At 63.1% G+C, this 57,671-nt stretch carries 52 protein-coding genes (2 of these 52 running past the window's edge); 30 read left to right on the top strand and 22 right to left on the bottom strand.

What is annotated here, in order from left to right; genetic code table 11:
- The 9 genes from hpnA to D0Y96_RS01960 all read left to right on the top strand — a co-directional run.
- Positions 1-685, top strand: partial view of a hopanoid-associated sugar epimerase gene (gene hpnA / locus D0Y96_RS02000; RefSeq protein ID WP_117297654.1) — the 3' portion only. The gene continues 317 nt to the left of window position 1, outside the view; 685 of the gene's 1,002 nt are visible here — the last part of the coding sequence; its start codon lies off the left edge, out of view; the stop codon is at positions 683-685.
- On the top strand, positions 682-1,356 hold the full coding sequence (locus tag D0Y96_RS01995) for a phosphorylase family protein (protein WP_117297653.1): 675 nt from the start codon (positions 682-684) through the stop codon (positions 1,354-1,356). Before hpnA ends, D0Y96_RS01995 begins: the two co-directional genes overlap by 4 nt.
- Before the next feature lie 43 nt (positions 1,357-1,399).
- Positions 1,400-2,509, top strand: a complete 1,110-nt coding sequence (locus tag D0Y96_RS01990) for a zinc-dependent dehydrogenase (protein WP_117297652.1) — start codon at positions 1,400-1,402, stop codon at positions 2,507-2,509.
- Between the two features lie 50 nt (positions 2,510-2,559).
- Positions 2,560-3,603, top strand: a complete 1,044-nt coding sequence (locus tag D0Y96_RS01985; protein WP_117298003.1) for a zinc-dependent alcohol dehydrogenase — start codon at positions 2,560-2,562, stop codon at positions 3,601-3,603.
- A 30-nt stretch (positions 3,604-3,633) separates the two neighbouring features.
- Entirely contained in the window at positions 3,634-4,599 is a 966-nt protein-coding gene (gene hpnC / locus D0Y96_RS01980; protein ID WP_117297651.1) for a squalene synthase HpnC, read from the top strand.
- Between the two features lie 100 nt (positions 4,600-4,699).
- Positions 4,700-5,653: a phytoene/squalene synthase family protein gene (locus D0Y96_RS01975; protein WP_252263380.1), complete on the top strand. Its 954-nt coding sequence runs from the start codon at positions 4,700-4,702 to the stop codon at positions 5,651-5,653.
- A gap of 5 nt (positions 5,654-5,658) precedes the next feature.
- Entirely contained in the window at positions 5,659-7,065 is a 1,407-nt protein-coding gene (gene hpnE / locus D0Y96_RS01970; RefSeq protein WP_117297649.1) for a hydroxysqualene dehydroxylase HpnE, read from the top strand.
- Positions 7,066-7,307: 242 nt separating this feature from the next.
- Positions 7,308-9,152 (top strand): AAA family ATPase, encoded by a 1,845-nt coding sequence (locus D0Y96_RS01965; RefSeq protein ID WP_117297648.1) that lies wholly within the window; start codon positions 7,308-7,310, stop codon positions 9,150-9,152.
- Positions 9,153-9,230: 78 nt separating this feature from the next.
- Complete coding sequence (locus tag D0Y96_RS01960) at positions 9,231-9,632, top strand: hypothetical protein (protein WP_117297647.1); 402 nt, start codon at positions 9,231-9,233, stop codon at positions 9,630-9,632.
- A gap of 147 nt (positions 9,633-9,779) precedes the next feature.
- On the opposite strand, the gene D0Y96_RS01955 is transcribed toward D0Y96_RS01960, so the two are convergent.
- From D0Y96_RS01955 to D0Y96_RS01930, 6 genes are all read right to left on the bottom strand, one after another.
- Positions 9,780-10,178, bottom strand: a complete 399-nt coding sequence (locus tag D0Y96_RS01955; RefSeq protein ID WP_252263441.1) for a hypothetical protein — start codon at positions 10,176-10,178, stop codon at positions 9,780-9,782.
- A complete protein-coding gene (locus D0Y96_RS01950) occupies positions 10,178-10,612 on the bottom strand; it encodes an EamA family transporter (RefSeq protein ID WP_252263379.1) in 435 nt (144 codons plus the stop codon). The genes D0Y96_RS01955 and D0Y96_RS01950 overlap by 1 nt, the downstream gene beginning before the upstream one ends.
- 111 nt (positions 10,613-10,723) lie before the next feature.
- Positions 10,724-12,202 carry a hopanoid biosynthesis associated radical SAM protein HpnJ gene (hpnJ, locus tag D0Y96_RS01945; protein WP_117297646.1) on the bottom strand — a complete coding sequence of 493 codons (1,479 nt, stop codon included), beginning with the start codon at positions 12,200-12,202 and terminating at the stop codon, positions 10,724-10,726.
- A gap of 116 nt (positions 12,203-12,318) precedes the next feature.
- Positions 12,319-13,626, bottom strand: coding sequence for a TolC family protein (locus D0Y96_RS01940; RefSeq protein WP_117297645.1), 1,308 nt, complete (start codon positions 13,624-13,626; stop codon positions 12,319-12,321).
- Between the two features lie 59 nt (positions 13,627-13,685).
- Positions 13,686-14,684 carry a tetratricopeptide repeat protein gene (locus D0Y96_RS01935; RefSeq protein WP_117297644.1) on the bottom strand — a complete coding sequence of 333 codons (999 nt, stop codon included), beginning with the start codon at positions 14,682-14,684 and terminating at the stop codon, positions 13,686-13,688.
- A complete protein-coding gene (locus D0Y96_RS01930) occupies positions 14,684-15,925 on the bottom strand; it encodes an efflux RND transporter periplasmic adaptor subunit (protein WP_117297643.1) in 1,242 nt (413 codons plus the stop codon). Before D0Y96_RS01930 ends, D0Y96_RS01935 begins: the two co-directional genes overlap by 1 nt.
- Before the next feature lie 216 nt (positions 15,926-16,141).
- Between D0Y96_RS01930 and D0Y96_RS01925 the strand changes: the two genes are divergently transcribed.
- From D0Y96_RS01925 to D0Y96_RS01905, 5 genes are all read left to right on the top strand, one after another.
- Positions 16,142-16,717, top strand: coding sequence for an elongation factor P (locus D0Y96_RS01925; protein ID WP_117297642.1), 576 nt, complete (start codon positions 16,142-16,144; stop codon positions 16,715-16,717).
- A 123-nt stretch (positions 16,718-16,840) separates the two neighbouring features.
- A complete protein-coding gene (queF, locus tag D0Y96_RS01920; protein ID WP_117297641.1) occupies positions 16,841-17,266 on the top strand; it encodes a preQ(1) synthase in 426 nt (141 codons plus the stop codon).
- A gap of 30 nt (positions 17,267-17,296) precedes the next feature.
- On the top strand, positions 17,297-17,650 hold the full coding sequence (locus tag D0Y96_RS01915; protein ID WP_117297640.1) for a cupin domain-containing protein: 354 nt from the start codon (positions 17,297-17,299) through the stop codon (positions 17,648-17,650).
- Between the two features lie 58 nt (positions 17,651-17,708).
- Positions 17,709-18,980 carry a spinster family MFS transporter gene (locus D0Y96_RS01910; protein ID WP_117297639.1) on the top strand — a complete coding sequence of 424 codons (1,272 nt, stop codon included), beginning with the start codon at positions 17,709-17,711 and terminating at the stop codon, positions 18,978-18,980.
- A gap of 4 nt (positions 18,981-18,984) precedes the next feature.
- Entirely contained in the window at positions 18,985-20,172 is a 1,188-nt protein-coding gene (locus tag D0Y96_RS01905) for a glycosyltransferase family 2 protein (protein WP_117297638.1), read from the top strand.
- 41 nt (positions 20,173-20,213) lie between these two features.
- Here D0Y96_RS01905 and D0Y96_RS01900 read toward each other — a convergent pair whose 3' ends face one another.
- Both D0Y96_RS01900 and ispG read right to left on the bottom strand, forming a co-directional pair.
- Complete coding sequence (locus D0Y96_RS01900; protein ID WP_117297637.1) at positions 20,214-20,702, bottom strand: hypothetical protein; 489 nt, start codon at positions 20,700-20,702, stop codon at positions 20,214-20,216.
- 320 nt (positions 20,703-21,022) lie between these two features.
- Entirely contained in the window at positions 21,023-22,273 is a 1,251-nt protein-coding gene (gene ispG / locus D0Y96_RS01895; protein WP_117297636.1) for a flavodoxin-dependent (E)-4-hydroxy-3-methylbut-2-enyl-diphosphate synthase, read from the bottom strand.
- Between the two features lie 109 nt (positions 22,274-22,382).
- Between ispG and D0Y96_RS01890 the strand changes: the two genes are divergently transcribed.
- Positions 22,383-22,754: a YidH family protein gene (locus D0Y96_RS01890; protein WP_117297635.1), complete on the top strand. Its 372-nt coding sequence runs from the start codon at positions 22,383-22,385 to the stop codon at positions 22,752-22,754.
- A 121-nt stretch (positions 22,755-22,875) separates the two neighbouring features.
- Entirely contained in the window at positions 22,876-23,403 is a 528-nt protein-coding gene (locus D0Y96_RS01885) for a Uma2 family endonuclease (protein WP_117297634.1), read from the top strand.
- A gap of 25 nt (positions 23,404-23,428) precedes the next feature.
- On the opposite strand, the gene prfB is transcribed toward D0Y96_RS01885, so the two are convergent.
- Positions 23,429-24,563 (bottom strand): peptide chain release factor 2 gene (prfB, locus tag D0Y96_RS01880; RefSeq protein ID WP_117297633.1). Its coding sequence is split into 2 segments (ribosomal slippage): positions 23,429-24,493 and positions 24,495-24,563, totalling 1,134 coding nucleotides; the frame shifts between segments, so codons are not numbered across the junction.
- Between the two features lie 107 nt (positions 24,564-24,670).
- On the opposite strand from prfB, the gene D0Y96_RS01875 reads away from it, so the two are divergent.
- On the top strand, positions 24,671-25,297 hold the full coding sequence (locus D0Y96_RS01875; RefSeq protein ID WP_252263378.1) for an HAD family hydrolase: 627 nt from the start codon (positions 24,671-24,673) through the stop codon (positions 25,295-25,297).
- A 3-nt stretch (positions 25,298-25,300) separates the two neighbouring features.
- On the opposite strand, the gene lnt is transcribed toward D0Y96_RS01875, so the two are convergent.
- Complete coding sequence (lnt, locus tag D0Y96_RS01870; protein WP_158562133.1) at positions 25,301-26,953, bottom strand: apolipoprotein N-acyltransferase; 1,653 nt, start codon at positions 26,951-26,953, stop codon at positions 25,301-25,303.
- An 8-nt stretch (positions 26,954-26,961) separates the two neighbouring features.
- A complete protein-coding gene (locus tag D0Y96_RS20645; protein WP_158562132.1) occupies positions 26,962-27,120 on the bottom strand; it encodes a hypothetical protein in 159 nt (52 codons plus the stop codon).
- 151 nt (positions 27,121-27,271) lie between these two features.
- Here D0Y96_RS20645 and D0Y96_RS01860 point away from each other — a divergent pair, with 151 nt between their 5' ends.
- Together D0Y96_RS01860 and D0Y96_RS01855 are read left to right on the top strand one after the other, a co-directional pair.
- Positions 27,272-29,632 carry an APC family permease gene (locus tag D0Y96_RS01860; protein WP_117297631.1) on the top strand — a complete coding sequence of 787 codons (2,361 nt, stop codon included), beginning with the start codon at positions 27,272-27,274 and terminating at the stop codon, positions 29,630-29,632.
- Positions 29,633-29,771: 139 nt separating this feature from the next.
- A complete protein-coding gene (locus D0Y96_RS01855; protein WP_117297630.1) occupies positions 29,772-30,008 on the top strand; it encodes a hypothetical protein in 237 nt (78 codons plus the stop codon).
- A gap of 116 nt (positions 30,009-30,124) precedes the next feature.
- Here the strand turns inward: D0Y96_RS01855 and D0Y96_RS01850 are convergent, their stop codons facing one another.
- Positions 30,125-30,835, bottom strand: a complete 711-nt coding sequence (locus tag D0Y96_RS01850; protein ID WP_117297999.1) for a metal-dependent hydrolase — start codon at positions 30,833-30,835, stop codon at positions 30,125-30,127.
- A gap of 56 nt (positions 30,836-30,891) precedes the next feature.
- Here D0Y96_RS01850 and D0Y96_RS01845 point away from each other — a divergent pair, with 56 nt between their 5' ends.
- The 3 genes from D0Y96_RS01845 to D0Y96_RS01835 all read left to right on the top strand — a co-directional run bounded on the left by D0Y96_RS01845 (position 30,892) and on the right by D0Y96_RS01835 (position 33,403).
- Positions 30,892-32,052 carry an SPL family radical SAM protein gene (locus D0Y96_RS01845; RefSeq protein WP_350448948.1) on the top strand — a complete coding sequence of 387 codons (1,161 nt, stop codon included), beginning with the start codon at positions 30,892-30,894 and terminating at the stop codon, positions 32,050-32,052.
- 113 nt (positions 32,053-32,165) lie between these two features.
- Positions 32,166-32,615 (top strand): bactofilin family protein, encoded by a 450-nt coding sequence (locus D0Y96_RS01840; RefSeq protein ID WP_117297628.1) that lies wholly within the window; start codon positions 32,166-32,168, stop codon positions 32,613-32,615.
- Between the two features lie 131 nt (positions 32,616-32,746).
- The gene (locus tag D0Y96_RS01835) at positions 32,747-33,403 is read left to right on the top strand and encodes a class I SAM-dependent methyltransferase (RefSeq protein ID WP_117297627.1); all 657 of its coding nucleotides are present in this window, start codon (positions 32,747-32,749) and stop codon (positions 33,401-33,403) included.
- Here D0Y96_RS01835 and D0Y96_RS01830 read toward each other — a convergent pair.
- A complete protein-coding gene (locus tag D0Y96_RS01830; protein ID WP_117297626.1) occupies positions 33,393-33,575 on the bottom strand; it encodes a hypothetical protein in 183 nt (60 codons plus the stop codon). The genes D0Y96_RS01835 and D0Y96_RS01830 overlap by 11 nt on opposite strands.
- Positions 33,576-33,618: 43 nt before the next feature.
- Positions 33,619-35,802, bottom strand: a complete 2,184-nt coding sequence (locus tag D0Y96_RS01825) for an alpha-ketoacid dehydrogenase subunit alpha/beta (protein ID WP_117297625.1) — start codon at positions 35,800-35,802, stop codon at positions 33,619-33,621.
- A 691-nt stretch (positions 35,803-36,493) separates the two neighbouring features.
- Between D0Y96_RS01825 and D0Y96_RS01820 the strand changes: the two genes are divergently transcribed.
- Both D0Y96_RS01820 and D0Y96_RS01815 read left to right on the top strand, forming a co-directional pair.
- Positions 36,494-38,758: a sodium-translocating pyrophosphatase gene (locus D0Y96_RS01820; RefSeq protein ID WP_117297624.1), complete on the top strand. Its 2,265-nt coding sequence runs from the start codon at positions 36,494-36,496 to the stop codon at positions 38,756-38,758.
- A 153-nt stretch (positions 38,759-38,911) separates the two neighbouring features.
- Complete coding sequence (locus D0Y96_RS01815; RefSeq protein WP_158562131.1) at positions 38,912-40,030, top strand: PP2C family protein-serine/threonine phosphatase; 1,119 nt, start codon at positions 38,912-38,914, stop codon at positions 40,028-40,030.
- Here D0Y96_RS01815 and D0Y96_RS01810 read toward each other — a convergent pair.
- Positions 40,024-40,221 (bottom strand): hypothetical protein, encoded by a 198-nt coding sequence (locus D0Y96_RS01810; RefSeq protein WP_147324888.1) that lies wholly within the window; start codon positions 40,219-40,221, stop codon positions 40,024-40,026. The genes D0Y96_RS01815 and D0Y96_RS01810 overlap by 7 nt on opposite strands.
- A gap of 249 nt (positions 40,222-40,470) precedes the next feature.
- Here D0Y96_RS01810 and D0Y96_RS01805 point away from each other — a divergent pair, with 249 nt between their 5' ends.
- From D0Y96_RS01805 to D0Y96_RS01785, 5 genes are all read left to right on the top strand, one after another.
- Positions 40,471-41,460: a mechanosensitive ion channel family protein gene (locus tag D0Y96_RS01805; protein WP_252263377.1), complete on the top strand. Its 990-nt coding sequence runs from the start codon at positions 40,471-40,473 to the stop codon at positions 41,458-41,460.
- A 136-nt stretch (positions 41,461-41,596) separates the two neighbouring features.
- Positions 41,597-42,583 carry an ABC transporter ATP-binding protein gene (locus D0Y96_RS01800; protein WP_350448947.1) on the top strand — a complete coding sequence of 329 codons (987 nt, stop codon included), beginning with the start codon at positions 41,597-41,599 and terminating at the stop codon, positions 42,581-42,583.
- Positions 42,584-42,611: 28 nt separating this feature from the next.
- A complete protein-coding gene (locus tag D0Y96_RS01795) occupies positions 42,612-43,397 on the top strand; it encodes an ABC transporter permease (protein ID WP_117297620.1) in 786 nt (261 codons plus the stop codon).
- Positions 43,394-44,554, top strand: a complete 1,161-nt coding sequence (locus D0Y96_RS01790; RefSeq protein WP_350448946.1) for a sensor histidine kinase — start codon at positions 43,394-43,396, stop codon at positions 44,552-44,554. The genes D0Y96_RS01795 and D0Y96_RS01790 overlap by 4 nt, the downstream gene beginning before the upstream one ends.
- A 78-nt stretch (positions 44,555-44,632) precedes the next feature.
- Positions 44,633-45,244 (top strand): response regulator transcription factor, encoded by a 612-nt coding sequence (locus D0Y96_RS01785; protein WP_117297619.1) that lies wholly within the window; start codon positions 44,633-44,635, stop codon positions 45,242-45,244.
- Positions 45,245-45,328: 84 nt separating this feature from the next.
- On the opposite strand, the gene D0Y96_RS01780 is transcribed toward D0Y96_RS01785, so the two are convergent.
- The 7 genes from D0Y96_RS01780 to D0Y96_RS01750 form a co-directional block, all read right to left on the bottom strand.
- Entirely contained in the window at positions 45,329-45,742 is a 414-nt protein-coding gene (locus D0Y96_RS01780; RefSeq protein ID WP_117297618.1) for a hypothetical protein, read from the bottom strand.
- The gene (hpnH, locus tag D0Y96_RS01775) at positions 45,739-46,890 is read right to left on the bottom strand and encodes an adenosyl-hopene transferase HpnH (protein ID WP_117297617.1); all 1,152 of its coding nucleotides are present in this window, start codon (positions 46,888-46,890) and stop codon (positions 45,739-45,741) included. Before hpnH ends, D0Y96_RS01780 begins: the two co-directional genes overlap by 4 nt.
- Before the next feature lie 25 nt (positions 46,891-46,915).
- Complete coding sequence (shc, locus tag D0Y96_RS01770) at positions 46,916-48,994, bottom strand: squalene--hopene cyclase (protein ID WP_117297616.1); 2,079 nt, start codon at positions 48,992-48,994, stop codon at positions 46,916-46,918.
- A 42-nt stretch (positions 48,995-49,036) separates the two neighbouring features.
- On the bottom strand, positions 49,037-50,074 hold the full coding sequence (locus tag D0Y96_RS01765) for a 4-hydroxy-3-methylbut-2-enyl diphosphate reductase (RefSeq protein ID WP_199480147.1): 1,038 nt from the start codon (positions 50,072-50,074) through the stop codon (positions 49,037-49,039).
- A gap of 189 nt (positions 50,075-50,263) precedes the next feature.
- A complete protein-coding gene (locus tag D0Y96_RS01760) occupies positions 50,264-52,432 on the bottom strand; it encodes a glycoside hydrolase family 3 C-terminal domain-containing protein (protein WP_252263376.1) in 2,169 nt (722 codons plus the stop codon).
- A 112-nt stretch (positions 52,433-52,544) separates the two neighbouring features.
- Positions 52,545-56,249 (bottom strand): outer membrane beta-barrel protein, encoded by a 3,705-nt coding sequence (locus tag D0Y96_RS01755; protein ID WP_350448945.1) that lies wholly within the window; start codon positions 56,247-56,249, stop codon positions 52,545-52,547.
- Between the two features lie 740 nt (positions 56,250-56,989).
- Positions 56,990-57,265, bottom strand: a complete 276-nt coding sequence (locus D0Y96_RS01750; protein ID WP_117297611.1) for an HU family DNA-binding protein — start codon at positions 57,263-57,265, stop codon at positions 56,990-56,992.
- 166 nt (positions 57,266-57,431) lie between these two features.
- Between D0Y96_RS01750 and dcd the strand changes: the two genes are divergently transcribed.
- Positions 57,432-57,671, top strand: the beginning of a protein-coding gene (gene dcd / locus D0Y96_RS01745) for a dCTP deaminase (RefSeq protein WP_117297610.1). 312 nt of this gene lie beyond the right edge of the window; the window shows 240 of its 552 coding nt (coding positions 1-240); its start codon is at positions 57,432-57,434; its stop codon lies beyond the right edge, outside the window.

The raw sequence follows: 57,671 nt of genomic DNA, 5'->3' as shown, positions 1-57,671 counted from the left end.
CCGCACCGTCTATACCTCGAGCGTCGCCACCATGGCCTTCAAAGCCGACGGCACCATCGTCGACGAGACCACCCCGGTCTCCATCGCCGATATGGTCGGCCACTACAAGCGCTCGAAGTTTCTTGCCGAGCAGGTTGTCATCGAAGCCGCGCGCGCCGGGCAGCCGGTCATTCTTCTCAACCCCACTACGCCCATCGGTCCGGGCGATCTCAAACCCACTCCCACCGGCCGCATCGTCGTTGATTTTCTGAATAAAAAATTCCCCGCTTACGTCGACACCGGCCTCAACCTGGTCGACGTGCGCGAAGTGGCGCGCACGCACGCCGCCGCGCTGAACGACGGCGTGGGACGCCCCGGCGAGCGCTACATCCTCGGTGGAGAAAACCTCACGCTCAAGCAGATCCTCGACAAGATGTCGGCGATCACCGGTCTGCCTTCGCCCACCGCGAAGGTGCCGCACGCGGTGGCGATGGCCTTCGCGTTTTTTGATGAAAATTTCACAGGGCGTCTGCGCGGAAAGGAACCGCGCGCCACGGTCGAGGCCGTCCGCATGGGCAAAAAGAAGATGTTCGCCTCTTCGGCGAAGGCGCAGCGTGAGCTGGGCTTCCGCATCGTTCCCGTCTATTCCGCTCTGCGCATCGCCATCGACTGGTTCCGCGCGCATGGATACGCGCCCGCATCATGACGAAACGCATCGGCATCATCGCGGCCCTCCCCGGCGAGCTCGAAGACCTGGTTCGCGGCTGGCGGAAGCACGGCAAAAATATGTGGACCGGCCAGGCGCATGAAATGGACTGTGTGGCCATCGCCGGCGGCATGGGGGCGGAGGCCGCGTCGCGAGCCTGCGAGCAGGCGCTGGCAACGGGAAAGCTCGATGCGCTCGTCTCCGTCGGCTGGGCCGGATCGCTCACCTGCGGTCTGAAGCCGGGCGACGCAGTCGCCGTTTACGACGTCCTCGATGTGCGCACCGGCGAGCGCTTCGTCTCCGCGTATCCAAAGGGGCAGCGGCTCATTACGCTCGATCACGTCGCCCGCGCCGACGAGAAGCGCCGCCTCGCCGAAAGCTGTAAAGCCACGCTGGTCGACATGGAAGCCGCCGCCGTGGCCCGCATCGCCGCCGCCCGCAATCTCGCCTTTTACTGCTTCAAGGGTGTCTCCGACGGAGCGAACGACCGCCTGCCCGACTTCGGCCCCTTCATCGATGCAAAAGGCCAGCTCCGCATGGCGAAATTCCTTGCCCATATCGCCCTGCGTCCGCAATACTGGCCTGCGCTGAAGCGTCTGAACGAGCATAGTAAAATCGCTGCGGCTGCACTGGGAGTTCTGACGCGCGAATCTCTGAAACAGATCCTTTGACACGGCAAATCGAAAAAGATTGAGGAAGCGAATCGAAAAAGATATGGCGACGACCCTCAGCTCTGCTCCGGAAGCCCCGGCAATTGTGATCCCCGATACCATGCGCGCCGCCGTCTATCGTGGCGTCAATGACGTGCGCGTCGAGACCGTTCCCGTCCCTCGCGTGAGTGCCGGCGAGGTGCTCATTCGCGTGCACTGCTGCGGCATCTGCGGCACCGACCTCAAAAAGATCCACACCGGCTCGCACTCCGCGCCCCGCATCTTCGGCCATGAGATCGCCGGCACCATCGCCGCCGTCGGCGACGGAGTCGAAGGCTTCGCCGTCGGCGACCGCGTCATGGTCTTTCATCACAGCCCCTGCGGCAGCTGCTACTACTGCAGCAAAAAGACCTACGCGCAGTGCGAGCTCTACAAAAAAGTGGGCTGCACCGCAGGCTTCGAGCCCTCCGGCGGCGGCTTCGCCGAATATGTGCTGGCCATGGACTGGATCGTCCGCCGCGCACTGGTTAAAATTCCCGACGGCGTGCCCTTCGAGCAGGCCGCCTTCGTCGAGCCGGTCAACACCTGCCTGAAGGCGGTGAAAAACCTGAACCTGCAGCCCGACGAGACGGTACTGGTCATCGGCCAGGGGCCCATCGGCGTGCTGCTCGCCTCGCTCGCCGCGCGCGCCGGAGCAAAGGTGCTCACCTCCGACCTTTATCCTGAGCGCCATGCCATCGCCTCCGTCTACGGACTCAGCCATCCCATCGACGCCGGAAAGGAAAACGTCGTCGTCGCCGCCCACGCCGCGAGCGAAGGCCGCGGTGCCGATGCCGTGCTGCTCGCCGTCGGAGGCTCCGCCCTTATCCGCACCGCGATGGACGCTGCACGCCCCGGCGGCCGCGTCGTGCTCTTCGCCCAGACTCAGCATGGCGAGGCCGTCATCGATCCCGCCGTCGTCTGCGTGGACGAGAAGGCCCTGCTCGGCTCCTACAGCTCCTCCGCCGACATTCAGGACGAGGGCGCGCAGCTCGTCTTCGACGGTTACCGCAACAGCTTCGACCTCACCCGGCTCATCTCCCATCGTTTTTCGCTGGAAGAGGCCGTGGAGGCCATCCATCTGGCATCCAACCCGGGCCCGGCGTCCATGAAGATCTTCATCCTTCCGCAGTAAAAGCCGGAATGTGAAGATTCTGAGAAAATAGAGAGAGAATGCTCTCGGAAATGACAGCCGCCGTTTTATATGGACGGGAGGACCTGCGCGTGGAGCGCGTTCCCGTGCCGCTGGCCGGCGCAGGCGAGATGGTGGTGCGGGTCAACGCGGCCCTCACCTGCGGAACCGACCTCAAAGTCTACCGGCGCGGCTATCACGCGCGCATGCTTACCCCTCCGACGCTCTTCGGCCATGAAATGGCCGGAACCGTTGAGGAGGTCGGCGAAGGCGTGACCGCCTTTCGCCCCGGCGACCGCGTGGTGGCGCTCAACTCCGCACCCTGCGGCCAGTGCTATTACTGCCGCCGCAGCCAGGAAAACCTCTGCGACGACCTGCTCTTCAACAACGGCGCGTATGCCGAGTTCTTCCGCATTCCGGCGCGCATCGTGGCGAAGAACACGCTGCTCATCCCTGAAAACGTTCCCTTTGAATACGCCGCCCTCACCGAGCCTCTGGCCTGTGTCGTGCGCGGCCTCGAAGAGTCGGATGCCCGCGCTGGCGACCTCGCCGTCGTCATCGGCGCCGGCCCCATCGGCCTGATGTTCATGCACGCCGCCGAGCTGGCCGGTCTCGACGTCATCGCCGTCGTCAAACGCGACGAGCAGATCGCCGCCGCCAGAACCTTCGGCGCGCGGCAGGTGGTCTCGCTGGCCTCGACCGATGACCCTATCGGCGCCGTGCGGGCGCTCACTCCGGAAGGACGCGGCGTCGACCTGGCCATTGAAGCCGTCGCTACGCCGCAGGTCTGGCAATGGGCGGTCGATATGGCGCGCAAGGGCGGCACCGTGAACTTCTTCGGCGGCTGTCCCGAGGGCACCAAGGTCGAGTTCGACACCAACCGCCTGCACTATAACGACATCACCCTCAAGGCCAGCTTCCACCACACGCCCTCCGCGGCCCGCCGCGCCTTCGAGCTCGTTACCAGCGGCCGCTTCCGCTGCCGCGAGTACATCACCGGCCGCGCCTCGCTCGCCGACCTCGACCGCGTCTTCCGCCGCCAGATGGAGCGCTCCGGTGTTGGAGTGAATGACATCAAGACGGCTATTATTCCCTGAGGGGCGGTACGCAAACGCGCCGAAGAACGAATGACGACCGATACTGCACAGAGCGAACAGGCTGCCCGGAGCGAACTGATCGAGCGGGGCTGGGCCGCGCTGCCTCCCGAGTACCGCATGCCCGCGAAGACGCCCACCCTTGAGGAGGCGCGCGCCTGGTGCCGGCGTCTGACCGAAACGCATTACGAAAACTTCCACGTCGCCTCCTGGTTTCTGCCGAAGAAGCTGCGGCCGCACTTCCACAGCATCTATGCCTACTGCCGCATCTCCGACGATCTCGGCGATGAGGTAGGCAACACGCAGCAGTCCCTCGCGCTGCTCGATCTCTGGGGCCGGGAGCTCGACGCCTGTTATCGCGGCGAGGTGCGCCATCCCGTCTTCGTCGCTCTGGCCGAGACCATCCGCGCCTGCGACATTCCCAAAGAGCCCTTCGCCGATCTGCTCGTCGCCTTTCGCCAGGATCAGACCGTCACCCGCTTCGAGACCATGGACGAGGTGCTGGGCTACTGCCGCTATTCGGCCAATCCGGTCGGCCATCTCGTGCTCTACGCCTGCGGCTATCGCGATGCCGAGCGCTTCCGCCTCTCCGACTTCACCTGCTCGGCGCTGCAGCTCGCCAACTTCTGGCAGGACGTGCGCGTCGATTACGCGAAGGACCGCATCTATTTCCCGCTGGAAGACATGCGCCGCTTCGACGTCGACGAAGCAACCCTCGCCGAAGGCCGCTTCACGCCGCAGTTTCGTAAGCTCATGCAGTACGAGATCGGCTACGCCCGCGAGATGTTCGAGCGCGGCATGCCGCTCATCGGCATGGTCGATCGCGATCTGGCTCTCGACCTCGATCTCTTCTCGCGCGGCGGCCTTGAGATTCTCCGCGCCATCGAAGAGCAGGACTACAACGTGCTGCGTGCGCGGCCCTCGATCTCGAAGCCGCGCAAGGCGCGTCTGCTGCTGCGCGCTCTCAGCGGCCGGTTTCTGGGGAGACGCGCCGCGTGACCATCGAGCGATTCGTCTTCTGTCCTGCACCCAAAGCAACCTTTCCCGGCCGTAATTTCCCAGGGAAATGACGGCCACGCACCATCTCGAAGAGGATCACTTGAAGCAGAATCCCCCTCAGGTCGCGGAGGCCTACCGGGTCTGCCGGGAGATCGCCCGGCGCGAGGCAAAGAACTTCTACTACGCCTTCGTGGCTCTGCCCGAGGCGAAGCGCAACGCCATCTGCGCCGTGTACGCCTTCATGCGTCACGCCGACGATCTCTCCGACGACGAGGCGAAGACCATCGCACAGCGCCGCGAAGACCTGAGCGCCTGGCTCGATGCCTGGCACCGCGCCGCAGCCGGTGAAGCGGCCGCCGATCCCGTATTCATCGCGCTCGCCGACGCGCAGAAGCGCTTCGACATCTCCTCCGATCTGCTCGATCAGCTCGTCCACGGCACCTCGATGGATCTCTACCGCGAGCGCTCCGGCAACCCCGCCATCGGCGAAAGCGTCGCGCCCTTCACGTACGACACCTACACCACCTTCGCCGAGCTCTATCAGTACTGCTATTACGTCGCCTCCGTCGTCGGCCTGGTCTGCATCCACATCTTCGGATACACCGACCGCCGCGCCGAAAAGCTCGCTGAAGAGACGGGTATCGCCTTCCAGCTCACCAACATCCTGCGCGACATTCGCGAAGACGCCGAGCGGGGCAGAATCTATCTGCCGCTTGAAGACCTTGAGCGCTTCGGCGTCGGCGCCGACGAGCTCGCCGCGCTCAAAAGCGGACGTCATCTCACGCTCAACCAGCGCGAGCTGCTCGAGCACGAAGCCAATCGCACCGAGCAGTACTACCGCTCCGGCGAAGCGCTGCTGCCGCTGATCTCCGCCGACGCGCGGCCTGCGCTGTGGGTGCTCATCTCGATCTACCATGCGCTGCTGTGCCGTATCGAAGAGCGCGGCTTCGATGTCTTCTCCGAGCGGGTCAGTGTGCCGACCCTCTTCAAGCTGTGGATACTGCTGCGCGGCATCGTCCGTATCTTCTTCAACCGGCTGCGCGGGCGGAGCTGACGGCCATGACGGCGGAGCGCGCAAAGACAATCGCCGTGGTCGGCGGCGGTGTCGCCGGGCTCGCGGCAGCCTGCGCCCTGTCTGACGCCGGATACAGCGTGCGCCTGCTCGAGCGCCGTCCCTACGTCGGTGGCCGCGCCTCTTCGTACGAGCATCCCGGCGCGGGCGAGACCATCGACAACTGCCAGCACATTCTGCTCGGCTGCTGCACCAATCTCGTCGATCTCTACACGCGCCTCGGCGTTGCCGGACAGATTCAGTGGTTCGACCGGACCATCTTCATCGAGCCCGGCGGCAGACAGACCGTACTCGAGCCGGGCCCGCTGCCCGCGCCGCTGCACATGTCCCTGGCCTTTCTGCGCGCAAAGGCCTTTTCCGTCGCCGACAAGCTGGCCATCGTGCGCGGCATTCTCTCCTTTCTGAAAGCGGTGCCGCCAGAGACGACGGAAACCTTCGCCGGCTGGCTCGTGCGTCTGCGCCAGACGCCCGCCGCCACCGGGCGCTTCTGGAATCTGGTGCTCGCCAGCGCGCTCAACGAAGATGCGGAGTGCATCTCGCTGCACTATGCGGCCAAGGTCTTCCGCGAGGTCTTTCTCTTCTCGAAGCGCGGCGGCGCGATGGGCGTGCCGCGTCTTCCGCTCAGCGATCTCTATGGCCGCGCGCTCGATTATCTTGCCGCGCGCGATGCCCAGGTTCACCTGCGCGCCAGCGTCGACGCCATCCGCCCCGGCGAGAACGGCCGCTGGCTTCTGCAAAGCGGCGAGCAGAGCTTCGAGGCCGATGCCATCGTGCTCGCGCTGTCGTTTGAAGGCATGCAGAAGCTGCTGCCCGCGCTGCCGCACAACGCCGCCGCAGCAGAGCTGGCATCGAAGCTGAGCGGCTTCGGCCACTCGCCCATCACCAGCATCCATCTCTGGTTCGACCGCCGCGTGACCGATCTCGACCACGCCGTGCTGCTCGATACGCCGCTTCACTGGATGTACAACAAGTCGCGTCTGCAGCCGCAGTATCGAAGCGGCGAAGGCAGTTATCTTGAGCTGGTGGTGAGTGCGTCGAAGTCGATGGTGTCCATGCAGCGGCAGCAGATCATCGATCTCGCCATGCGTGAGCTGCCGCGATTCTTTCCCGCCATGCGCGATGCGAAGCTCATCAAGGCAGCCGTGGTGAAGGAAGTGCGCGCCACGTATTCCGTTCGTCCCGGTCTGGATGCCATTCGTCCCACGGCAGAGAGCCCGTGGCCCGGCATCTTTCTCGCCGGAGACTGGGTGGCGACCGGCTGGCCTGCAACGATGGAAGGCGGCGTGCGCAGCGGTTATCTCGCAGCGGAAGCGGTCGCTCGATCGCTTGGCGATGCGCGGCGCTTTCTTGTGCCCGATCTGCCGCGTGCAGGACTGATGCGGCTTCTGCCGTAGTTCTTCGCCGCGGTTTGTGTTCGCTTCAGGACACTTTTGTTCGGAACCGGACACGCTGCCGGACAGCTCCGCGTCCGCCTTGCCCGCGATCCGGTCCAGACAATACGCTTACCCATCGCCGAAAGGCCTCTGTATGTGGAATGCTGTTTGCATCTGTTTTCTCTGAGGGTTGCGCATTTTCGAGAACAGATTTTTCGGGATACGTACTTCCATGAAATGGATTTGGGAAGAGGTTCGGCCGGATGAAGCAGTTTGAGTCGTATCGGCTCGACACAGCGAACGAATGCCTGTGGCGAAGTGGCCAAAGAATAGAGCTGAAGCCGAAGCCTTTTGCGGTGCTGCGGTATCTGGTGGAAAATCCCGGACGGCTGATCACGCACGATGAGCTGCTCGATGCGCTCTGGCCGGAGACCTTCGTGCAGCCGCAGGTGCTGCGCACCTACATGCTCGAGCTGCGCAAGGTTCTCGGCGACGACATCGACAAGCCGCGCTTCATTCAGACGCTGCCCAAACGCGGCTACCGTTTCATCTCCGCCGTCACCGGCGCATCGCCCGCATCTCCGTCGGCAAAGGCCGGGGAAGCCGCGGAGCAGCCGATCGTGGGCCGCGAAGACGAGCTGGCGCAGCTTGCCGCCGAGCTGCAGCGAACGCTCGAAGGGCAGCGCCGCCTGGTCTTCATCACCGGCGAGACCGGCATCGGCAAGACCGCGCTGGCCGAGGCCTTCTGCCGCACTGCGAGCGTGGCGAACACCGCATGCGTGGCCCGCGGGCAGTGTGTCGAGGGCTTCGGAGGTCCCGGCTTTGGCGGCAAGGAAGAGTACTATCCCGTCACCGAAGCGCTGAACCAGCTCTGCGCCTCGCCCGACGGCGAAGTGCTGTGCGGCATTCTCGGCCGTCTCGCGCCCGCCTGGCTGGCTCTGCTGCGGCACGAGCGCGTGGCCCAGGCGGAGACACAGGACGGCTCGCGCACAACAAGCCGCGAGCGCATGCTGGGCGCCATCTGCGAGGCCCTCGAAGAGTTCGCAGCGCAGAAGGCTCTGGTGCTCTTCTTTGAAGATCTTCACTGGGCCGACGCGTCCACGCTCAATCTCATCTCCGCTCTGGCGCGCCGCCGCTCATCGTCAAAGCTGATGATCGTTGCCACCTGCCGCCCCAGAGATGTCGCCGCCGAAGATCCTTTGAAGCGTCTGAAGCAGGATCTGGTCACGCGCCGTCTCTGTACCGAGATGGCCGTCGCTCCGCTGCAGAAGACAGCGGTGAAGCAGTTCCTGTGCCGGGAGCTGAAGCAGGACGCGCTGCCCTCCGGGCTGGCCAGCTTTCTGCATCAGCACTCCGAAGGCAATCCGCTCTTTCTCATCGCGCTGCTGGAGCATCTGCTGGCGCAGCGCTTTCTCATCCCCGGCGAAATCGATGGTGCACGCTCCTGGCGGCTGCGCGTGCCGCTCGAAGAGATGGATCTCGGCGTTCCCGCCGGTCTGGCGCAGATGATCGAGCTCGAGATCGAGCGCATGAGCCCCGAAGAGCAGCGTCTGCTCGAAGCCGGAAGCCTCGTCGGCATGATCTTTCCCGTATGGGCCGCCGCCGCCGCCATGCGCGCCGACGCCGCGGATGTGGAAGAGGCCTGCGAGCAGCTGGCGCGGCGCGTGTATTTTCTTGAGCGCGCCGGGCAGGACGAGCTCCCCGACGGCACGCGCGCGGCCTTCTATGTCTTTGCGCACGGACTCTACCGCGAGGTGCTCTGCCAGCGTCAGCCCGCTGCGGCGCGCTCGCGGCGCCACCGGCGCATCGCCGATCGCCTCAGCGAGCTCTTTGCCGGACGCGAAGCAAGCGTCGCGCGCGAGCTGGCCACGCACTATGAGGGCTCCGGCGACTGGCCGCAGGCCGTGCACGCGCTGCGCAGCGCCGCAAAGCGTGCCGGTGAGCGCGAGGCCTGGGCCGAATGCGCGGAGCTGCTGGAGCATGCTCTGCAGCTTGCCGGAAACATGAGCGCCGCGGATCGCGAAAAGGCCGCGCGGCAGTTACAAAAAGAGATCGCGTCGGCAAAGACCATGCTGGCCGACGGAATTTCGCTGCCTCCAAAAGTTTGACAACTTCTGGACGGCAATTTAACGACTGACGTTTTTCCGCGTTGTTAGTGTTCTTTCCGTAAGCAGGAGGACACCGACATGAGATCGACGATTCGTAACTTCGTTCTGGCTCCCGCAGTTCTGGCGGCAATGGCTTTCACGGCAACCTCGGCAATGGCATCGAGCGCTCTCAACGTTCCGTTCAGCTTCACCGCGAACGGCAGGGTGTGCCCTCCGGGACGCTACATTCTCGACGCCGGCCCGCTGCGCAATTCGGTCGTCGTAACCGACCCCACCGGCAAGGTCGACTTCTCCTGGGTGCTCGGTCCCGGTGATCCCTCCCCCGACTCCAGCAAGGTGGCCATGCAGTTCGACCGCGACGGCGACGGCGGTTATCAGCTCCGTTCCGTGCAGTACGGCGCGATGATCACCGGCCGCCTCGACAAAAAGAACAAGCATGGCGAGAAGTACGCTCCGGCGCGTGTGGTCGAGGGCGAGTAAGGCGAAAGTTTTTTCAGGGAGGCATCTGTCTCCGCTGCGTCTGCGAAGAACCATTCGCCGCAGCGGCAGAGCAGAAGGCCTCGCAACCGGAAGGGCTGCTGATGCCGAAGGGCGCCGCAGCCCTTCTGCTTTTACGGCGGGATCATCTCAGAGCGCCAGCAGCGCCACGCCGATGCAGACGAAGATCGCGGCCATCCAGCGCCGCCGGTCGACATTTTCCTTCAGAAATAATTTGGCCGCGGCCGCATTGCTCACGAAGGTGAGGGAAGTGGCCGCCGGGCCGATCAGGCTCAGGTCGTTGTGGCTGAGCGCAAACAGCAGCGAGAAGAAGCTGAGTGCGAGGCAGAAGACGCCGACGCCGAAGTGCAGATCGGTCACCACCGCGCGAATGGCTCCGACCAGCCCGCTGCGGGCCCGCACCGCATCCAGATCGCCGATCCGCCGCATCGCCGAGGCGGTAAGAATATCGCCCGCCGTCGCCCAGAAGACAACGCTGCCGATCATTGCAGCCGTCGCCGCTGCCGAGGCATGGTGCGCCACCTGCATCACGAGCGCACCTCCTCCGCCGGCTTTACATCCGCTGTCTCCGGAGCCGTATAAGATGGGCCGCGTGTGACGAAGCCCACGCCTGCGGTGATGAACACCACTCCCAGCCAGCGCAGCGGCGAGACATGCTCATGCAGCCAGAAGCGCGCCAGCAACGTCATGATCACGTAGCCGAGCGAGCTGGCCGGCAGCACGTATGTCAGATCGGCCCACGAAAGCGCCGTCAGGTACGAGGCGAAGAAGCCGATCAGCAGCACGATGCCCGCGCCCACCCACGGCGTCAGCACCGCATGGATCAGTTGTGCCGGCTGGTGCAGAGAGACCGGGCCCAGCTCCTGCATCCCTTTTGCAAGAAATGTATCTCCGCACGACGAGGTAAGCGTGACGATGCCGAGGACCAGATAGCGCCGGAGGGTCATCGTCGACTGCGTCATGCGTGAAAGCTCTCTGTCAGCAGGATGCACAGCGGCGGAAAACGAATCATCCGCCCGCTGAAAAGGGAAAGCGGCCAGCATTGCCGGCTGGCCGCGAGGAAAGATCGGGAGCTATGCGCCTGCGTTGACCGTGGCCGCCGGTTCCGACGCCTTCTGCGCCTTGCTCTGCTTTACGAGCTTGTTGCGCTGGCTGCGCAGCTTCAGGAACGACTTCGCCTCCTGATAGAGGCGCGGCACGTCGCGGTTGATGATCGCCTTGCTCACCACGCGCCACGCCGCCTTCGGGCGGAAGTAGTACTCGTCGTAGAAGCGGTGCACCATCTCGAGCACGTACTCCTTGGGCAGTCCGGGATACTCGATGTGGGCAAGCTGATGGCCCTGTTCGTCGACCATCTGGCCGTTGTTGACGATGAAGCCGTTTTCCTTCGCGAAGTCGTAGAACTCGGTGCCCGGATAGGCGTGAGCGATCGAGACCTGAATCGTCTCCACGTCCAGCCCCTTGGCGAAGTTGATCGTGTTGCGGATCGACTCCTTCGTTTCGCCCGGCAGGCCGAGGATGAAGTCGCCGTGGATCGTCAGGCCGAGGTCGTGGCAGTCCTTCGCAAAGTCGCGGGCGCGCTCGACCGTGGCGCCTTTCTTGATGTTCTTCAGAATCTGCGGATCGCCCGACTCGAAGCCGACGATCAGCAGCCGGCATCCGGCCTCGCGCATCGCCTTCAGCGTCTCGCGGTCCGTCGTCACGCGCGAGGTGCAGGACCAGGTCAGGCCCAGCGGCTTCAGCTTCGCGCACAGCTCGACCGTGCGCGCCTTCTGAATGTTGAAGGTATCGTCATCGAAGAAGTACTCCTTCACATGCGGAAAGAGCTCCTTCGCGTGCGCCATCTCGGCGGCCACGTCGTCGGTCGAGCGCTTGCGCCACGCATGGCCCGAGAGCGTCTGCGGCCACAGGCAGAAGGTGCACTGCGCCGGGCAGCCGCGCGTCGAATAAAGCGAGACGTAGGGATGCAGCAGGAACGGCACGTTGTACTTCGTCACGTCCATGTCGCGGTGATAGATATCCGTCACCCACGGCATCGCGTCCAGGTCTTCCACCTGCGGACGATCGGGGTTATGCGCGATCGCGCCGTCTTTCCGGTAGCTGATGCCGAGAATCTCGTCGAGCGGCTTGCCGTTGGCATACTCCACGACGGAGAAGTCGAACTCGCGGCGGCACACGAAGTCGATCACCGGGCACTCGTTCAGCGCCTTATCGGGCGAGGTGGTCACCGGCGGCCCGACGAAGGCGATGCGAATCTTTGGATTGGCGTTTTTGATCGCCTCGGCCAGCTTCTGATCGCCGGTCCACCCGGGCGTGCTCGTAAAGAGCACCAGAAACTCATAATCCTTCGCGATCTCGATGGTTTCCGGCGCGGAAACGTGATGCGGAGGCGCGTCGAGCAGCCGCGAGCCTTCCAGCATGCCGGCCGGATACGCCAGCCACACCGGATACCAGTAGGATTCAATCTCGCGCGTGGCCGGCCAGCGTGAGCTGGCGCCGCCATCGAAGTTCTCGAACGAAGGAGGATTCAGAAACAGTGTCTTGAGAGGCATGCGTTTATCCTGTTAGTTTACCATTCTGACCGCCCCCGCGCCGCCCGAATGTTGCTGAGAGCGGTACCCGGAAAAGCTCGCGGTGGGTTGTCGCAAATGTCTGAAAAACAGCCGGTTTACTTCGTCAGCAGCCAGTTCGCAAGCTGCCCGGTGGCGCGCATCAGCGCGATCTCCACTTTGGCGAGCTGGAAGTTGGCGTCGAGCATGTCTTCATAGCGCTGGCGCTCCTCGATCTGCGCCTGCTGCGCCTCTTTGGGCGTTACCGGAGCCGCATTGGGCGAGCCGCTGCCCGACTGCAGCTGCGTCTTCACCGTCCTGAGCTGCTCTCCGGCCAGCTCGCTCTGCAGCCGTGCGATCTTCTGCTGCGCCGCAATCTCCATCAGCGATTTGCGCAGCCCCAGCAGCTGCTCGCTGAGCAGGTCGCGCGACTGTTCGGCCTGTGCCTGCGCATGTTCGGCCTCGGCGGCAGACTGTACCGCCTTTGCCTTCAGCGAGCGGTCAAAGATCGGCAGCGTGATCTCCACGCCCGCGCTCAGGTTGTTCTGCTGAAAGTTGTGATAGTACGTGGCATAGTTGTCGAACTTCGCAAAGCGCTGATATTTGAAGCCGAAGCCGATATTCGGGCGAAGGTTCTGTCTCCGGTCGCCAAACGACTGGTAGCGCTTCGCCTGCGCATTGTCGAACGCCGCCGCCACGCCCGCATTGTTCTGCGCCGTCTCATCTTCTTTTCCTGTATCGGAGCCGAATGTGGGCTCCGGAGGAATCGTCGCCGTTTGCGTCTCCAGCCCCTCGCCCGGCAGCCCCGTCAGGTGCGCGATCTTCTGCCGCATCTGCTCCGCATCGTTCTGCAGATGAAGCCGCTTCAGGTCCACCTGCGCCGAGATCAGCTCCGCCCGCAGCTCTTCCATGCGCGGATCGACACCGGCCTGCACGCGGTCCTGCTCGATCGATACCAGCTTCTCGGCGCTCGACTTCTCCTCATCCAGTGCGCGAATCGACTGCAGATCGTGATCCAGCTCGATGTAGTCGGTCGCCGCATCGGCGGCCACCTGGTCCTGCGCGTCCTTCAGGTTCAGCTCCGCGGCTTTCAGCGCGCTGCGCGCCGAGCGAATGTAATCCGGCTGCGAAAACGACAGCACCAGCGACTGCGCATTCAGGTCGTAGATATCGGGATTGCCCAGCGGAAACCCATACGGCGGAGGTCCGACCGACGAGCCCAGATTAACGCTGGGTACATAAGCGTCCTTCGTCTCCGAAAGTGCGCCGGCCGCGTGCCGCACGTCAGCCGCCGCCATCCGGACCGATGTGCTGTTCTTTACGGAAAGGTCCACCACCGTAAAAAGCGATATCTGCGCCGATGCTCCGGCAGTGCCGAGCAGGGTACAGGCAAACGCAATCTGGCAGGCCCATTTCTTCAACCGCATTCCTTCCGCTAAAACCTGATTCTACCTTTCGTTCTGATGCCGCGAATCCGTCTTCCCGCTCAGCGCCCGGTGTTGGTCGATGCCAGATTGCCGTCGCGGTATCCCGAAGCCAGAGCATGTACCATCGCAATCTCCCGCTCCGCGCCCTCCTGGTCGCCCTGCTTCTGCAGCAGCAGAGCCAGCTGCGTCCGCACCGCAAACGCCGGAGCCTCCTCCGACTGCGCCGGAGAGCTCAGGTACTCGTTCAGCATCTGAATCGCCAGCTCCGGCTCGCGGTTCGTCCGGAAGAGCAGGGAAGCGCCGTCCGTCAGCGCGACGCTCTCGCTGCGGCTGCGCGTGTGCCGCGCCAGCGAGGCCGCGGTGCGAATTGCGGCGACCATGTCGTCGAGCCGTCCCCGCCGCCGGTAAAACGAGGCCAGATCGGCCCACGCATGCGCCGGCGCGGGAGAAGCCGCCACCGCGGCCCGCAGCTCGCTCTCCGACTGCGCATAATCCTTACGCTGCTCGGCAATCTGTGCGCGAAGCTGATGCGCGGCCGAGGCCGACAGCGGATCGAGCTGTCCGGCAATCACTTCCGCCTTGCTCAGGCCGCCTCCGGCAATCGCCGGAGCGTCCACATCAAACTCGCCCAGGTCCGAGAGCGCATCCACGTTCTTCGGATCGAGCCGCACCGCCGTCTCGAACTCCGCGCGCACCTGGTGCGCCAGCTTATAGGCCTGCAGAAACGAGACGCGGTCGGCCTTTTCTCCCCATGCGCGGCCCATCCACAGGTGGTACTCGCTGTTGTCGGGAGCCAGCTCCACCGCGCGGCGGCAGGCAGCAATCGCATCGTCCCAGCGCTGCTCCTGATACAGCACGCGGCAGCGCAGGTGATAGGCCTCGGCGTCGGAGTGATCGATGGCGAGCGCATTGTCCAGCCGCTCCAGCGCCTGATCGGCCCGTCCGAAGTTCAGATCAGACCGGATCGGTCCCGCCGTTACCTGAGGCAGCCCCAGAACCGCCGCCGGCCAGGTGAGGGAGAGCAGAAACAGTAAGGATTTTTGGGGGGAAAGCTTCACTATTTCACCACTTCCACCGGCAGTCCGTCGCCGAGAGGCTGGCCGTTCGTGGTGCTCAGCGCCACGATGTCTCCTTCCTTCAGCCCGCTCGTAATCTGCACCTCGGTCAGGTTCAGCGTGCCCACATTCACCGGAATGCGGTTCAGCTTTCCGTTATCGATGCGGTACACATAGGTCGATCCCTGTTCGATATGCAGCGCCTCGCGCGGAATGGTCAGCACGTCGGCAAGACTCGCCACCGTCACCGTCACGCGCACGTTGGTGTTGGGCAGCAGCAGTCCATCGGCATCGTCGATCGAGACCAGCACCTCGCCCACGTTGCGGGTTCCGTACGTGATGATCGTCGAAGGCACGCGCAGCACATGGCCGTGCCACACCCGTGTCGGCCGCGCGTCCCAGTGAATGACGATCGGCTGGCCTACCTTCAGACGGCCGATCTCCGGCTCGTCGAAGTAGGCGCGCACCTGCAGCTTCGCCAGATCCGCCAGCGAGAGCAGCAGCGATCCCTGCTGCGCAAACTCCGTGCCCGACACCGGCAGCGAGTACACCGTCCCCGCAAACGGAGCGCGCACATTGGCCTGATTTACCTGCTCCTGCGCCGCCGCATACGCCGCCTGCGCGTCGTCGAGCGAGGCCTTCGCCCGCGCCAGATCCGCCGGATCGTACCGGTTCGACTTTCTCTGCTGCAGAACCTGCAGCGAGCTGTTATCCGCCGCCAGCCGCTCCTTCGCCGCATTCACCTCGCTGGCCGACGCCGCTCCCGTAAGCTGCAGTTTCTGAAGCGCCTGCACATCCTGCTGCGCCTGGTCGCGGTCGATGCGGGCCTTCTCGAGGTCGCCGTTCAGGGACAGCCGCTCTTCCTGCGTTCCGCCCTGCACCGTCGACTGATAGCCCACCTCGGCCGTTCGCAGCGCCGCCAGCGCCGTCGCTACCCGCGAGCGCGCGTCCGTGTCATCCATCGAAAGCAGCAGCTTGCCCTTAGCAACCTGCTCGCCTTCATGGACATACAGCGTTTTGATCACGCCGGGAAACGGAGCGTGCGCTTCAAAATTGACCTGCGGCTCGACCTTGCCGTTCGTCGACGTCTGCGTCTCGAGGTTATTGCGCGAAGCCACCGCGGTCAGAATCGGAAGATGGCTGCGCGTCGCCAGGTGAACCGCATAAAAGATAATGAGGATCGCTACGGCCGATATAAGCCAGATCCATGCCGTATTGATTCTGCGTGCCTTTGCTCTCGCCATCCGTATCCGTGGGAACCGTGAGTCAGTATATAGGACTCAGGAAAAGCGCCTTTCGAAGCAGAAAATCTGATAACGGATCAGTTTCCCCATCGCCGGCGCGTATTGCCGTGATGAAACAGAGATGCGCGCGCGGCCTCACTTTATACTGGAAGGCGAATCCAGAAAATAAACTCAGGCCGGACTGTGCCGTCATGCAGTCTCTGCCCTTTGGAATCTATGGCCGCACTCATCGATGCTCTTAATGTGAAGCGAAAGACCGTATTCGAGTTTGAAAACGCCCCCTTTTACTGCATGGACGCGGATGTCAGCACCCCGACCGCCCGCGGAGGCCAGACGCTGGTGCGTCTGAAGATGCGCAATCTCCTCACCGGCGCCGTCTTCGACAAAACCTTCAAAGCGACGGAAAAGTTCGGCGAGCCCGATCTCCAGCTCGTTCCCGCGACCTACCTTTACAGCGACGGCGAAGGCTCGCACTTTCTGGATCAGGAAAGCTTTGAGACCCTCACCCTGACACCGGCGATGGTGGGCGACGCTCTCGAGTTTCTGGTCGACGGCACTCTGCTCCAGGTGCACCGCTACAACGGCAACCCTATCGCTCTGCAGCTTCCTCAGTTCGTCGAGCTGAGCGTGACCTACGCCGAGCCGGTCGTGCGCGGAGGCTCCGCCAGTGGCGGCGACACCAAGATGGCCCGCCTCGAGACCGGTATCGAGGTCCGCGTTCCGCCCTTCATCAAAGAGGGAGACAAGGTGCGCGTATCGACCGAGACCCGCGACTTTGCCGGGCGCGCCTGAGCACTGAGCGCAGCAGCGCCACGCAGCGGAAAGGAACCGGCAGCGGCCGTGACCGGATTCGCCGGCCGCTTCATCCCTGGCTGCCGGCCGCTTATCGCTGTCCTGCCCGGTTAAAATAGAGAGATGGTTACTGCGCCGCGTTACACCGATGAACATGCAAAAGCCGGGCTCGATACCAGCTTTCCGGAGATTGAAACCTGGGAAAATCAGTTTCCTGCGTATGAGATTCTGATCGACGATCCGGAGTTTACTTCGGTGTGTCCGAAGACCGGGCTGCCCGACTTCGGCGTCATCACCCTGCGCTATATGCCGAGGCAGCGCTGCCTCGAGCTCAAGTCCTGGAAGGAATATCTCTTCAGCTACCGCAATCTCGGCATCTTCCAGGAAAACATCGTCAATCAGGTGCTCGAAGACGTGGTGAAGGCCTGCGATCCCGTCTGGGCCATCGTGAAGGGCGACTTCCGTCCGCGCGGAGGCATCTCCACCGTCGTCGAAGCGCGCTGGCCGCGGCCCGATACCGCATCCGCTCTTCCCCCCGCGCGTCTCTGAGCACATGCCGCTCCGGAGAAAGAGCAGAAGATGACAGAGAAAAAATCGGCTGAGATCGCGCCCGTGCGCCTGGCAGACCGTCCCTCTTCGTCGCCCGAGGCCGGCCTTCTGCGCCAGGTGCTGGCGTACAGCGGCGATCTGATGCTGGTGCGCCATCTGGCCGAGCCGGGCTGGGTGGGCACGCGTCACAGCCATTCACACGAACAGCTTGTGTACGTCGTGCGCGGCCGCATTCGGCTTGCCTGCGGAGACACCGAGTCCGAGCTTGCCGCCGGCGACAGCATCATCGTGCCCGGCGGCGTCGAGCATCAGGCCCGCGCCCTCGAAGACTCCGAGATCCTCGACGTCTTCACGCCCTGCCGCGAAGACTACGCCCCGCAGTAGCGGCGCCTCACAAAGCAGCCCGGCCCGGCGCAGCGGCCTGCTATCCTGCGATCACTCCATGGCAGCCACCGGAACAGCGACAGGGGACACGCGCATCAGCGCCGCTCGCACCGCGGGCATGGCGCTCTTTCTGCTCACCAGCCTTAATCTCTTCAACTTCATCGACCGCTACGTGCTGCCTGGCGTGCAGCCCCTGGTGCAGAAAGAGTTCAGCATCAACGATGCGCAGATCGGTCTGCTGACCAGCGCCTTCTTCTTCACCTACATGCTCGCCGCTCCGCTCACCGGATGGCTCGGCGACCGCTTTCCCCGCAAGCCCCTCATCGTCGCCGGCGCGCTCATCTGGAGCGCCGCCACGCTGCTCACCGGAACCGTCCACAGCTACCAGGCGCTGCTGCTGCGCCATGCCGCCGTCGGCATCGGCGAGGCCACCTTCAGCATCTTCGCCCCCGCGCTGCTCGCCGACTTCTACCCTGAGACCGACCGCAACCGCATCCTCAGCATCTTCTACCTCACCATCCCCGTCGGCGGCGCATTCGGCTACATCACCGGAGGCATCCTTGGCCAGCAGTTCGGCTGGCGCATGCCCTTCATGGTCTCGGCGCTGCCCGGCGTGCTCATCGCCCTGGCCTTCTGGCTCTTCGTGCGCGAGCCGCAGCGCGGCGCCGCAGACCGCCTCGCGCCTACCCTCGACCGCACCACCGTCGGAGGAATTCTGCGCAACGCGGCTTTTCTCACCGGAACCCTCGGCCTCGCCGCGTGGACCTTCGCCGTCGGCGGCATCTCGACCTTTCTGCCGACTTTCTTCCACCGCTTCGGCGGATACTCGGTCGCACATGCCGGTCTCGCTGCCGGAGAGATCACCGCCGTCGACGGCCTGCTCGCCACCATCGTCGGCGGCTGGCTGGCGCAGCGCTGGATGCGCCGCAATCATCGCGCCCTCTACCTGATCTCCGCCTGGGGCTCGCTCCTCGCCATCCCTGCCGGCGTCGCCGTCTTCTTCGGCCCGCACTGGATGCTGCTTCCCGGCGCATGGATCGCCGAGTTCTTCCTCTTCCTCAACACCGGCCCGCTTAACGCCGCCATCGTCAACTCCGTGGCCGCGCCCGTGCGCTCGACCGCCATCGCGCTCAATCTCTTCCTCATCCACGCCCTGGGAGACGCCACTTCGCCGCACCTCATCGGCCTCGTCTCCGACCGCAGCAGCCTCCGCATCGGTATGGGCATGACGCTCGTCGCTCTCATCGTCTCCGGCGCTATCCTCTTCGGCGGAGCGCGCTTCGCTCCGCGCCTCGAAGAGAGCCCGTCCCTGTCCGGAGAGCCCTCGTAGCCGCATGCACCTGCTCACCCTGGCAACTCTCCTCAGCTGGCTCATCGCCCTCGTCTGGATCTTCTTTACTCTCTCCGCACTGCGCAATCTGCCCGGCGTGCCCACGCTGCATCCGGCGCAGCCGGAAGCAGCATCCGAGCCCGGCCCGCCCCAGGTCACCGTCATCGTGCCCGCGCGCAACGAGGCGCAGAGCATCGAGCAGACGCTGCGCTCTCTGCTGGCGCAGACCATCCCTGTTGACGTGATCGCCGTCGACGACCGATCCACGGATGCAACCGGAGCCATCATGGACCGCGTCGCCGCCGAAGCCCGCGCGGCCGGGAAGCCGCTGCGCGTCCTCCACATCGACACGCTGCCCGACGGCTGGATGGGCAAGACCCACGCCATGGCCCGCGCCGCCCGCCAGGCCGCGACGCCCTGGCTGCTCTTCACCGACGGCGACATCCTTTACCGCGCCGACACCCTCGCCCTCGCGCTCCGTTTCGCCGCAGAGCAGCCTGCCGACCACCTGGTGCTGATGCCCACCATGATCGTGAAGACCGCCGGCGAGCGCATGATGATCGCTGTCATCCAGGCGCTGTCTCTGCTTACCTGGAAGCCGTGGCGCATCGCCGATCCGAAGGCAAAGCGTGACTCCATCGGCGTCGGAGCCTTCAACCTCGTTCGCGCCGAGGTCTATCGCGCCGTCGGCGGCTTCGAAGCCCAGCGCATGGAGGTGCTCGAAGACCTGCGCTTCGGCTTCGAGATCAAGCGCGCCGGTTACCGGCAGCGCTTCGTCTTCGGCCGCGGACTGATCCAGGTCCACTGGGCCTCGAGCGCTCTGGGCCTCGTGCGCAATCTCACCAAAAATGTCTTCGCCGTCTTCCACTTCAGCGCGCTCAGGCTGCTCGGCGCCTGCGCGGCCCTGGGGCTGCTCTGCCTCGCTCCGCTGGCCGAGCTCTTCGGCCCCGTCACCATGCACGCCGCCGGGCTCATCTCGCTCTTCATGCTCTGGCTGCTCTACCGCGAGGCCGGACGCCGCATGAGCGGCATCAGCTCGCTGTACTTCTTCACGCTGCCCGTCGCCGCCGTGCTGATTGTGTATTCGATGATCCGCTCGATGGTGGTCACTCTGGCGCAGGGAGGCGTCGTCTGGCGCGGCACGTTCTACCCTCTGCGCGAGCTGAAGAAGCATGCCGGCCCGCTGCGCTGACCGCGCCTGACGCGTAATGTTCAGGCACGGATTCCGGCGAGTCAGTAGCTCGATCCGGATTTCCGGCTGCTCCGAAGCGCCGGATCGCTCACCGGAGCACGGCTGTCTCCCGCCGAAAAGCCGCGCAGCAGCTCCGGATTGGGCCGAAACTTCTCCGCCCCGCCGTGAAACTGGCGCACATCGCTCAGAAAAATCTCCGAGCGGCGCTGCTCCCGCGCATTGCCGGCCGAGTGAACGACGCCGCGAATATGGATATCCTGCCCCATCCACAGCTTCAGATCGCCGACGCTTTTGCGGTCCGCCTTCAGGCTCACGATCGTGAAAGGGCAGTCGGCATCGGAGGTCTGCGGGCTGCACACATCGAGCACCCGCGTGCCGTCGGCCAGCTCCACCACGTTGTAGATATGCGCCGCGATGCAGACATCCTTCCCCGCATGCACGCCTGCTTCTTCCGGCGTAAAGCACGAGCGGCCAGCGATTAAGCTGGCCGGCCAGAGAAGAACGGTACAAAGAACGAGAGAGGTATACAAGGCAGTTGTTCTGCTGCGTGCCAGCCTTCTATAGGGGAGGGCTGTTGGAAAAGCAGCGTACCGGCCTTTTACGCGAATGAAAAGATTACCAAAGGCACCTGCGGCCTTCGGCGTGGGCTGCAAAACCCGCCGCCTCAGTCGGAACACCAATGCAGGCTGGTGGTTCAGTTTGAATTGTCTTGTATCAGGGCACGGCTTCAGCCGTGCCATAAATGTTCCAATAACCTGTGGGCTTCAGCCCCTGAGAAATAGGTTTTTCTCAACTTTCAGACTGACCTTCTGTCGAAGGCGAACACCGCCTGCACGGCCGGTCCTGGCCCTCAGTGCACTTCCACCAGCTGTTCTTTGGTCTGCGACGTGCCGTAGTGCGTGCGCACGTACTCGTCGAGAATCTTCCGGAAGTCGGCCACGATCGTGTCGCCGCGCAGCGTCGTCATCAGCCGCCCGTCCACGTACACCGGAGCCTTGGGCTCTTCGAATGTGCCGGGCAGGGAAATGCCCAGGTTCGCGTGCTTCGACTCGCCCGGACCGTTGACCACGCAGCCCATCACTGCCAGCTTCAGCTCTTCCACGCCCGGATACTGCTGCCTCCACACCGGCATCGATTCGCGCAGATATGTCTGAATCTGCTGCGCCAGCTCCTGGAAGTAGGTGCTCGTCGTCCGCCCGCATCCCGGGCAGGCCGTCACCTGCGGCGTAAAGCTGCGAATGCTGAGCGACTGCAGAATCTGCTGTCCGGTCAGCACCTCTTCGGTGCGGTCGCCGCCCGGCTTCGGCGTCAGCGAGACACGGATCGTATCCCCGATTCCTTTCAGCAGCAGCGGAGCCAGCCCCGCCGTCGAGGCCACAATGCCCTTCATGCCCATGCCCGCTTCCGTCAGTCCCAGGTGCAGCGGATAATCGCAGCGCCCCGCCAGCATCTCGTACACGTCGATCAGGTCGCGGACGCCGCTCACCTTGCCGCTGATGATGATCTGGTCGTGCCTCAGCCCGTAGCGCTCCGCCGCCGCTGCCGAATCCAGCGCCGACCGGCACATCGCCTCCAGCATCACATCGCGTGCATCGCGCGGCTGCGCCAGCTTCGAGTTCTCGTCCATCAGCTTCGTCAGCAGCGCCTGGTCGAGCGAGCCCCAGTTCACGCCGATGCGCACCGGCTTCTGATTCTCGACCGCGCACTCGATCATGGTACGAAAGTTATCGTCGTCTTTGCGGCCGATCGATACGTTGCCGGGGTTGATGCGGTACTTCGCCAGCGCCTTCGCACACTCCGGATACTTCTTCAGCAGCAGATGCCCGTTGTAGTGAAAATCGCCGATGATGGGAACGTGAATGCCGAGCCTGTCCAGACCTTCCACGATGGCCGGCACCGCTTTGGCTGCCTCATCGTTGTTGACCGTGACCCGCACCAGCTCCGACCCCGCCTCCGCCAGCGCGGCCACCTGCTCGATCGTCGACGCCGCATCGGCGGTGTCGGTATTGGTCATCGACTGAACGACAACCGGCGCGTCCGAGCCCACGCGAACGTTTCCAATGCGAACCGTGACGGTCTTCCTGCGCTGAATCTCCGGCATACGTACCCTCACTCTCAGTTTACCGGAAGGCCCCAGGCAACAGAAGCGGCTCTGAGCCGCCAAAGACGAAGTGATATACCCGTGACAGAGTGAAAAGAGCGGGGAGCGCATGACATCCGAGCAGGACCCGAGGGTTTTCTTTGCGGCAGAAAGAACGTATCTGGCGTGGCTGCGGACCGGCCTCGCCCTGATGGGGTTCGGCTTCGTCGTCTCCCGCTTCGGCCTGTTTCTGCGCGAGATGCAGATCGGCCATGGGCAGAATCTCCCCTCCACGGGCGTATCGCTGTGCCTGGGAGTGGCCCTCGTGGCCATGGGCGTCGTCGTGGAGATCGCGGCCACCGTGCGCCACGTCCGGATGATCGAGCAGCTCAGGTCCGGAGTCCCGTTTTACGGGCGGATTTCCAAAACCGCTCTCTCCATGGCCATATTTCTCACCCTCATAGGCATCGGACTCACGGTCTATCTGCTTCTCGTGCGCTGACCGTCCTTGGAGACGTGCCGTGACTCAGGCACGTGTGCTGAAAGACATTTTCAGCACGGAGCATGGCCTTTCCTGCATACAATAATGGAGACCGGAAGTTCTTCCGGCAGGGAGCAGGTGGATGGCGACAGCGGCTTCGTATGTGCCGATAGAAACCTATCTCCGTTCCTCATTTGAGCCCGACGCTGAGTACGTGGACGGCAGGATTCAGGAGCGAGTTGTGGGTGAGCTGGATCATGCCGCCTGGCAGGCCGCTGTCCAGAAGTGGTTCTGGCGCCACGAAGAGGAGTGGGGCATTCGCGTCTTCGCCGAGCTTCGCGTGCAGGTGGCGTCCTCGCGCTTTCGCGTGCTCGATGTGGCTGTTCTGGAAAATACCGGCCCGTTGCGGGAGATGGAGCAGGTCATTCGCACCGCTCCTGTCGCCGTCTTTGAGATACTCTCCCCCGAAGATACGCTTGCCCGCGTGATGGAAAAGCTGGACGACTACGAGAAGATGGGCATCCGCGGCATCTTCGTGATCGATCCGAAGAGCGGCAGAAAGTACCGGTATGAGTCAGGTGGTCTGAAGCATACCGAAATGGCCGGAATCACGGTAAAAGGACAGGGGCATCTCTTCCGGATGAGCGAGTTCGAAGAGTTTTTGCAGTAAGGCCAGGCTGAATCGGCCCCGGTATCTACTCCAGATCGTCTCCCGCATCCACCGCTGCCGGCACGCCGCCGTTCCGCTTCATGATCAGATAGCCGCGGATGAACGGCTCCAGGTACCCGTCGAGGACCTTATCCACGTCGCCCACCTCCACCTTCGTCCGGTGGTCCTTGGCGATGCGGTAGGGCTGCAGCACGTAGCTGCGGATCTGTGAGCCGAAGTTGATATCGGACTTCGAGTCCTCGAGCTTCTTCGTCGCCGCCGTCTTCTTCGCCAGCTCGTATTCGTACAGCCGCGAGCGCAGCATCTTCATCGCCTTCTCGCGGTTCTTGTGCTGCGAGCGCTCGTTCTGGCACTGCACGACGATGTTGGTCGGAAGATGCGTAATGCGCACCGCCGAGTCCGTCGTGTTGACGTGCTGGCCACCCTTGCCGCCCGAGCGGTAGGTATCGGTGCGAATCTCGTCCGGCTTGATGTCGATCTGGATCGAGTCATCGATCTCCGGAGACACAAACACCGACGCGAACGACGTATGCCGCCGCTTCGCCTGGTCGAACGGCGAGATGCGCACCAGCCGGTGCACGCCCGATTCGCCCGAGAGCAGGCCGTAGGCCGAGTCGCCGAGGATGGTAAAGGTGGCCGATTTAATGCCCGCCTCTTCGCCGTCCTGGTAGTCGTTCATCTCGGTTTTGAAACCCTGCTGCTCGGCCCAGCGCAGATACATGCGCATCAGCATCTCGGCCCAGTCCTGGCTCTCCGTGCCGCCCGCGCCCGGATGCACGGTCACGATCGCGTTCAGCGGATCGGTCTCGCCCGACAGCATCGTCTTCGCTTCAATCGATTCGGCGTAGTCGTTCAGCGCCTTCATCTCGCGCTCCAGCTCCGGCTCCACCGCCTCGCCCTCGCGCGCCAGGTCGAAGTACGCATCCACGTCGCCCGTGCGGCGCTCCAGCTCCACATCGTCGGCAAGCTGGCCTTCGATGCGCTTGCGGTCGCGCATAATCGGCTGCGAAAGCGCGGGGTTCGACCACAGCGACGGGTCGGAGAGTTTCTGTTCTATCGTGGCAAGCTCGCTGCGCAGGCGAGGTGCGTCAAAGATACTCCCGCAGGTCGCGTACTTTATCGCGAATGGGAGCCCAGGCGAATTCGAGATCGTTAAGCATGGGGTGACCTGACTTTTTCTTTCTATAGTAGCAAGGCCTGTCCGGCGCCGAATCGGCAGATCATCCGGCCGGCAGCCCGGCCCCGCGCCTGTGGGAAGATAAAGGAAATGACACAGACCATGAAGCTGCCTCTGCCCCCGGGCGAGTTCAAAGCCTATCTCTTCGACTGCGACGGAACCATCGCCGACTCCATGCCGCTGCATTACGTCGCCTGGACGAAGGCCCTCGGCGAGTGGAGCTGTGTCTTCGACGAGAAGCTCTTCTACGCCTGGGGAGGCCGTCCCGTCGTCGAGATCATCCAGTCGCTTAATGAGCAGCAGGGCCTCGCCATGCCCGTCGAAACCGTGCAGCGCCGGAAGGAAGCCCTCTACTTCGAGATCCTCTCCCAGCTGCAGGCCGTCCCCGAGGTTGTCGAGCACATCGAGGACGCGCACGGACGCATCCCCTTCGCCGTCGTCTCCGGAAGCACCCGCGAAAGCGTGACCGAATCGCTCCGCTCCCTTGACCTTCTCGACCGCTTCGACACCCTGGTCTGCGCCGGCGACTACAAAAATGCCAAGCCGCATCCGGAGGCATTTCTTCTCGCTGCCGAACGCCTCGGCGTTGCTCCGGAAGCCTGCCTCGTCTTTGAAGACACCGATATGGGCATTGAAGCCGCGGCTGCGGCCGGCATGGCCTCGGTGAAGGTGCCTCCTCCGTGGGAGCGCGGCGTGGTCACGCCTGCGGCGAAGTAAAGTTCAGACCGCGGAGCGGCGTTTCGTAAGCAGTGCGCCGCCCGCAGCTGCACAGACCGCCAGCACGCACAGATACGCAAAGACATCGCCGTACTGCGTGTAGAAGGTCACGTCGCTCTCGTAGCCGTACCGGGCCACCAGCGAGGTCAGCGCATGGCGCGGCGCCGACACCGTCACGCGTCCTCTCGGATCGATCGCCGTCGTCACGCCGGAGTTGGTATCGAGCAGCACCCAGCGATGGTTCTCGATCGCCCGCATCCGCGTCATGTAAAGGTGCTGCCACGGGGCGCTCGTGTCGCCATACCATCCGTCATCGGAGATATTCACCAGCACCTGCGCGCCGTTCTTCACGAACAGGCGCACCTCATCCGCAAAGACCGACTCGTAGCAGATGATGGTGCCGAAGGTGTGCCCGTCCGTCTGAAACACATTGCGCGCCCGACCGCGCTGCAGGTCGCCTACCTGCTGCGTCAGCTTGTGCGCGAAGAAGAGCAGATTGCGATAGGGAATATATTCGCCGAAGGGCACAAGGTGAATCTTGTCGTACCGTCCGACGATCTGTCCGTCGGGATTCGTAAACACCGCCGAGTTGTATGTCCCGCTCGCATCGTGGCCCAGCATCCCGGCAATCACCGGAGCATGCGCCGTCTCCGCAATCGCGCGCATCGCCGCAATCGTCTGCGGACGATCGCTCATGAACCACGACGCCACCTCCGGCCACACCACCACGCCCGGCGCAGTGACATTGCGGTCGCACGCCGGCGTCGTCAGCGCAGTCTGCCTCTGTGGCAGTCCCGCATAGGCTTCGCTGCACGTGCTCAGGCTCTGCTGCAGAATCCACGCAACCTGCCCGTCCCACTCCTCGCCGATCCAGTGATCGTCCGTGGCCACATCGATATTCGGCTGCAGCATTACCGCATAATTCGAAGTCGGTGACGCGGCCGGTGAGACGAAGCAGCCGCACTGCAGCGCTCCCGCCAGTACCACGGCCACTGCTCCCGCCATTGCGCGCGCGCGGAATGGCGCCGCCACCAGCGCCGCCGTCAGCAGCGCGCTCACCGCGACCAGAATGAAGGAGATCCCGTACACGCCGGTGACGGGCGCAATCTTCGTCAGCCACAGGTTGTCCACCTGCGCATAGCCAAGCTGGTCCCACGGAACGCTGGTGACGCGCGCCCCGGCCAGCTCGATCCCCGTCCACGCAAACGGAGCCAGCCCGAGCGCCGCCCACACTCCGAAGCGCAGTCGAAAATACGCGACCAGAAAGCCGAAGAGCGCGAAGTAAAGGCCGAGAATCAGGCTGAAGAGCAGCACAATGCCGGCCGAGCCCACCGGCGGCACGTGCCCGTAATAGAACATGGTCTGGTAAATCCAGTAGCAGTTCAGCACGTACCAGACGACGCCGCAGAGATACGCCGTCAGCGTCGCGCTGCGCAGCGGACGCGGCGACTCGGCCGTCGCGCGGCAGAGCAGCGCATACAGCAGCGGAGTCAGCGCGATCCACGCCAGTCCCGTGCGCCACACCGGCACCGGACCCGCAACCGGAAAGCAGTAATTGAGCAGAATGGCGGAGAGCAGCGCCAGCGCGTATCCGGGAAGGGAAGAGCGCACCGGAGCCGAAGCGGCGGGAGCGGCAGAATGCAGCGCGGTAGCCACGATGGAATTTATTCGCCGAACAGTTCGGTCAGATCTTCGATGAAGCTGATGACGACGATAGCCGAAGACCCCACCAGTCCCAGAAAGAACAGGAAGACAAGCAGATGCATCCCGGCATGCGCGAAGGCGATCACGAGAACGATTATATCGCCGCGAAGTGCAAACACAGTCAGACGTCCTCCGCCGAAACGCCGTTTTGATAGCGGAAAGCTTTCCTTGGTCGGGACGGACGGCTGTTATACACTCACCCCTGGGCGTCCCTTCGGCAGTCCCCGTCTTCAAAAGGGACGATGAATGGGCGCAGTTCGTCCTCATTCCATGTCAGCCGGATCCACGTATAACGCCCCACACTCGATGCGAGTGAAGCTGGTTGTCGCTTCCTCCGTCATGCTCACCTTCATCTCCTTCTGGCGTGCCGCCGCGGTCGTGCTCAATGACCTCGGCTCCTCGGCGTTTTATGCCGGAGGCATCGCAGAGGAGGCCGTCGGCAAGGCCGCGCCCTGGTTCATTCTCGGCGTCATGCTCTTCTCCTTTGCCGTCCGGGCAGTCTATGTCGAGAGCTGCTCGATGTTTACCCGCGGCGGCGTCTATCGCGTGGTCAAGGAGGCCCTCGGCGGAACCTTCGCCAAGATGAGCGTCTCCGCGCTGATGTTCGATTACATCCTCACCGGGCCGATCTCCGGCGTTTCGGCCGGTCAGTACATTACCGGCCTGCTGAATGAGCTGCTGCAGGTGGGCGCAGTCCACGGCTGGCTGCCTCCGGCGCTGCTCATCGGCGCGCACGAGGCGCGCCATCTGCCCATGAACGGCATGTCCGCGGTCTTCGCCCTCGCGGTCACCGTGTATTTCTGGTGGCAGAACATCAAGGGCATCGAGGAATCGACGGACAAGGCGCTTGAGGTCATGAAGATCACCACCGTCATGGTGGTCCTGCTTCTCGGCTGGGGCTTCTTCACCGTCTTCTGGCGCGGCGCGCACCTGCCGCCGCTGCCCGTTCCCTCGAACCTCCACTTCTCGCACGACGCGCTCGGCTTTCTCGGCGGCACAAAGCTGGCGACCACGCTCGGACTCTTCGGCATCCTCATGGCCTTCGGCCACTCCGTGCTGGCCATGAGCGGCGAAGAGACGCTGGCCCAGGTCAATCGCGAGATCGAGCACCCCAAGCTCAAAAATCTCAAGCGCGCCGCCATCGTCATCGCCATCTACAGCTTCGTCTTCACCGGCATCGTCTCGCTGCTCGCGGTCATGATCATCCCCGACAGCGTGCGCGTGCCCGTCTATCGCGACAACCTCATCGCCGGTCTGGCCATGTATATGGTGGGTCCGATCACGCTGCGCATCGTCTTCCGCGTCTTCGTCGTCATCGTCGGATTCCTGATGCTCTCCGGAGCCGTCAACACATCGATCATCGGCTCGACCGGCGTGCTTATGCGCGTCGCCGAAGACGGTGTGCTGACCGACTGGTTCCGCAAGCCGCACCGCCGCTTCGGCACCAGCTCCCGCATCGTCAATCTGGTCACCGGGCTGCAGCTCTTTACCATCATCGTCAGCTGGGGCAACGTCATCACCCTCGGCGAGGCCTACGCCTTCGGCGTCATCTGGAGCTTCACCTTCAACTCGCTCGCCATGCTCGTGCTCCGCTGGAAGTACAAGGGCGAGCGCGGCTGGAAGGTGCCCGTCAATCTGAAGATAGGGAAGACCGAGCTTCCCATCGGCCTCTTCTGCGTCTTTCTCACCCTCTTCACCACGGCCACCGTCAATCTGTTCACCAAGAGCGTGGCCACCATCAGCGGCGTGGCCTTTACCGCCGCCTTCTTCACCATCTTTGCCATCTCCGAGCGCCGCAACCTGCGCCGTCAGGCCGTCACCGATCAGCAGATGAAGGAGCACTTCCAGCTGGAGCACGAAGACACCATCGGGCTCGAGACGCTGCAGATCCGGCCCGGAGGCATACTCGTCAGCGTGCGCGACGCCGCCAATCCCTTCGCGCTCAAATGGGTGCTGGCCCGCACCGATACCGATGAGCAGGACATCGTCGTGCTCACCGCCCGCATGATGGGCGCAGGCGGCCCCGAATATCTCGACGAGCAGATCTTCAGCGAGCACGAGCAGATGCTCTTCACCAAAGCCGTATCGGTGGCCGAGAGCTTCGGAAAGCATGTTTCCCTTCTGGTCGTGCCCGCGGGCGATATCTTCGCGGCGCTCGTGCAGGTAGCTAACTCGCTCGAAGTTACAGCCCTGGTCTCAGGACTTTCGACAAAGATGTCCGCGCAGCAGCAGGCCTGGCACGTCGGCCAGGCATGGGAGAACCTCCCCGAGCCCAAGCGGCAGTTCACGTTCTATGTGATCATGCCGAACGGCGAGGCCATGTCCTTCCACATCGGTCCGCATGCGCCCGCGCTGCAGGCCGAAGACGTGCAGCTCGTGCACCGGCTGTGGCTCAACTTCCGCCGCGAGCCCGAAATGCAGAACCTTCATCACAGCGATATCGTCACCTATGCGCTCACCCGTCTCGCCGTCGAATACGCGCGCGACAAGCAGGAGACGCTGACGGCTCTGCGCCGTCACGCGCAGGACGGCAATCGCAGCGCTCCGCTTGGTCTGAGTTATGGCGCAGGATATCGCGATGAGCAGGGAATTCCCGTGCCGCGCGCATCCGCCGACCGAGATACAATCTGACTTTATTTCCTTCGCGCGCTTATATAATTTGTCGATCACTTGCTAACCCATTTACTCTGAATATATGGCTGTGCTGATAACCAGGTCCTGATTCATTGCCTGCGGACCGGAGCCGGATCAGTGCGCTATAGGAGGATACGTGGAAGTTAGCCGAATTCTTGCTGAGCTGGATCGTGAAATAGAACGTCTGAAGGAGGCGCGGGCTTTACTTGCCGGAACCTCGGGAACCAGAAATGCAACGAAGGCCTCACTCAACGGAGCCGGAGGCAAACGCACCATGAGTCCGGCTGGACGCCGCAAAATCGCCGAGGCGATGAAAAAGCGCTGGGCCGAGCGTCGCCGGGCCGCAGCCGCCGCGGGTAAAAGTTCAAAATAAGGCAGAGATTCAGAACAGAAATACGGTTGACTGTTTAGCAGGATTGAAAGCGGATATTCAGAACCAAGAGGGAAGGGGCAGGCTTATAAGCGCCTGCCTTCGTTGTTTCTGAGCGATTAACGGATAACTTTACCCGGTTCGGTAAACAATACCTCGACCGATGTTCCCGCCAGATACTGCTCCAGCTCGCGCGGTGTGCCGGTAAGTGCCGGAAAAGTTCCGAAATGAACGGGCAGCACGGCATTAACTCCCAGATATTTCGCAGCCTGTGCGCCGCCCTTCGGGCCCATCGTATAGAAATCGCCAATCGGCAACATGGCTATCTGCGGTGAATAAAGGTCGCGGATAAGCTGCATATCCGCAAATACGCTCGTATCTCCGGCATGATAGAGAACCGGTCCCTGATCGATGGTCAGCACAAAACCGGTCGCCACCCCGCCGTAAAGCACCTGCCCGTTGTCCTCGATGCTCGACGAGTGCTTCGCCTCCACCTGCGCAATCGAGAGATCTTTGAAGCGCCATGACCCGCCGAGGTTCATGCCGATAGCCTTCTCGACGCCCTTCGTCTGTATCCAGTCCGCGAGTTCGACATTCGCAACGACGGTCGGTCCATGTTTCTTCGCCACCGGCACCGCATCGGCAATGTGATCGGTGTGCCCGTGCGTGAGCAGCAGAAGATCGATCTGCTCCGGAAGCTCGAAGCCCTTCGGGTATCTGGGATTGTGCTCGATAAACGGATCGATCAGGATCGTCGTGCCCTGCTGCGTCGTGATCAGCACCGTTGCATGACCGAGCCAGGTAATGGATGCGCCTTTAAGATCTGCCATGCGAACAGGGTACAGCGTCCCTGTCGGGAGCATGAAAATCGTGGAGGAAAAGGCCCTTGACCGCATCGAAGCGGCGGCGTACTGTTCTCCGCATGGGCGAAGAAAAAGCGAAAATACCCCTCTTTCCGATCCTTCAATCCGACGAGCCGGCCCTCTCAGGAATCGCCCGCATCGCCGCCTGCGGGCACGAGGTCGACCACGGACACCTGGTGGAGTTCCTCTCCCTCGACGCGAAATCCATCCTCAACCGATCCGTCTCGAAGCGCATGCACTACTTCCGCTGGAGCATCAATCCCTATCGCGGCTGCGAGTTCGGCTGCCGCTACTGCTACGCCCGCTACACACACGAGTTCATGGAGCTGCGCGACCCCGAGCTCTTCGAGCGGCAGATCTATATCAAGCAGAACGCCGCCTGGCTCTTCCGCCAGGAGCTGCGAAAGATCAAACGCGGCGAGTACCTCGCTCTCGGCACCGCGACCGATCCCTACCAGCCCATCGAGCGCCGCGCGCGTGTCACGCGCAGCCTGCTTGAGGTCTTCGCCGAGCAGGCCGGGCTGCAGCTCGGCATCGTCACCAAATCGACGCTCATCGAGCGCGACATCGATCTGCTGCAGCGGATCGCCGCCCGCAACCGTCTCGTCGTGCACATCACCATCACCACGCCTGACGCCGGCCTCGCCAGAATCCTCGAGCCGCGCGCTCCGCGCCCCGATCTGCGCTTCCGCACCGTCGCCGCGCTGCGCCGCGCCGGTCTCGAGACCGGCATCCTCTGCTGTCCCGTCATGCCCGGCATCACCGACACCGCGCCCGCGCTCGAGTCCGTGGCTCGCCGCGCTCAGCGCGCCGGAGCCAGCTTCATGGCGGCCAATCCGCTCTTCCTCAAGCCCTGCTCGCGGCCCACCTTTCTGGCCTTCATCCACGATCACTTTCCGCAGCTCGAAGACCACTACGCGAAGCGCTACGGGAATGCAGATTTCGTATCGGAGGCCTACCGCAAACGCGTCGCCGATATCGTCGCCGCCGTGCTGCGCAAATACGAGCTGGACCGCCGGCCGACCGATCGGCTGCTGCTGCAGAAGCTGGCCTCGTTTCCTGATCTGCCTGCTGACAGCGCAGGCTCGCCCGGCCCTGCACTGCCCGTACAACAAGAGCTGTGGCCCTCCGCGAAACCCTCCGGCGCTTTGTATGGCCGCCGCCGCGAAACGCGTTCCGCATGATGTCAGACCGCGGAACAAAGCAGGGCAGCGCCGCGAGTTACAGGGGAAAGGTTGCGAGCTTACGCCGCCTTGCGTATAGTTCGAGCAAAGCCGGAAAGCACAGGAGTCTATGCATGGCAGCAGGAGAAGTCAGCGCCGCAATCGGCAAATCCGTCCAGATTCGCGGTGAAGTAAAAGGCAGTGAGGACCTGCTCGTCGAGGGTCTCGTTGAAGGCACCATCACCCTCACCGAGAGCCGTCTCACCATCGGTGCCAATGCGCGTGTGCAGGCCAATGTGTCGGCTCGCGACGTGGTCGTGCAGGGAACGCTTCGCGGAGACATCACCGCCGGCGGCCGCGTCGATCTGCGCTCCGGCTGCAATGTGTCGGGCGATATCCGCTCGGTAAGGCTTGCCATCGAGGAAAACGCCGTATTCTCCGGCAAAGTGGATCTGGTGCAGGCGGGCGCTGCGGCGCATGAGCGTCCGGCAGCAGCCGCACCGCCGGCTGCGCCGGCCTCGGCATCGGGTTCTGCCTCCGGTTCGGCCTCCGGCGCACTCTTCAATGCTCCCGGCCAGAGCTGAAACATCAGGGCGCGGTCCCGTCAGGGCACAGGCCTGAAGGCGCGTAGCCCAGGCGGCAAAGGCTGCGCAGCTGCGCGTTATGCTGTTTTCAGCATCCGGACAGGAACCGGGCAAGGGGATCATCGAGCAGCGTGATTCGAAGTCTCTTTCAGCGAAAGCAGGGCGAATCCGACCGGCAGAGCCGTACCGTGCTCTCCGGCCCGCGCATTCCCCGCCACTCCAGCGGCTGGACGGCGCTGCTGAAAGACATGAAGGCCGAGCCCGGCATGCGCGTGCTCGATATCGGTCCCACCTCGCCGCAGAACATCAACTTCCTCACCGGCCTCGGGCAAAGCGTCTACATGGCGGACATCGTCCATGAAGCGCTCACCGGCCAGTGGGAGCTGCCCCCGTCCGAGCCCGGCGCCGAGCCGGGATTCAACATTGAAGGCTTTTTCGAGCAGAACCTGAACTTCGAGGGGCGTGAGTTCGATGCGGTCCTGCTCTGGGCCACGCTCGACTACCTGCCCGATGCGCTGGTCGCCCCGCTCATCGAGCGTCTGCACCGGGCCGTCCACCACGGCGGACGCATCCTGGCCATCTTTCACAGCAAGGCTACCGGCCCCTTCACGGCCTACTGCCGCTACCACCTCACCGACAGCTCCGAGATCGAGATGCAGGAGTCTGAGCCCTTCCCGGTACGCCGCGTCTACACCAACCGCAATATTGAGAAGCTCTTCTCCGCCTTCGGCAACTACCGCTTCTTCCTCGCCAAAGACAACCTCTACGAAGTCATCATCACGCGCTGAAGAGGCGTCGTCCTTCTTCGATCATCGATCGAATCGTCATCCCCTCCGGCAGCTTCCGTCCGCGTCCAAACTCCCTTAGCGTATCGATGGCTGCCTGCCTCCGTTCGTCCGAAAGCAAATCGTTCTGCGTTTCACAGCAGCTATCCGTCCTGTGATCTTTTGTATCGCTCATGCCGCACTCCGCTCCGGAAAGCAGTCTTGAAATCAGAGGCAGCTCAGTGCTTCGCCAGCTCTGCGATCGCCTGGAAGAGATGCCCCGGCTGCGGCAGAATCACATCTTCCAGCAAGGGCTGATACGCCACGAAGGTATCCATCGCGGCCACGCGCTTTACCGGAGCATCCAGGTCGTGGAAGAGCTCATCGGCAATCCGCGCCGCGATCTCCGCGCCGTAGCCCCAGCTCAGCGTGTCCTCGTAGGCCAGAATCACGCGGCTGGTCTTCCGCACTGACTCCGCGATCGCCTCCCAGTCGTACGGATTAAGCGTGCGCAGGTCCAGAATCTCCGTCTCCACGCCAAGCTCGCGCTGGGCGCGCTGCGCCGCCTGCAGAGCGCGGGGCACTACCGCTCCGTACGTCACGATGGTCAGGTGTTTGCCTTCGCGCATCCGCTTTGCCTTGCCGAAGGGAATCATGTACTCCGGTCCCGGATACGCCGCCCGTCCCCACGTCTCGCGGTAGAGGCGCTTGTGTTCCAGAAAGAGCACCGGATCGTCGCAGCGCAGCGCCGTACGCAGCAGGCCGTTGGCGTCGAGCGCATTCGACGGCATCACCACGCGCATCCCGGGCGTGTGCGTAAACAGGCTCTCGCCGCACTGCGAGTGATAGATCGAGCCGCCGGTCAGGTATCCGCCGATCGGCACGCGAATCACCGCGGGCGAGGCAAAGCCGCCGTTCGACCGCCAGCGCATCACGCTCATCTCATTGCGAAACTGATGCATCGCCGGCCAGATGTAATCGAAGAACTGAATCTCCCCGACCGGCTTCACTCCGCGTGTGGCCATGCCCACCGCCCGGCCCACAATTGCCGCCTCGGCCAGCGCCGTATTGTACGAGCGGTCCGGCCCGAACTCCGTCTGCAGCCCCGCCGTCAGCTTAAAGACGCCGCCTTTGCCCTTCACCAGCCCTTCGCGAAGAAACTCGTCATGGCTGCAGTCCGCAACGTCCTCACCAAAGACTACGATGCGCGCATCGCGGCGCATCTCGTCGCGCAGGCAGGCGTTGATCAGGTCGGCCATCGTGCGCTCCGGCGCTCCCGCCTGAGCCGCCGTCTCCGTCTGCAGATCGGCGCGCGTCGGGTCGAAGTCCTCCGAATACTGATGGCGCAGAATCGCCGCCGCCGTCGCCTCCGGAAGCGGCGCGCGCAGCGCCCGCTCCGCCGCATGGCGAACCTCTTCATCCACCTCGCGCTCCAGGCGCGTGATCGCGTCGGCATCCAGAATGCCTTCGCGCAGCAGAACCATCTGGAACTTCGAGATCGGATCGCGCAGCGTCTCGGCTTCGCGCTCCGACTTCGGGCGGTAGAGCTTGTCGTCGTCCGAGAAGGAGTGCATGTAAGGGCGGGTCACGTGCCCATGCACAAAGGCCGGGCCGTTGCCTGCGCGGCACCAGGCAACAGCCTGTGTCATCGCCTCGTAACTGGCAATGGGATCGGTGCCGTCCACCTCGGCAAAGTAAAAGTTGGGGAAGCCGCTCACCACCCGTGAAATATTGCCGCCCGGCGTATTCACCTCAACCGGAACCGAGATCGCGTAGCCGTTGTCCTCGATCAGAAAGACCATCGGCAGCCGCAGGTTTGAGGCGATGCTGATCGCCTCCCAGAACTCGCCCTGGCTCGTCGAGCCCTCGCCGATGCAGGCCAGCGTCACCTCGTCGTCGTGGAAGCCCACATCGCGGAACTGGCGGTAATCGCGGCCGTCGCCCCGCTCAGCCGCCTCCGGATGATGCGCAAAGTAGCGCCCTGCCTCCGCGCAGCCTACCGCCTGCAGGCACTGCGTCGCCGTCGAAGAGGAGGTGGAGACAATGTGCAGCGCCGCGCTGCTCCAGTGCGAGGGCATCTGCCGTCCACCGCTCGAAGGGTCCGTCGCCGCGCCTACCGACTGCAGAAACTGATCTTCCACCGTCTGCCCCAGCGCGAGGCACAGCGCGCGGTCGCGGTAATAAGGGTAGAACCAGTCGTAGCCGGGCTTCATCGCCAGCGCCGCCGCCACCTGCAGAGCCTCATGTCCGGCGGTCGAGATCTGAAAGAAGATCTTCTGCTGATGCTTCAGAATGATCTCGCGGTCGTCAGTGCGCCGCGAAAGATACATCAGGCGGTAAATCTCGATCAGCTTTGCGGTATCCAGCCCGTGGGCGGTTCCGTTCTGTTTCTGTTCTGCCCCAGCTACTGCGGTACGGCCCATCGGCACCTCTCGGCTACGTACGAAATCGGCTCCCGCCGAAATCGCCTCTTCCTATGTTCGATAAATGACTGCAAATTGTACAGCCCGGGCAGCCGCCCGGACCATACCCTTCGGGGAAGAAATGCACTGCTCTCAGCCAGGCCCCAACCGGGGACAAAAGCACATCTCTGCCTGAACTTTCGATGACCGTGGAGCAATCCCGGCCCCGGCGGCTTTGCAATTGTTTTGTAACCGGACCCTGGAACAGGGAAGGCCTCCGCCGCAAATCGCTCCGAAACCGGCCACTGGCCGTTCTTCTGCGCTCCTTGCACCGGCTTCTGTGCATCCCGTACACTCATGCTTTTCAGCGCGGCAGGCCCATAACCAAAGGAGATGGAGGAGACCATGCCCTGCAGACCGGCGTGAAGACACGACGCCTCATCGCTCTTCTCAGAGCGCTTCGATTCCGGTCCGTTACCGGATCTCTGCCGCCTGGCTGTCCCCTGCCTCCGTTGACCGTCGTTTTCGCCGCGTGCTTTAATGAGCCGTTTTGTGCCGGATGTACATCTGCCCCGCCGGTGGGTGTTCAAAAAACAGGTCTTATCTCAGCAAGTATTTGCATCAAAATAGCTTGTTTTTATTTTTAGGGCAGTGGTGACCGCTTCTTGCCGGTCATCCAAACGGGTTTCTGATTTTTTCTGGAGGATGTTGAATGGCTTCATTCCCTGCAGCAGCCGCCTGGATCTGGCAGGCAGGCAGCGAAGGCTCCACGGGGAGCGGCAGTATATATCTCTGGATCGCGCTGGCCGCCGGCGTCCTCGGACTTCTGGCCGCTTATCTTTTTTCGCGATCGGTTCTGGGCTCTGACACCGGCACACCGGAGATGCAGCGCATCTCCGACGCGATCAAAGAGGGTGCGGAAGCCTTCATGAAGCGCCAGTACGGAACGATTGCTCTGATCGCCGCCGGGCTGGCCGTCGTCCTTTTTGTGGGCTATCAGCTTTCTCCCTTCACCCGGCCCTATGCCGTCAAGGTGGTCATCAGCTTCATCATCGGAGCCGCCTGCTCGGCCATCTCCGGACAGACCGGCATGGCGGTCTCCATCCGTTCGAACATCCGCACCGCTGCCGCGGCGCGCACCAGCCTGGGCAAGGCCCTGCAGATCGCCCTTCGTGGCGGTGCGGTCACCGGCCTGGTCGTGGTCGGACTCTCTCTGCTCGGCGTCGGCATTCTCTTCCTCGCCTTCGGCGGACTGCATGACCCGCAGCAGGCGCCCTATCAGCTCGTCGGCTTCGGCTTCGGAGCCTCGCTCGTCGCGCTCTTCGCGCAGCTTGGCGGCGGCATCTATACCAAGGCTGCCGACGTCGGCGCTGATCTCGTCGGCAAGGTCGAGGCCGGCATTCCGGAAGACGATCCGCGCAATCCGGCCGTCATCGCCGATCTGGTCGGCGACAACGTCGGCGACTGCGCAGGCCGCGGCGCTGACATCTTCGAGTCCACTGCGGCGGAAAACGTCGGCGCCATGATCCTCGGCGCGGCGCTCTTTCCCGTCTTCGGCATCAAGGGCATTCTCTTTCCGCTCATCGTGCAGGCCATCAATCTCGTGGCCAGCATCATCGGCGTCAGCATGGTGCACAGCAAAGAAGATGAAGACCCGATGCACGCGCTGAACAAGGGCTACTACATCACCACGCTCCTCGCCCTCGCCGGCTTCGCCGCCGCCGTCTACTTCATGCTCGGCGCGCGCTGGTGGCTGCTCGGATGCGGCATCTGCGGCATCATTACCTCCTTCCTCTTCGTCCGCATCACCGAGTACTACACCGAAACCCGCTTCCGTCCCGTGCGCAGCATCGCGCTCGCCTCCACCACCGGCCCGGCCACCAACATCATCAGCGGCCTCGCCATCGGTATGGAGACGCCCGCGCTTCCCGTCATCGTCATCAGCGCGGCTCTGCTGCTCAGCTACTACTTCGGCACGCTCGGCCTGCACGATGTGACGAACATATCCAGCTACGCCAAGGGCATCTACGGCACCGCCATCGCCACCATGGGCATGCTCTCCTCGGCGGCCTACATTCTGGCAATGGATACCTTCGGCCCCATCACCGACAACGCCGGCGGCATCATCGAAATGAGCAATCAGCCCGAGAGCGTGCGCGAAAAGACCGACCGGCTCGACGCCGCGGGCAACACCACCAAGGCGCTCACCAAGGGCTACGCCATCGGCTCCGCATCGCTCGCCGCCTTCCTGCTCTTCTCGGCATACCTCGCCTCCATCCACGACATCGTCAGCCAGCGCGTCGCCGCCGCAGGCGGCGTAATGCCGCCCGGATGGAGCTTCTCGAACATCAACCTCGCCTCCGTGCCCGTCTTCGTCGGCGCGCTGCTCGGAGCCATGCTCACCTACCTCTTCTCGTCCATGGCCATCAAGGCCGTCGGACGCACCGCGCAGACCGTGATCGAAGATGTGCACCGCCAGTTCCGCGAGAATCCCGGCATCATGGCCGGCACCTCGCAGCCCGACTACGGACGCTGCGTCAGCATCGTCACCGGCGCCGCGCTCAGGGAGATGGTTATGCCCGGCGTGCTCGCCGTCGCCATGCCGCTCATCGTCGGTGTCACCTTCCGCTACTTCAGCCCCGAGTTCCATCTGCACGACCTGATGAGCAGTCCGCGCATCAACGGCGTGCCGCTCAACCTCGGCGGAGCCGAAGCCGTGGCCGCGCTGCTGATGGTGGGAACCATCAGCGGCATTCTGCTCGCCATGCTCATGAACAACGGCGGCGGCGCCTGGGACAACGCCAAGAAATACATTGAAAGCGGTGCGCACGGCGGCAAGCGGTCCGAGGCGCACAAAGCCGCGGTCGTCGGCGATACGGTCGGTGATCCCTTCAAGGACACCGCCGGTCCATCGCTGCACGTGCTCATCAAGCTGCTGGCTACCGTGACCCTGGTGCTGGCTCCGTTATTTGTCTGACGGCGGGCGCAAGCTACGCAAGGCCGCTCTCGAAGGAGGGCGGCCTTTTTCGTTCGCGCGCAAAAATCTGATATGGTTCGGGCCATGGCGGCAGATCGGAAACCCTGGTTGCTCAGAACGCCGAAGCGCTGGACGCATTTTCGTTCGGTGCCCATGAATCGGTTGTGGGTGCTGATGGCCGCGGTCTTTCTTCTCTTTTCGGTGATCGGGTTTTATGTCGATCTCACCAGCCGGGGAACTCTCCCCTATGCCGTGGTGCTGCTCATCGCCGCCGTTTCCGGCCTCAATGCGGCGTTGTGGATCATCGTGCTCGCGCGGCTGCCGGTCATCGCTCTGGTCGGGCTGGCGGTCCTTCAGTTCTTTACCGGCACGTTCGACAGATGGGCTTCCGACCGTCTGGCTCAGGCGTTTCACGTGCTGGAGGTTCCATCGGAGAAGGGCATCGCATTTGCATCGACCGGAATCATGGTCGTGGTGATCGTCTCCTATGTATTTTTCATTGCGTACATCCGGCGCGAGGGCAGGGAGTCGTTCCGTCTGCGCAATGAGCTCGAGCTCGCGCACGGCATGCAGAAGACCCTGGTCCCGCCCATCGCGCTCAAGACCCGCCGCTTCGAGATGTACGGCGTCTCGCGGCCCAGTGAGAAGGTGGGCGGCGATCTGGTCGATGCTCTCGCTCTGTCCAATGGCGATGCCATCGCCTATCTCGGCGATATCGCCGGCCACGGCCTCTCCGCCGGCATTCTGATGGGCATGCTCAAGACCGCGACGCGCACCGCATTGCTCGATGCCGCGGTGACCGAATCCGGCAGCACTCTGCCGCAGCTCTTCGAGCGCCTCAACCGCGTGCTGCCCGCGGTGAAGGAGCCGCACATGTACGCCACCTTCACCGCCTTCCGCCTCAACGCCGACGGCAGTGTCTTTTACGCTATGGCGGCCAGTCCGCCCATCCTGCACTGGCAGGGGGAGCGCAGAGCGCTTGATCGCCTTGAAGAGGAGCAGTACCCGCTCGGCCTGCTGCCCGTCTCCGGCTTTACCGGCGATACGCTGCAGACCGCGCCCGGCGATCTGCTCGTCGTCGCCACCGACGGCATTCTCGAAGTCTGCGACCGCCATGGCCGCGAGTTTGGCGTGGACTCACTCGAAGAGGCCATCGCCGGCCACGTGGCGCGCCCTCTGCCGGAGCTGGCAGAGGCCATCCTGGCCCAGGCCGGAGCCTTCGGAAAACAGATTGACGATCAGACGCTGCTGCTGATCCGCTGCCTTCACTGACCGTCGCGCATCTTGTCCTTCACCGATTTGGCCAGCTTCTCGATCTCTTCCGCTTTCTTCACCACATGGAGTGAAAGCTGATCCTTGGTGCTTTTTTCCACGTCGGCCTTCAGCTCCTGCGCAAGCACCAGCAGTCTCGTCGTCTCGTCGGCGATCTCTTTCTGGCGCTGCACCGCCCGCTGAATCGCCATGTGTCTCTCGGCTTCTTCGAGTCTGTGGTCCGGAGGCTCCGACGCGCTGAAGGGGGGAGTAGGGTTGAGAGCCGGCGGCAGGGCCGGGACCTGCTGTGCCTGCCACGCATGAGCATCAGCGCAGCAGAAGCTGATCAGCAGCAGTGCGGCCCAGCGCAGAATTGCATCTAAGTGTCGGATCGGGCTTCGCATGGCACATTATAGGAAGATTCCATCGCCGTTATCGAGAAAAGAATGAAACCTTTCCTTTTGATCGCACCACATGAACTTTTCCGTGGCTTCTTCGATACGCTGAGCCGTGAATATGTGCAGGATCTTCAGGATTTTCTGCACGATAAGCTTCCCCGGCTGATTGCCGTCGCGGTTGCCGCGTGGCTGCTGTCGCGCCTGCTCAACGTCATCTCGGCGCGCGTCATTCGCACTGCCGAGCGCCATTCGACCGGCGCCGGGCATCTCGCCCAGGTCAAAACGCTCACCGCCGTCGTTCGCGCCACCGGCATCGGCGTCATCGCCGTCATCGCCGCGCTCTATATTCTGCCTCTGCTGGGCTTCAACCTCGGGCCGCTGCTCACCAGCGCCGGAGTCGCCGGAGTCGCCATCGGCCTCGCCGCGCAGACCATCGTGAAAGACTGCCTCAACGGCTTTCTGATTCTCGTCGAAGATCAGTACAACGTCGGCGATGTCGTCCGTCTCGCCGGACTCAGCGGCACCGTCGAGACCATGTCGCTGCGCAAGACCATGGTGCGCGACAGCGACGGCACGCTCTACGTCATTCCCAACTCGCAGATCACCACCGTCGCCAACCTCACCCGCGACTTCTCCGTCGCCACCATCAACGTCTCCGTCGACTTCTCCGCCAAACCCGACGAAGTCATGAGCCTGCTGAAAGAGGTGGCGATGGGCGTGCGCAGCGATCCCGCCTACTCTGCCGTCTACCTCGCCGATCCCACGCTGCTCGGCGTCGATTCCATCAAAGGATCGCAGGTCATCTATCCCGTTCAGCTCAGAACCAAAGCCAATCAGCAGTGGGCCGCCATGCGCGAAACCCAGCGCCGCATCCGCATCGCGCTCGACGCGCACGGCATGCTCCCCGGCGATCCTCTGCGCGTCTACAACCCGCTGTCGCCGTCCGCGCAGCCTCCGGTTACGGGCGCCGAGACCGCGGCTGCCGTAAAGCCGCCCGATCCCACCACAGCAAAGCCGAACGAGATCAATCCCTTCACCGGCGAAGGCATGTAAGCAACACGAGCCGCGGCCCGCTTCATGACGTTTGTCATATTCGATTCGTGACAACCTCCACTGGGGCCGGTCTCACGTTCACGCGATCCTGTCTCCACGCTCCGGAGAAAAATCTTCGGAGTGAAGGAGACACGCCATGTCGGCAACTTCCGTACTTCCGGATCGAGCCCGCGAGATGCGGCCGTCCGCTGCTCCTCACGGCACGCCCGCTGCGCGCCTGCATGCGGTGACAAAGCGCTACGGTCAGAACACCGCGCTCGACGGCCTCTCGCTCCATCTTTATCCCGGCGAAGTGGTGGCGCTGCTCGGTCCCAACGGCGCCGGCAAAACCACCGCCGTGCGCCTGCTTCTAGGCCTCATCTCGCCCACCGCGGGCAGCGTGCGCGTCATGGGCCGCGACCCGCGCGACTCCGACGCGCGCACCCGCATCGGCGCCATGCTGCAGGTCACGCGCGTGCCTGAGATGCTGCGCGTCCGCGAGCACATCGATCTCTTCCGCAGCTATTACCCTCATCCGCTTCCCGCTGCGGAGATCGTCCGCATCGCAAAGCTCGAAGGCCTTGAAGAGCGCATGTTCGGCAGGCTCTCCGGCGGCCAGAAGCAGCGCGTCCTCTTCGGCCTCGCGCTCTGCGGTAATCCCGACCTTGTCTTTCTCGACGAGCCCACCGTCGGCATGGATATCGAATCGCGCCGCAGCCTCTGGGACGAGATTCGCGCCCTCTCCGCCTCCGGCAAAACCGTGCTGCTGACCACGCACTACCTCGAAGAGGCCGACATGCTCGCCAGCCGCATCGTCGTCGTCAACAAAGGAAAGGTCATCTGCGAAGGCACGCCTGCTCAGATCAAGCACCGCGTCTCCGGCCGCCGCATCCGCTGCGTCACGCAGCTCGAGCCCGGCTTTCTGCGCTCGCTGCCCACCGTCGCCGATGTGCAGCAGGACCGCGAAGCCGTCGTCGTGACGGCCGAGCATCCCGAGAGCGTTGTGCGCGAGATGCTGCTGCGCGATCCCGGTCTGCACAGCCTCGAAGTCTCCGCCGCCGCGCTCGAAGATGCCTTCCTCGCGCTCACCGCAACGGATTCGCATCAGCCGAATGCCGCGCCGCAATCACAGCCACATTCATAGCCGCATTCACTCACCCGAGGAGAAAATCATGGCCACCCTCGCCGTCGCCCATCGCCCGCAGCCTTTCACCGCCGGTTATTACGCGCGTCTCTTCCGCAAAGAAACGCAGTACGAAATCCTGAAGATGCTCCGCACCCGCATGTTCTCGATCTCCGTCATCGGCTTTCCCGTCATGTTCTATCTCCTCTTTGGAGCCACCAACCGCCACAGCGACTACGCCCGCTATCTGCTCGCCGGCTACAGCTGCTTCGGAGCCGTCTCCGCCTGCCTCTTCGGCATGGGCATGGGCATCGCGCTCGAGCGCGCCCAGGGCTGGATGGAGCTGAAGCAGGCCAGCCCGCTGCCGCGCCTGGCCTATCTCGGCGCCAAGACCATCTCCTGCGCGCTCTTCGGCCTCATCACCACCGCGGTGCTGCTCGTGCTCGGCATCACCATGGGCGGAGTGCACCTACACGCCGCAGAGACCGCGCGCCTCTTCCTTGTCGTCTTCGCCGGCTCGCTGCCCTTCTGCGCCATGGGCCTGCTCATCGCGCTCATCGTGCCGGCAAACTCCGCCCCCGGCATGATCAATCTCATCAACCTGCCCATGTCCTTCGCCTCCGGCCTGTGGATGCCGATCGACATCCTCCCGCACTGGCTGCAGCGCATCGCGCCCGCCCTGCCCATGTATCACTTCGCGCAGATCGCGCTTCGCATCTTCGGATTCGCCCGTCCCGGCTCCGCGCTGCCGCACTGGGAGGCGCTCGCCGGCTTCACCTGCGTTATGCTGGGCATTGCCTGGGTGGTCTTTACCCGCAGCGAGGCCAGATCGTGACCGCAGCCGATAAAAGCCGCGAAGCGCAGTGCGCCGGGGAGCACTCCGGTCCGCTCCCCTCACTGCGCCTCGCCGGTACCTTCAATCGCGGCGAGGACCGCGTGCGCTGGGTCGACTTCGTCTGGCTCGTCTACTCCATCTTCTTCTTCATCGATCCCATCGGCCGCCACAGCGCCATCGCGTGGATTCACTTCGCCCTCTTCTACGCGGTCTTCCTCGCCATCTACACCACTATGGTGATGGCGCACAACCGCTGGCTCGGACGCGCCGCGCTCATCGCCATGGCCGTGCTCGGCCTTTGGTACACCCCCGCAAACCCCGGCGCCATGGGTGTCATCATTTATGCGGCGGCCTTTCTGCCCTTCCTCTTCGAGCGCATCGCCGTCGTCATTCCGCTTCTCATCACGCTCTGCGCCGCCATGCTCCTCGAAGGCTGGCTGCTGCACCTCACTCCGTGGAGCTGGGGCATCTGCCTGCTCATCGCGCTCGTCGTCGGCTGCACCAACATGATCTTCGCCATGCAGAAGCGCGCCGCTCAAAAACTCGGCCTCGCGCACGAAGAGATCGCGCATCTCGCCAAGGTCGCCGAGCGCGAGCGCATCGCCCGTGACCTGCACGATGTTCTGGGCCACACGCTCTCCGTCGTCGTGCTTAAGTCCGAGCTGGCCGGCCGTCTCTTCGATCGAGACCCGCAGCGCGCCCGCACCGAGATCAAAGAGGTTGAGCAGATCGCCCGCACCGCTCTCGGCGAAGTGCGCGAGGCCATCCGCGGTTATCGCGCCGAAGGCCTCGCCGCCGAGATCGACCGTGCCCATCGCACGCTCGAAGCCGCGGGAGTCACGCTGGAGTGCGAGGCAAAGCCGCCGAAGCTGCGCGCCGCCGAAGAGACCGTGCTCTCGTTAATTGTGCGCGAGGCGGTGACAAATATCGTGCGCCACGCTCAGGCCAGCCGCTGCCGCTTCGAATTCGAAAGGAACGAAGCCGGCACCTCGCTGATCGTCGAAGACGACGGACGCGGCGGCGTGCGCCAGGAGGGGAACGGACTGCGCGGCATGCGCGAGCGCGTCGAATCGCTCGGCGGCCATCTCAGGATCGACTCCGCGCACGGCACCCGCCTGGTCATCGAACTCCCGCAGAGTCTTCCGGAGCAGGCATAAGACGTTCGGAAAAAATGCAGATATAAGATGTTCGGAAAATTTTAGTTAGCAGATGTCAGGAAAATGCAGGGATAAGACGTGAAAAAGATACAGGTCATCGTAGCTGAAGATCAGGCGATGGTTCTGGGCGCGCTTGCCGCTCTGCTCGAGACCGAGCCCGACATTGCCGTCTGCGGCCGCGCCGCCAACGGCCGCGAAGCGCTCGCCGCCGTCGGAAAGCTGAAGCCCGACGTGCTCGTCACCGATATCGAGATGCCGGAGATGACCGGCCTCACGCTCGCCGGTGAAGTCCGCGACCGTCATCCGCAGACCCGTGTCGTCATCCTCACCACCTTCGCGCGGCCCGGCTATCTGCGCCGCGCTCTCGATGCCGGCGCAAAGGGCTACCTGCTCAAAGACCGTCCCGCCGCCGAGCTCGCCGAGGCCGTGCGCCGCGTGCATCGCGGCCTGCGTGTCGTCGATCCCGATCTCGCCGCCGAAGCCTGGGACAGTGGTCCCGATCCGCTCTCCGAGCGCGAGCGGCAGATTCTGTGGCGTGCCGGAGAAGGGAAGTCGAGCGGCGACATCGCCGGCGAGCTGCACCTCTCCGAAGGAACCGTGCGCAATTATCTCTCCGAGGCCATCAGCAAGCTCGGCGCATCCAACCGCGTCGAAGCCGCCCGCCTCGCGCGCGCCAAAGGCTGGCTCTAGAGCGCGTCCCCAAAAAGAAAACGGCGGCGCAGGCACGCCGCCATCTCAGCTTTCTAATCGCTAATCGCTGATCCCTGTCTTCCTCTAATCCAGCGCTTCCGGATGAATCGCGATGTCCTTTTCGCCTGCGGCCTTTTTCTCCCAGTACTTCTTCACCCAGGCGTCGAAGGTTCTGCCCGCCGCCGTGTCGCGTCCACTGAAGTTGAGCGCCGCAATCTCGGAGTAGGCAATCGTCAGCTTCGTCCGCTCCGTCGACGGAATCACGCGCACCGCCGAATCCGCCAGCGTCTTTCCGTTGCGGCGGTCGAAGACGTATCCCTCGATCGTGCGCCCGTCCTTCAGCGTCAGCGTAATGTCTCCGCGATAATCGAAGGCCTTTTCCAGCGCCTCGCGTATCTCGTCGTCCGTCGCCAGCGCCGGAATCCAGCCTTCGAGCTGCTCGCGCTCGCGGCCTTCCGCAATTTCCAGCTCGTCGGGATTCACCGTGTGCGTGGTCATACGGTTGTTCCTTCCCCTACGCGAGTATCGATGCGGGCCGTTGTCTGAACGGTGGCCTCGATCTGGATCAGCGGATTGAAGCTGTGCATCGGCTTCACCGGCTCGTTCAGCAGGTCGAGCGCGCCGCGATCCTGGTAGGTGTCAAAGAAGGTGGCCATCGCCGTTTCCAGCAGCCCGCGCAGCGAGCCGAAGGTGTAGTAGACGCCGGAGGCTTCATAGCCCGAATGCACCATGCAGTTCGCACACTTCGGATTGCCGCTCTCCGTGCCGTAGTTCGACCAGTCGGTGGTGTCGATCAGTTCTTTGAACGTATCGGCGTAGCCGTCCTGCAGCAGATAGCAGGGCTTCTGCCAGCCGAAGACGCTGTACGCGGGCATGCCCCAGGGCGTGCAGGTGAACTCGCGCTTGCCCATCAGAAATTCCATGTACATCGGCGACGCGTTGAACTTCCACGACTTTTTGCGGTTCGACAGAATCGCGCGGAAGAGGCGGCGCGAGCGGGCGCGGCCCAGAAAGTGCTTCTGATCGGGAGCCTTCTCGTAGGTGTAGCCCGGCGCAACCATCACTCCTTCCACGCCGATCTCCATCAGCTCATCGAAGAAGGCGCGAACCGAATTCGGATCGGCTCCGTCGAAGAGCGTGGTGTTCGTGGTGACGCGGAAACCCGCCGCAATCGCGGCTTTGATGCCTTCGACCGCGATGTCGTATCCACCCTCGCGGCAGACGGAAAAGTCATGGTGCTCGCGCTGGCCGTCAAGATGCACGGAGAAGGAAAGATATTTGCTCGGTTTGAAGAGGTGCAGCTTTTCCTTCAGCAGCAGCGCGTTCGTGCACATGTAGACGTACTTTTTGCGCGCCACCAGGCCGGCCACAATCTCATCGATGCGCGGGTGCAGCAGCGGCTCGCCGCCGGGGATCGAGACCATCGGCGTGCCCGCCTCTTCGACTGCCTTAAAGCACTCCTCCGGCGTCAGCTCCTGCTTCAGAATGTGCGCAGGGTACTGAATCTTGCCGCAGCCGGCGCAGGCCAGGTTGCAGCGGAAGAGCGGCTCCAGCATGGTGACGAGCGGGAAGCGCTTTCGGCCCTTCAGCTTCTGGCCGATAACGTAGGTGGCAACGGTCCACGCCTGAGAAACAGGGACTGCCATTCGGGGTGAGCCCTCCGTAAGAAACTTAGTGTTCGCGCTCCATCGCGCGTTTGTAATTCGTCAGCGCCAGCAGCGGAAAGTAATCGCGGTACTGGTGATACGCGAGATAAAAGACCCGCGGAAAGCCGGTGCCTGTATAAATCGCCTGGCGTGTTCTGCCGTGGCCCAGGCTTTCGTCCCATGAGCCGTCCGGCTGCTGATGCGCCAGCAGCCATTTGATGCCCTTGGCCACCGAATCGCTGCGTGTATCGCCGGCCGCCAGCAGGCCCAGAATCGCCCACGCCGTCTGTGACGGTGTGCTGATGCCCACGCCGCGCGTCACCGGATCGTCGTAGCTGCCGCAGCTTTCGCCCCATCCGCCGTCGGCGTTCTGCACCGAGCGGATCCACTCCGCAGCCTGCTGCACCTGCGGCTCGTGATTCCACACGCCGATCGCCTCCAGGCCGCGCAGCACCAGAAATGTGCCGTAAAGATAATTCACGCCCCACCGGCCAAACCAGCTTCCGTCCGGCTCCTGCTCGACGTAGATGAATTTGATCGCCTTCTCCACGCGCTTGTCGCGCCGCGTGTAGCCGTACGTGGCCAGCGCCTCGAGAATGCGTCCCGTGATATCGACCGTCGGCGGATCGAGCATCGCGTTGTGATCGGCAAACGGAATATGCTCGAAGATCATCTTCGTGTTGTCTTTATCGAAGCTCGCCCATCCGCCGTTCCGGCACTGCATCGAGAAGATCCACTCGATCGCCCGCTGGCACACGTCGTACTGATACCGCTCCCGCGGATTGTCGATCTTGTTCAGCGCCAGCAGCACCTGCGCCGTGTCGTCCACGTCGGGGTAGAACTCGTTGTTGAACTCGAAGTACCATCCGCCCGGCTCCGCCTTGCGGTTCTTCACCGCCCAGTCGCCCTTGTGGCGCACTTCCTTCGACAGCATCCAGTCCGTCGCCTGCAGCAGGCGCGCGTCGTTGCGCGAAACCCCCGCCTCGCCCAGCGCATACACCGCCTGCGCCGTATCCCATACAGGAGACATGCACGGCTGCATGCGGAAGGTCGGCTCCGGATAATCCGCCGTGCCGTTCGGCTCGTCGATGCCCAGCTTCTCGAACTCGTCCATCGCGCGGATCACCTGCGGATCGTCCAGCGAGTAGCCGAGGCAGCGCATCGCGATAATCGAGTTCAGCATCGCCGGATAAATCGCGCCCAGGCCGTCCGTCATCTCGAAGCGCTCCAGCATCCACTTCTCGGCCTTCTTCAGCGCAATCGCCCGCAGCGGACGAATGTGTACGCGCTCCAGCCAGTGCACCACGCGGTCGCACAGCAGAAAGAAGTTCCGCCATCCGATCTTCTTCTGCCGGTCCATGCGCAGGTGCAGGTTCGCGTTCTCGCGTCCGCCCACAAACAGCTCATCGATCCCCTGCTCGGCGGGAATCTTCTTGAAGGGCTTCTTCGCGTAGGTAATCGAGAGCGGCACCAGAATCGCGCGCGACCACGACGAGATCTCGTAGATGTTGAAGTAGAACCACTTCGGAAAGAGCACGATCTCCGGCGGCACCGCCGGCACCGCGTCGTACTCGTACTGCCCCAGCGAGCAGAGATAAATCTTCGTGAAGGTATTGCAGGCCGTTACGCCGCCATGCGCCAGAATCCACGCCCGCGCCTTCACCAGGATCGGGTTCTCCGGCTCCATGCCCATCAGCTTGCAGGCAAAGTAGCATTTGACGGAGAGGCTGATGTTGCCCGGACCGCCCGGATAAATCGACCAGCTCCCGTCCTCCTGCTGATAGCGCAGAATCTCGGCCAGCGCCCGCCGCATCTTGCCCGCATCGCCGGTGCCCAGCAGCACGTGCGCGAAGATGTAGTCGGCTTCGAGCATCGCGTCGGCTTCGAGCTCGCCGCACCAGTAGCCTTCGCCGTGCTGCATCGAGAAGATGTGATCGCGGGAGCGAACGGTCGCGCGTTCCACATCCTCGAGCGACGCATCGATGCGCCCGAATTTCACGCTGCCGTTCTGACGACCGTCTGCCGCCGGAGATGCTTCGCCTGCCCGCTTCACGACCGGGTCTTCTGCTGATCCGGATTGCGCAGTGCCTGTTGGTGTGCTCATGCCGTAGCTGAAATCATTCCTGCCCTTGCAGCGGCTGTCTGGTTAGACAGATGCCGCGGTGGTTTTGGGAGCAGACTGGATCGCCTGCACGATCTCCGGCGGCAACCCGAAGCGAACATTCTCCGGCATCACTTCCACTTCATCCACTTCGCCGAAGCCCTTTGCATTCAGATAACTGACCACGCCTTCCACCAGGATCTCCGGTGCCGAAGCGCCCGCCGTCACCGCGACCGTCGATACGCCCTTCAGCCATTCGGGATCGATTGCCTCGGAGTTGTCGATCAGATAGCCCTTCGTTCCCAGATTGCGCGAAACCTCGACCAGACGGTTGGAGTTCGAGCTGTTGTTCGATCCCACCACCAGCACCAGGTCTGCGTTGTGCGCCACGTTCTTCACCGCCACCTGGCGGTTCTCCGTCGCATAGCAGATATCCTGCGAGTGGGGGCCTGCAATCTTCGGAAACTTCATCTTGAGCGCGTGAATGATGTCGCGCGACTCATCGAGCGAGAGCGTCGTCTGCGTCAGATACGCAACGCGCTCCGGGTCGGGCACCTCGAGCGTCTGCACTTCCTCGACGCTGGAAACCACCTGCGTCACGTCGGGCGCTTCGCCCAGCGTGCCTTCAATCTCATCGTGATCGCGATGTCCGATCAGCACCAGCGAATAGCCCTGCTTCGCAAACTTCACCGCCTCCACATGGACCTTTGTCACCAGCGGGCAGGTCGCGTCGATCACCTTCAGGCTGCGGTCCTTCGAGTGCTGCCGCACCGCCGGCGAGACGCCGTGCGCGCTGTAGATCACGCGCGCGCCCTCCGGCACCTGGTCGATGTCCTCGACGAAGATCGCGCCCTTCTCCGCCAGCTCATTCACCACAAAGCGGTTGTGCACGATCTCGCGGCGCACGTAAATCGGCGCGCCAAAGGTCTCCAGCGCAATCCGCACAATGTCGATGGCACGCACCACGCCGGCGCAGAAGCCGCGGGGCTTGAGCAGAAGAACGCGCTTTGCCTTGCTGGAATCAGGGGCCTGCGTTGTGCTGTCTGGCCCGGCAGTGCAGGTCTCGAGAGTGGAGGTAGTCACATCCTGCAGTATATCGTGGCGGGCCGCGGACCGCGAAGGTTTTTGCACCGCAGCCTGTGCCGCGCAGGCGCGAAAATATTGAATCTTCGCGCCTTGCCCGTGCATTGCCGCTTCGTCGTGCCGTATCTCCGCTGGTTCTCCCCGGCCCGTCTCGTTGTTTCTTCCGGGTTAGGGAGTTATTTGCCCGGGTCAGGGAGCCACAGCGATCGTCTTCCGCAGCCGGATATTGTCCGACGAGCTGCCCACGCGAATCTCCACGTGATCCGGCTCCAGCACCCATCCGTTCTTATCGTCGCTCCAGTACGCAAGCTGCTGCGCCTTCAGCGGCAGAGTCACCGTCTTCGTCTCGCCCGGCGCCAGGCTCACCCGGTCGAAGCCCTCCAGCTCTTCGTTCGGCCGCGCCACCTTCGATCCGGTATGCGCGACGTAAAGCTGCACCACCTCGTCGCCCGCGCGCGATCCGGTGTTCTTCACCTCCACGCTCACCGTCACGCTGCCGCCGCCCTTCATCTCCTCCGAGCTCAGCTTCAGATCGGAGTAGGCAAACGTCGTATAGCTCAGCCCGTAGCCGAAGGCATACAGCGGCTTCTGCTTCGCGTACATGTATGTGCGCCCGTCGCGAATGTTGTAGTCCATCATCTCCGGCAGGTCGGCCATCGAGGCCACCCAGGTCTGCGTCAGGCGTCCGGCCGGGTTGTAGCTGCCGAAGAGCACATCCGCCAGTCCCGTGCCTTCTTCTTCGCTGTTGTGCGTCATCTCCACAATCGCCGGAACGTTTTCCTCGGTCCAGTTCGTCGTATACGGAAAGCTGGTGTTCAGCACCACAATCGTGTGCGGATTCGCCGCGTACACCGCCTTCGCGATCTTCTCCTGCTCCAGCGTCAGCGTCTGCCGGTCGATCGCCTCCTTGCCGTCGCTCGGCACCGGGCAGACGTTCCAGCCCGAGTCGCACGTCGGATGGTTGCCGATCACCACAATCGCCACGTCTGCGCTCTTCGCCAGCGCCGCGGCCTGCTCCGGATCGCTGCCCTTCGAGAACGCGACCTTCACGCCGCTGCCCACGGCATTCCGAATGCCCTCCAGCGGACTCACCGCGAACGGAGGCGTGCCGCTGTACCAGTCCAGCGCCACGATATCGGCGTAAGGACCGATCACGGCGATCGACTTCAGCTTCGACGCATCCAGCGGCAGCGTGTTGTTCTGGTTCTTCAGCAGCACGATCGACTCATCGGTCACCTTACGCGCCAGCGCCTTGTGGTCCGCCCAGTCCCACGGATCGCCCTTCGCCGCGTCGTTGTCGTCGATGCCGATCTTCGCGTACGGCACCTGCGCCACCGGGTCCATCATGCCCAGGCGGATCATCACCCGGTACACGCCGGCCAGGTTGCGGTCGATATCCTGCTCCGTGATCAGATGCTGCGCCAGCGCATCCTCGACCGACTGTTTGTAGTTGTCGAGAAACTGATTCACCCCGGCATGGATCGCTCCCGCCGCCGCCTCGGCCATCGTCTTGTAATACTTGTGGTGCGTCACCATGTTGGTCAGTGCGCCGGCGTCGGTGCAGATGATGCCGTCGAAGCCCCAGTCCTTCATCACCACATCGCGCAGCACCGGCTGCGCCGCCATGGGAATCCCGTTCCATGCGTTGTAAGAGGTCATGAAGGCATCCGAGTGGCCCTCCTCCACGCCCATGCGGAAGGGAACCGAGTAGTACTCGTGAAAGAGCCGGTCGTCGAAGTTCGACGACGAGCCGTCGCGCCGGTTCTCATTGCTGTTGGCCAGGAAGTGCTTCATCAGCGACGAGGTCTCCCAGTAGCGCGGATCGTCACCCTGCAGGCCCTTCGCAAACGCGACCGTCAGCGTGCCCACCAGAAACGGATCTTCGCCGTACGACTCCTCGCTCCGTCCCCAGCGCGGATCACGCGACAGATCGGCATTGGGAGCGCGCACCACCAGCCCGCCGCGATGATATTTGCCGAAGGCGTAGCGTGTCTCAAAGGCCTCGACCGCTGCGGCCTTCTCGATCAGCGCCGGGTCCCACGTGTGCCCCAGCCCGCGCGACTGCGGAAAGGTCGTGGTGGGAATGATCGCTTTGCCGCGTCCCTCCCATCCGCCCGGTCCGCCCAGCGCGAGGCCATGCAGACCCTCCACGTGGCCCGTGCCCACCACGCCGAGCCGCGGCACCGAGGGATCGGTGCTCAGCGCCTGAATCTTCTCCGCCGGCGTCATCCGCGACAGCAGATCGCTGATGCGCTGATTGGCGGGAAGCGATGGGTTCTGAAAAGGGTATTGGTACTGTTGCGCGCAGGCCGGAAGCGCCATCAGCGCGAGGAAGGCTGTCGCCAGTCGAATCTTCAAATTTCACCTTCGTCTTCGTGGTTTGCGTTGGCGGAAAGGATCATACAACGAACGAAAAAAAAGGGGTGGAGCATCTGGGCCCACCCCTTTTCGTGAAACAGCCGGAGACCGCTCAGAAGCTGTACTTGAGTGACAGCTCCATGATGCGGGCGTTGCCGGCCTTGGTGTCTTCCGTGCCCCACGTCTCGCCCTGGGCGAGCTGCAGTGCGCTCAGGTTGGGAGTGAACGTATGTCCATCCGGCGTCGTGTAGTTCAGCGTGATGTCGTTGTTCGTGCTGAACCCGTAGAGCGGGTGGTTGAACGCGTTGAAGGCCGATGCGCGGAACTCCATCTTCTGACGGTCGGTGATGCCGAAGGTCTTGAAGACGGTCAGATCCGTGTTGGTGTACGACGGTCCGCTGAGGTACGGCGAGATCTGCCGGACGCCCTGCTGGCCGATCTGCGGCGCGCTGAAGCAGGAGAGGTTCGCAAGCTGATGCGAAGCCAGCCCGCTGCGCGGGTTGCAGGTCAGAACCGGCAGAATCGACTGCGCGTTCGTGCCGAAATAGCTGTTTGAGGTCAGAGGACCGGTGATGGTGCCCTTTGCATCGACGTAGTTGAGCGTCATGCCGAGGTTCTGCGTGTATTCGGCCTGCAGGTTGCCGCCGGACTGCCACGTGGTGATGCCCGAGATCGTCCAGTGGTTGATGGCCCCGCCGGCAAAGCGATTGCCGTGGTAAACATCGCCGAAGGCATACGCGTAGGAGGTGTTGACCACCTGCGGACGATCGATATTCAGAACGCCGTAGTTGCCGTGCACCGAGAAGGCGTCGACGGTGCTGTTCACAATGCCCAGCGCCTTCGACCACGTGTAGTTCAGGTTGAACGACAGATGGCCCACCTGCTTCAGCCACGCCAGCTGCAGCCCGTTGTAGTTCGAGTAGCCCACGTGCTCGTTGACCGTGATGCTGTTGCTGCCGTAGCCGGCATAGTACGGGTAGTAGTCGATGATGTTGTACGACGACGTGTTATCGGGATTGGCAGGCGCCGCCGCTCCCGTAACCGGGTCCTGCTGGAACAGTCCGCCCAGCGGAATCTTGTTCATGTTCGAGAAGCCGCTTCCGCCGATGTCCGAGCCGCCGCTCTGGCCGCCCATCAGCAGCTGGTGCGTGCTGTTGCCCACGTAGGCGATCTCGAACAGCGATCTCCACGGAAGCTGCTTGTCCACCGTCAGGTTCCACGCGTAGGTCAGCGGCATGCGGTGATCGTTCGCATCGGCCGCCTGTACGCTGCTCGGCAGGCTGCCCAGCTTCGATCCCGCGCCCGACACGCCCAGCGCGTTGATCTCGCTCAGCGTAATCGCGTCGCCCACCGGCGAGTTATACGTTGAAACCTCCTGCGCCGTGTTCAGAGCGCCCGCGTAGTCGTTGTACTGGTCGTTCCAGCGGTATTCGCCCCATCCGCCGCGCACCACGACATTGCCGTTGCCCTGCACGTCGTAGGAGAAGCCGAAACGCGGTGAAGTGAACGCGATGTTGTCCGGCGAGCCGCCCACCGGAATACCGGGGTTGATGGCGTGCCACGAAATGCCCGGATAAGCTTTGCCCGTTCCCAGGTCGAAGGAGTACTGGCCAGGCAGCCACACCGCAAGACCCGTGCCCTGACGGTCATACCAGCGTCCGATATGATCCCAGCGAATGCCGAGGTTCAGCGTGAACCGCGGCTTCACCTGCCATGTATCCATCACATAAGCCGAGGTCGTGCGGTACGCCATATCCGTGTACGGCTCGGAGCTGGCCTGCTGGAAGCCGCTGCCGCCCGTTCCGTTGTTGGCAATGCCCATCACCAGGTTGGCGACGGGGTTGTAGGAGCCGATATTTACCTTCGGATTGTTCATATCCGGCAGCGGGCCGTTCTTGCCCGAGAAGTACAGGCTGCCGTTGACATTGGCAGCGGTGCCCTGGAAGTTTCCTGCCAGCTCCGTGAAAGCTCCGAACTTGAAGGTGTGGTTGCGATACACCTTCGTGATGTTGTCTGAAAAGGAGGGGTTCTCCTTGCGCAGCGGATACGTGCCGTTCGGTTCCCAGTAATCGGCCTGTGAAAGATCCGGGAAGGTCTGCGGGCCGGCGCTGTTGATCGACGGCGCAAGGCTCGATGCGGAGTTGAAGATCGTTTCGTACGGATAGCCGAGCGTCGACTTGTACGCCGCTGACAGATTCGTCGGCTTGTTCGGGCTGTTGACGTAGCCCCACGCCGCCACAAACTCGTTGGTCAGCGTCGGCGAGAAGACGTGCAGGAAGTTGCCCGTCAGCACGCGCGAGGTAGTGGGATTGTTGATCAGGCCGCCCTGGTAGAGCACCGCATTGGCCGGGTTGTAGTAGAGGTGCGCAGGCGTCGTGTTCGTGTCGTCTCCTTCCTGGTAGGTCACGAACAGCTTGTTGTTCTGGTCCAGGTTGTAGTCCACGCGCACGCGGTACACGTAGCCGTTGTGCTGCGTGTTGATCGGCTCGAAGTAGTTGAAGCCGCCGGGGGTGGTCTCCGGGTTGGCGTTCGCCGTCGGAAACATCTTCATGATCGACGCAGCGCCGGGGTCCAGATACTGCTGCGAAATCATTCCGCCCGTGATCTTCGTTCCGTCGGGCGCATAGCTTCCGGTCAGATCGTCGCACCATGTGTTGGTTGCCGTGGAGTTGAAGCCGCCCGGGCAGAGCGCGCCGTTGCCGTCGCCCGAAGAGGTGAAGTTGCCCGCGCGCATCCCCGCGCTGGGCACATACGACTCAAGCGGCGTCACCGCGGGCAGGTTCTGCGAGTAGTACTCGTAGCCGCCCCAGAACAGCAGCTTGTCGTTCTTGTTGAAGTCCGTGCCGGGAATGCGCACCGGACCGCCGATATTCCCGCCGGGATAGTAGTAAGCCGCCGTCTGCCGCGCCGCGCCCTGCCTGTTGTTGAGCCAGGTGTTGGCGTTCAGCACATTGTTGCGGGCATACAGATACGCCTGTCCGTGGAAGGTCGCGCCGCCCGCCTTGCTGATCGCGTTCACGATCACCGGACCGTTCGGGCTGTCTGCGCCGAAGTTCGAGGTCTGCACCTTCACCTCGTCCGTCATATCCGGATTCACCACCGCAATCGACCAGCAGTTGCAGCCCGGATCGATGATATTGGCGCCGTCCAGCGTGTACGAAGTGCCGCCGCGATAGGGCGCGCCGTTGGCCGAAAGCCCCACGCCGATGGTGCTGCCCGTCGAGCCCGAGTTCGAAAAGTCGAAGCCCAGGCCGTTGCTCGTGCCGTTCGCGACGCTGGTCACGCCGGGCAGAATCTTCAGCAGCTCCGAGATGTTGCGGCTCTCGATCGAAAGCTTCTGAATATCCTGGCTGCTCAGCACCGCCGAGCGCTCGCCCGAATCGATCGGCAGAATCTGCGACGCCGTCGCCTGCACCTGGACCGTCTGTCCCGCGCTGCCCACCGCCATCTGAATGTTGGGCACCTGGCGAATATCGCCCGGGTTCATCGTGACGCCGGTCTGCGACCAGTTCTCAAAGCCTTTGGCCTGGATCGTGATCGTGTAGCTGCCCGGCTGAACGCCGGCAAAGGTAAAGTAGCCGGCTGAGTTGCTCGTGCTCTGGCGCCGGTCGTGCGAGGCATCGTTCAGCAGCGTCACCTGCGCATTGGGAATGACAGCGCCGGACTGGTCCTGCACCGTGCCGGAAAGACTGCCTGTGGTCAGCTGCGCGTGGGCTCCGAGGGAAATCAATAACAACGCCAGCACCAGCGTCGGCAGCAGTGTCCATGACACGGCTGACTGGCGGGTTCGGGCAGAAGAGGAAAATACATATTTCACAATAGGTCTCCAGGTAAAGCGAAAAACGAACGTCCAGGGGCCGGGCGCGAGCCTCTGTCCTGTCTCCCCGGGGGGAAGAAGACGGCAGTTCTCCCGCATCCCTTGCAGGGGATGTATGTGGTTCGTGGGGTTAAACCGATTTAGCTCGACAACGTGGATGAACGAATTTTCTGCTTCGCCTCTGGTTGATCTGTGGTTGTCAGGGTTCGCCGGCTTCCCGGCAAAGGAGGACAACAAACCCTCTTCGCCGCCGGTACAGGGGTGAAACTGAAAACGGTTTCCCGTTTTGCATGATGCGCTTTCTGAAGCAGTAAAACTGTTTAGTAGCGCACGGCGTATAACATTAAAGAACCAAAACAAGGGTTGTCAAGCTTGTAACATTGCGCACTTTTGTGTATCCGTTTTCACTCAGCCGGAATTCATTCATAAAACAGGTGTTTTCCAGGTTTACGAATTTGCCGCACAGAACCGGTGCAGGTGCCGGCACAGAAAAGTTCCGCAGGCTCTCGCGAAAACCCGCCAACCGGTAAAGGCCCGGCTGCGGCCCGGCCTCACGGCAAAAAGCCGTCAGTTTTCTTCTGCCAAAGCGGAGCGCGCAGCCGTCCTTGCCGGAATCGTCTCCGGCTGCCTTCGGGCGAAAAGCTGCCTGACAGAGAAAGCACACGGAGGCCGATCCTGAAGCGTCTCCCGCCTCAAAAAAAGATTGCCCCTGCGCCGTTATGCCGATTAATTATGGCCGATTATTTGTTTTCGAGAAGATGCAGTTCCTTGCCCGGCTTGAAGCGCACAGCCTTGCCCGGCGTGATGGAGACTTCGGCTCCGGTGCGCGGATTTCTGCCGATCCCGGTCTTGCGCGGGCGCACACTGAAGACGCCGAATCCGCGGAGCTCGATACGGTCGCCTTTGGCCAGTGCCTTCTTGAGGCCATCGAATACCGTGTCGACCGCTGCCTCCGCCTTGTTGCGCGGCAGACCGGTCTTCTCAATGACGTGGTGGATGATGTCCTGTTTGATCAACGTCTTTTACCCCGGGTCAGGATGTAACCTGCAGAAAAACCAGCTTATTCGTGATGCTAGAAAGCTTTTCCCGCATTGTCAATGCAATGTGTCTCCCGTAAGATGCAGCTTCCGGCCTGGATTCATATCGGGCACGGACAACACCGAAATTCATCCGGGGAGTTACATGTCGATCAAAAGCGATCGCTGGATACGCGAGCAGGCGCTGAAAGGGATGATCGAGCCCTTCAGCGAAAAGCAGGTACGGGAGGGAGTCATCTCCTATGGATTGTCGTCCTATGGCTACGACCTGCGCGTCTCCGACGAGTTCAAAATCTTCACCAACGTCAACAGCGCCATCATCGATCCCAAAAACTTCGACGAGCGCTCCTTCGTCAGCGTGCAGTCTGAATCCGTCATCGTTCCG

It is taken from the genome of Paracidobacterium acidisoli (assembly GCF_003428625.2).
Classification (GTDB): Bacteria; Acidobacteriota; Terriglobia; order Terriglobales; family Acidobacteriaceae; genus Paracidobacterium; species Paracidobacterium acidisoli.
The sequence above is the reverse complement of the archived record's forward strand: the minus strand, read 5'-3'. Positions and strand labels throughout refer to the sequence as shown.

What these genes read in the sequence shown, in the direction of transcription:
- D0Y96_RS01950 (WP_252263379.1), bottom strand. Translation starts at nt 10,612, where the DNA reads ATGACGCAGTCGACGATGACCCTCCGGCGCTATCTGGTCCTCGGCATC.
- D0Y96_RS01925 (WP_117297642.1), top strand. Translation starts at nt 16,142, where the DNA reads ATGGCCGCACTCATCGATGCTCTTAATGTGAAGCGAAAGACCGTATTC.
- D0Y96_RS01795 (WP_117297620.1), top strand. Translation starts at nt 42,612, where the DNA reads ATGGCCACCCTCGCCGTCGCCCATCGCCCGCAGCCTTTCACCGCCGGT.
- D0Y96_RS01800 (WP_350448947.1), top strand. Translation starts at nt 41,597, where the DNA reads ATGTCGGCAACTTCCGTACTTCCGGATCGAGCCCGCGAGATGCGGCCG.
- D0Y96_RS01885 (WP_117297634.1), top strand. Translation starts at nt 22,876, where the DNA reads ATGGCGACAGCGGCTTCGTATGTGCCGATAGAAACCTATCTCCGTTCC.
- queF (WP_117297641.1), top strand. Translation starts at nt 16,841, where the DNA reads ATGGTTACTGCGCCGCGTTACACCGATGAACATGCAAAAGCCGGGCTC.
- D0Y96_RS01825 (WP_117297625.1), bottom strand. Translation starts at nt 35,802, where the DNA reads ATGGGCCGTACCGCAGTAGCTGGGGCAGAACAGAAACAGAACGGAACC.
- D0Y96_RS01910 (WP_117297639.1), top strand. Translation starts at nt 17,709, where the DNA reads ATGGCAGCCACCGGAACAGCGACAGGGGACACGCGCATCAGCGCCGCT.
- hpnJ (WP_117297646.1), bottom strand. Translation starts at nt 12,202, where the DNA reads ATGCCTCTCAAGACACTGTTTCTGAATCCTCCTTCGTTCGAGAACTTC.
- D0Y96_RS01905 (WP_117297638.1), top strand. Translation starts at nt 18,985, where the DNA reads ATGCACCTGCTCACCCTGGCAACTCTCCTCAGCTGGCTCATCGCCCTC.
- D0Y96_RS01985 (WP_117298003.1), top strand. Translation starts at nt 2,560, where the DNA reads ATGACAGCCGCCGTTTTATATGGACGGGAGGACCTGCGCGTGGAGCGC.
- D0Y96_RS01890 (WP_117297635.1), top strand. Translation starts at nt 22,383, where the DNA reads ATGACATCCGAGCAGGACCCGAGGGTTTTCTTTGCGGCAGAAAGAACG.
- hpnC (WP_117297651.1), top strand. Translation starts at nt 3,634, where the DNA reads ATGACGACCGATACTGCACAGAGCGAACAGGCTGCCCGGAGCGAACTG.
- D0Y96_RS01840 (WP_117297628.1), top strand. Translation starts at nt 32,166, where the DNA reads ATGGCAGCAGGAGAAGTCAGCGCCGCAATCGGCAAATCCGTCCAGATT.
- D0Y96_RS01940 (WP_117297645.1), bottom strand. Translation starts at nt 13,626, where the DNA reads ATGCGGTTGAAGAAATGGGCCTGCCAGATTGCGTTTGCCTGTACCCTG.
- D0Y96_RS01860 (WP_117297631.1), top strand. Translation starts at nt 27,272, where the DNA reads ATGTCAGCCGGATCCACGTATAACGCCCCACACTCGATGCGAGTGAAG.
- D0Y96_RS01810 (WP_147324888.1), bottom strand. Translation starts at nt 40,221, where the DNA reads ATGGCGATTCAGCGGGCGGTGCAGCGCCAGAAAGAGATCGCCGACGAG.
- D0Y96_RS01995 (WP_117297653.1), top strand. Translation starts at nt 682, where the DNA reads ATGACGAAACGCATCGGCATCATCGCGGCCCTCCCCGGCGAGCTCGAA.
- D0Y96_RS01955 (WP_252263441.1), bottom strand. Translation starts at nt 10,178, where the DNA reads ATGCAGGTGGCGCACCATGCCTCGGCAGCGGCGACGGCTGCAATGATC.
- D0Y96_RS01875 (WP_252263378.1), top strand. Translation starts at nt 24,671, where the DNA reads ATGACACAGACCATGAAGCTGCCTCTGCCCCCGGGCGAGTTCAAAGCC.
- D0Y96_RS01960 (WP_117297647.1), top strand. Translation starts at nt 9,231, where the DNA reads ATGAGATCGACGATTCGTAACTTCGTTCTGGCTCCCGCAGTTCTGGCG.
- hpnH (WP_117297617.1), bottom strand. Translation starts at nt 46,890, where the DNA reads ATGGCAGTCCCTGTTTCTCAGGCGTGGACCGTTGCCACCTACGTTATC.
- shc (WP_117297616.1), bottom strand. Translation starts at nt 48,994, where the DNA reads ATGAGCACACCAACAGGCACTGCGCAATCCGGATCAGCAGAAGACCCG.
- D0Y96_RS01830 (WP_117297626.1), bottom strand. Translation starts at nt 33,575, where the DNA reads ATGAGCGATACAAAAGATCACAGGACGGATAGCTGCTGTGAAACGCAG.
- ispG (WP_117297636.1), bottom strand. Translation starts at nt 22,273, where the DNA reads ATGCCGGAGATTCAGCGCAGGAAGACCGTCACGGTTCGCATTGGAAAC.
- D0Y96_RS01780 (WP_117297618.1), bottom strand. Translation starts at nt 45,742, where the DNA reads ATGACCACGCACACGGTGAATCCCGACGAGCTGGAAATTGCGGAAGGC.
- D0Y96_RS01815 (WP_158562131.1), top strand. Translation starts at nt 38,912, where the DNA reads ATGAATCGGTTGTGGGTGCTGATGGCCGCGGTCTTTCTTCTCTTTTCG.
- D0Y96_RS01990 (WP_117297652.1), top strand. Translation starts at nt 1,400, where the DNA reads ATGGCGACGACCCTCAGCTCTGCTCCGGAAGCCCCGGCAATTGTGATC.
- D0Y96_RS01850 (WP_117297999.1), bottom strand. Translation starts at nt 30,835, where the DNA reads ATGGCAGATCTTAAAGGCGCATCCATTACCTGGCTCGGTCATGCAACG.
- D0Y96_RS01930 (WP_117297643.1), bottom strand. Translation starts at nt 15,925, where the DNA reads ATGGCGAGAGCAAAGGCACGCAGAATCAATACGGCATGGATCTGGCTT.
- hpnE (WP_117297649.1), top strand. Translation starts at nt 5,659, where the DNA reads ATGACGGCGGAGCGCGCAAAGACAATCGCCGTGGTCGGCGGCGGTGTC.
- D0Y96_RS01915 (WP_117297640.1), top strand. Translation starts at nt 17,297, where the DNA reads ATGACAGAGAAAAAATCGGCTGAGATCGCGCCCGTGCGCCTGGCAGAC.
- D0Y96_RS01820 (WP_117297624.1), top strand. Translation starts at nt 36,494, where the DNA reads ATGGCTTCATTCCCTGCAGCAGCCGCCTGGATCTGGCAGGCAGGCAGC.
- D0Y96_RS01965 (WP_117297648.1), top strand. Translation starts at nt 7,308, where the DNA reads ATGAAGCAGTTTGAGTCGTATCGGCTCGACACAGCGAACGAATGCCTG.